Genomic DNA, 57,492 nt, shown 5'->3' with positions numbered 1-57,492 from the left:
TGGCGTCTTCCTCAGCCAGGGTTCCAGCAGCTTCCGGTCGGCGGCCGGTACGACGTCGCGGACCGGCAGTCCGTGCGGTCCGGTCCGCCGCACGACCGCTGACGTGCCGATGCTGACCTGCGCCAGTTCGGTGGCCATCGGATGTTCGGTGCGGTACGTCCAGGTGGTGCGGTCGCCGTGCCTGATACGTCCGGTGCGTACGCCGTTGGCCACCACCGTCCGGTCCTGGGGGGCCGTGATCCGGAAGGTGAAGTACGCCTTGTCGGCCGGGTGGTCGTTACTGGGGAAGACCCGGTGCCCGGCGTCGGCCTGGTTGGCCATGGCGAGCCCGTCGGCGGTCTGCACCCAGCCGCCGCTGTCCCGCTCGCCCCGCGGATCGCTGGTGTGCCGGACGGTGATGCGCAGCGGCACACCGGCGGGGAGCCGGCCGGGCGTCTCGACGATCAGGTCCTCGTCCGCGACCGCGAAGTCGGCGCTCAGGCCGTTGATCCGGACGGAGTGCACGGTGCCCCGGGTGAAGTCGAGGTTGATGCGGTCCAGGGGCCCGGTCGTCCGCGCGTCGATCGTGGTGACGGCTTCCAGCGGTTCGCTGTTGCGGCCGCTGTAGTCGAGGCCGATGTCGTAGGCGAGTACGTCGTATCCGGGGTTTCCGAGGTGAGGGAAGAGCGGGTCGCCGATGCCGAGCGGCACCGGTGCGGGCAGGGTGGCGGCGACGAGGGTGGCCGATGCGGTGGCCAGCAGAGCGGCCCGCAGGCGGCGGGAGAGGAACGGCATGGACTACGGCTACCAGCGCCGCTCCTCCGCACCGGGACGGCGCGCGCCGCGCCACTCGAACGAGATCCGCGGTGGCGGACGGCTCCCCCGGCAGGCCGGGGGCGTAGCCGGGGTCAGAGAGCGGCGGCCGGGTGCTGGGCGCGGCTCACGTCGTACACCCCCGGCACGTCGCGCATGGCGCGCATCAGTGAGGGAAGTCCGGCGGCATCGGGGAGTTGCAGGGTGTAGGTGTGCCGTACGCGCTGTTCGCTGGGCGGTTCGACGGTGGCGGAGATGATCGCCGCGTCCGCACCGGCGATCGCCTCGGTGAGGTCGGCCAGCAACCGGGGCCGTCCGAAGGACTCGGCGACCAGCGTCACGCGGCATTCGGACGCGTCGCCCCAGCTCACGGCGACCGGTACCCGGCCGACCGCCTCCATGCGGACCGCCGCGGGACACTCCAGCCGGTGCACGGCGACGGCGCCGCCGCGCACGGTGAAGCCGGTGACGTCGTCGGGCGGTACGGGGGTGCAGCAGCCCGCGAGCCGCACGGTGGCGTCCGACCGCTCGACCACGGCGCTCGCGGTACGGCCGGGGGTGCCCGCGTGGGGCTGGGCGGGCTGCGGGCCGGGCCCGCGGTCCGCGGTCCGGCTGCCGTTGACGGTCTCCGGGCCCTGCGGGTGGGCGTCGAGCCAGCCGGTGATGGCGATGCGGGCGGTGGGCGTCCGGGCGTGGTCGAGCCAGTCGGGCGAGGGCCCGGACGCGGCGTCCTCGGCGAGGAGCAGCTGCACGGTGTCGCCGTCGCCCAGCACGGTGCTGAGCGTGGCCAGCCGGCCGTTCACCCGTGCCCCGATACAGCTGTGTGCCGCGTCCCCGTACTGCGCGTAGGCGGCGTCGACGCAACTGGCCCCGGCGGGCAGGCCGAGCGTGCCGCCGTCGGTGCGGAAGACGGTGATCTCGCGGTCCTGGGCGAGGTCGGCGCGCAGGGTGGTCCAGAAGGTGTCGGGGTCGGGTGCGGACTGCTGCCACTCCAGGAGCCGGGAGAGCCAGCCGGGCCGGGTCGGGTCCGCGCGTTCGCCGTCCGCCGGTTCGCCGCCCGCGGGTTCGGCGGTCTGCGCGACGCTGTCCGAGGCGTACGGATTGCCGAGTGCGATGACGCCCGCCTCGGCGACCTTGTGCATCCGGTGGGTACGGATGAGGACTTCGGCGACCTCGCCCTCCGGGCCCACCACAGCGGTGTGCAGCGACTGGTACAGGTTGAACTTGGGGGCCGCGATGAAATCCTTGAACTCGGAGATCACCGGGGTGAAGCAGGTGTGCAGCTCGCCCAGGACGGCGTAGCAGTCGGCGTCCTCACCCACGAGCACCAGCAGCCGTCCGAAGTCGGTGCCGCGCAGTTCGCCGCGTTTGACGCCGACCCGGTGCACGGAGACGAAGTGCCGTGGCCTGACGAGGACTTCGGCGGTGATTCCGGCCTCCCTCAGCACCGAGGCGACGTTCTGGGAGATGTCGGTGAGCGGGTCGGCGGCGGCCGTGGCTGCGGTGATCACGGCGTGGGTGTGCGCGTACTCCTCGGGGTGCAGGATCGCGAAGACGAGATCCTCCAGCTCGGTCTTGAGTGCCTGCACACCGAGCCGTTCCGCGAGCGGAATCAGTACGTCGCGGGTGACCTTGGCGATCCGGGCCTGCTTCTCGGGGCGCATCACGCCGAGCGTGCGCATGTTGTGCAGCCGGTCGGCGAGCTTGATCGACATCACCCGGACGTCGTCCCCGGTCGCCACCAGCATCTTGCGGAAGGTCTCGGGCTCGGCGGCGGCGCCGTAGTCGACCTTCTCCAGTTTGGTGACGCCGTCGACCAGGTAGCGGACCTCGTCACCGAACTGCTCCCCCACCTGGTCGAGCGTCACCTCGGTGTCCTCGACCGTGTCGTGGAGCAGCGAGGCGGTCAACGTCGTGGTCTCGGCGCCGAGTTCGGCGAGGATCAGGGTGACCGCGAGCGGGTGCGTGATGTACGGCTCGCCGCTCTTGCGCATCTGCCCCCGGTGCGAGGTCTCCGCGAGGACATAGGCCCTGCGCAGAACGGACAGGTCGGCGTCCGGGTGGTGGGCCCGGTGCGCCTCGGCCACATGGCCGATGGCATCGGGCAGCCGGTCCCGGGAGACCGGGCCGAGCAGGGCGACCCGGCCCAGCCTGCGGAGATCGATCCGGGGACGGCCCCGCCTGCGGATGGGAGCACCTGGGTTGGTGGCCTCTGCGCTCATGGGGCACCTCCGGCAACGTCGACCGGCGGTGGGGAGGTGCGGTCGCGCCTCCGGGCCGGTGCTTGATGCTACCGACCCCACCACGTGGCGGAGTCCCCCTCTCGCCCAGCGTGAAACGGATCACCCATTCGAGCGAAGGCCTAGCCCTTCAGGGTTTCGAGCCAGGCCGGATCGATCTTGCCCTCGGCGACGATCACGGCCGCACCGGTCATCTCGATCCCGCCGTCCGGGTGCTCGGTGATCACGAGCGTGCCGCCCGGAAGATCGACGGTGTACGTGGCCGGGGCACCGGTGCGCGCGGGGTCCACGGCGTCCCGGCGCGCCGCCGCGACGGCCACGGCGCAGGCGCCCGTGCCGCAGGACCGGGTCTCGCCCGAACCGCGCTCATGGACGCGCATCGCGACGTGGCGCGGTCCGCGGTCCACGACGAACTCGATGTTGACCCCGCCGGGGTAGACCGAGGCAGGGCCGAAGGCCGGCTCGGAGAACAGGTCACCGGCGTGCGCCAGGTCGTCGACGAAGGCGACGGCGTGCGGATTGCCCATGTTCACGTTGCGGGCCTCCCAGCTGCGGTCGCCGACGGTGACGGTGACGCCTTCGGCGGGGAGCCGCGCGCGGCCCATGGAGACGGTGATGTCGCCGTTCTTGGCGAGGTGCACCTTCTTCACCCCGCCGCGGGTGGCGACCGCGACATCGCCCTCCTCGACCGAGCCGGAGCGCTGGAGGTAGCGCGCGAAGACGCGTACGCCGTTGCCGCACATCTCGGCGATCGAACCGTCCGCGTTGCGGTAGTCCATGAACCACTCGGCCTCGTCCGCCATGGCCCGCGCCTCGGGGTGTGCGGCGGACCGCACGACGTGCAGCAGCCCGTCACCGCCGATACCGGCCCTGCGGTCGCAGATACCGGCGACGACGGACGCGGGCAGGTCCAGGGCGTTGTCCGGGTCCGGAACGATCACGAAGTCGTTCTCGGTGCCGTGGCCCTTGAGGAAGGCGATGTGCGAGATGGTCACACGACAACTGTACGAGGCGGCACCGACAACGCCGCGAACCGGCCCGCCCGCGCGAAGGCGGTGAGCGACCCGCCCCGGGAGCGCCGGGACCGGCCCGGCGTCAGGAACGCAGCCGCGCCACGCGCCACACGGCGAGCGCGACCAGTGCCGCGCACACAGCGGCGTACAGCACGATCACGCGCCAGTCGGGGCGCTCGCCCGACCCTCTGGACGGCAGTCCGGGCCAGGTGTGTCCGACGCGGCGGGCGGCCATCATGCCCCAGCCCGCGGCGCAGCAGCTGATCAGCAGTCCCAGCATGGCGACGACCGCGCCCCCGTCACCGAACTCGAAGGCGAGCGGGAAGGCGAACATCAGCGATCCCATAGCGGCGAGGGTGACGATCGGTGCGAGCTGCCAGATGCGCAGCCGGCGGGCGGGACGGAGCTCGACCTCGACCTCGGGGGTCACCTCGAGCTCATCGGGCCCGTCGGGGCTCAAGCGTCCTGCCTCGTGCTGCGTGTCCGGTGCGTCTTGTTCTGTGTCGCGAGGGCCGGCCTCCATCGCCACGCGCCCTCCCAACTCGGACTCCACTGGTCGATCGATGCTCGATGATGGCACGCCCCAGGTCGCCGAACTGACGGGCAGAGCTTCCCGATGCCATCACGTGATCAGGCTGTAACCGCTCGTTCGACCAACGCCAGCGCCTGGCCCGGGAGTTCTTCGCGATGCTCCGCGGCCCCGTTCAGCCACTGGACGCGCGGGTCGCGGCGGAACCAGGAGTCCTGCCGGCGCGCGAACCGTTTGGTGGCGCGCACGGTCTCGACGCGCGCCTCCTCCTCGGTGCACTCCCCGGCCAGCGCGGCGAGCACCTGCTGGTAGCCGAGCGCCCGGGAGGCAGTGCGGCCTTCCCGCAACCCCTGTGCCTCCAGCGCGCGCACCTCGTCAACCAGTCCCGCGTCCCACATCCGGTCGACCCGTTGGGCGATGCGCACGTCGAGTTCGGGGCGGGCCACGTCGACGCCGATCTGAACGGTGTCGTAGACCGCATCGTTACCGGGGAGGTTGGCGGTGAAGGGCTTGCCTGTGATCTCGATGACTTCTAGTGCCCGCACGATGCGACGCCCGTTGCTCGGCAGGATGGCACGGCCGGCCTCCGGATCGGCCGCGGCGAGCCGCTCGTGCAGCGCACCGGAGCCGCGCTCGACCAGCTCCGCCTCCAGCGCGGCCCGGACGAGGGGGTCCGTACCGGGAAACTCCAGGGCGTCGATCGCACCCTTCACATAGAGACCGGAGCCGCCCACCAGCACGGGGGTCCGCCCCTCGGCGAGCAGCCGGTCGATCTCGGCGCGGGCCAGCCGCTGGTACTCCGCGACGCTCGCGGCCTCCGTCACGTCCCAGATGTCCAGCAGCAGGTGCGGGACCGGGCCGCGCTCCGCGAGGGTCAGTTTCGCGGTGCCGATATCCATCCCCCGGTAGAGCTGCATGGAGTCGGCGTTGACCACTTCGCCCCCGAGCTGCTGAGCGAGGAACACCCCCAGGTCGGACTTTCCGGCTGCGGTGGGACCGACGACGGCGATGACCCGCGGTGCGGGAGCTGAGCTTCTCACCGGCCCAGTCTCGCAAACCCGGGGCCGGTTCCCGAATGGGCGATGGTGCGGCGGGGACGACGGGGCGTCCGGACGCCCCGTCAAGTAAAATGACGGGTGAATACGGGCGTTTTCTCATGGTTCTGCCGTTCGTCCTTCCCTGCCGTCGATGCCACGGCGGGGAGAGTGCGCGAGAGCAAGGCGGGTAGCCGGGCCGGAGAGAGCAGCCGCAGGCAGTCCCCCAGCAGAGAAGGTGTCCGATGGGCCTCATGGACAATTTGAAGGCGAAGCTGAGCCCGGCGAAGGACAAGGTCAGCGACCTCGCGCAGCAGCACGGGGGCAAGATCGACCAGGGCCTGGACAAGGCCGCTCGGACGGTGGACGAGAAGACCAAGGGCAAGTACAGCGACAAGATCGTGTCCGGCACCCAGAAGGCCAAGGACGCGGTGGAGCGGCTCTCCCAGAAGGACGGCGGCGACGGTACGCCGCCGGCCCCGGGCACCACGCCGCCTCCGCCCGCTTCCTGACACGGGTCCGGCAGGACAGCACACCGCGGCCTGACTCAGCCGCGGCGGACACAGCACGACGGCCGTGGAGCGGCATCGCTCCACGGCCGTCGTGCGTCCTCGTCGTGCCCCGCCCCGGGCCCGGCGCCCCATCGGGGGCAAAGGGCAAAGGGCGAGAAACGCGGACCAGGTCAGGACCAGGCGGCGACCATGTAGCCCACGCCGTACGGCGCCTCGTCGTACAGCAGCCGGCCGTCCAGCCCGGCGTCCTGCCCCGCCCCCGCGAGCACCTGCCAGGGCGCGCGGCCGGCGGCCTTCAGTTCGTACGCCAGTGCCTCGTCGAGCGCGATCAGCCCCGTGATGTCGGCCGTGCCCAGAGCGTGGGAGGCCGCCGCGTCGAAGCCCGCGGCGCGCTCGTCGAGGTAGCCGGGGGCCTTGAGGGTGCGGCAGGCGCTGCCGTCCCCCATCACCAGCAGCGCGACCCGGTCCGCCCTGGCGGCCAGCGCCCGCCCGGTGTCCGTGCAGCGGCCGGTCTCCAACGGCTCCCCGACCCCCAGCGCCTCGACCGGGGCATCCCCCCATCCGGTGCGGGCCAGCAGCCAGGCACCCACCGCGAGCGATGCCGGAAGCGGACGGTCGGAGACCGCGCCCAGGTCCCGCCCGAGCCGGACGCCGAGATCGACGCCGAACTCCTCGAAGGTGCCGGTGGCGCCCTCGGGATACGGTCCGCGGCCGGCGAGGTCCGCCGGGCCGATCACGATCAGCAGATCGGGCCGGGAAGCGGCCAGCACGCCCAGGGCGTCGGTGCACGCGGTCCTCGCGGCATCGAGTTCGGGCGCGGCACCCGCGGCGACGTCTGGGATCAGCAGGGGCGGGCAGGGACAGACAGCGGCGGCGACAAGCATGGTGGGCAGCGTACTGGCTGCGGGTCACCTGCCCCCAGGGGCGCACAACCCGACGGGCCGTGCGCCCGCCACGGCCCCTCAGCACGCTCCCCTTCGTACGGCCCCTTCGGCGTCTTTCGCCCGCACGGTGTACGGCGCCGCACGGCCGGGCCGTCGGCCGGGGCAGTCAGTCGCAGCCGCAGCCCGGCGCCGAGGCGGCGGGCAGCGGTGCCGGGGCGCCGATACCGGGCAGGCCCAGCATCACACCCGCGGGCTTGGCGGCCGCGGCGGCGTTGCGCTTCTCCCAGGCGTCCCCCGAACGGGTCCGCCGTACTCCGACGGGCGCGCCCTCGGCGAGCAGGTGGTGCGGGGCCGCGTAGCTGATCTCGACGGTCACCACATCGCCGGGCCGGACGTCCTCGTCCGGCTTGGTGAAGTGGACCAGGCGGTTGTCGGGGGCGCGGCCGGACAGCCGGTGCGTCGCACCGTCCTTGCGGCCCTCGCCCTCCGCGACCATGACGTCCAGCGTGCGGCCGACCTGCTTCTTGTTCTCCGACCAGGAGATCTCCTCCTGGAGGACGGACAGGCGCATGTACCGCTCCTGGACGACCTCCTTGGGGATCTGCCCGTCCATGTCGGCGGCCGGGGTTCCCGGGCGCTTGGAGTACTGGAAGGTGAAGGCGTTGGCGAAGCGCGCCTCGCGGACCGCGTGCATCGTCTGCTCGAAGTCCTCCTCCGTCTCGCCGGGGAAGCCGACGATGATGTCGGTGGAGATCGCGGCGTCCGGCATCGCGGCGCGGACCTTCTCGATGATCCCGAGGAAGCGTTCCTGCCGGTACGAGCGCCGCATCGCCTTCAGGACCGTGTCCGAGCCCGACTGCATCGGCATGTGCAGCTGCGGCATCACGTTCGGTGTCTCGGCCATCGCGGCGATCACGTCGTCCGTGAAGTCGCGCGGGTGCGGCGAGGTGAAGCGGACCCGCTCCAGCCCCTCGATCCGCCCGCAGGCGCGCAGCAGCTTGGAGAAGGCCTCGCGGTCGCCGATGTCCGAGCCGTACGCGTTGACGTTCTGGCCGAGCAGGGTGATCTCGGAGACGCCTTCGGCGACCAGTGCCTCGATCTCGGCCAGGATGTCGCCGGTCCGGCGGTCCTTCTCCTTGCCGCGCAGCGCCGGGACGATGCAGAAGGTGCAGGTGTTGTTGCAGCCCACGGAGATGGAGACCCAGGCGGCGTACGCGGACTCACGGCGGGTGGGGAGCGTGGAGGGGAACGCCTCCAGGGATTCGGCGATCTCGATCTGCGCCTCCTCCTGGACGCGGGCGCGCTCCAGCAGCACGGGCAGCTTGCCGATGTTGTGCGTACCGAAGACGACGTCGACCCAGGGGGCCCGCTCGACGATGGTGTCGCGGTCCTTCTGGGCGAGGCAGCCGCCGACCGCGATCTGCATCCCGGGGCGCTTCGTCTTCATCGGGGCGAGCCGGCCGAGGTTGCCGTAGAGCTTGTTGTCGGCGTTCTCCCGCACCGCACAGGTGTTGAAGACGACGACGTCGGCGTCCCCGTCGGAGCCCTCGGGCGCCCGGACGTAGCCGGCGCCCTCCAGCAGACCCGACAGCCGCTCGGAGTCGTGGACGTTCATCTGGCACCCGTAGGTGCGCACCTCGTAGCTTTTTCTGACGTCCACTGCTTCGCTCCGGTTGCCGCTGCTCATGCGACAAGGGTAGGCGCTGCCCGGACACCTCCCGCCGCGGGCGGCTGCCGGAGCGCTTCCCCGGCCACCGTGACGGCCGGGAGATCCGGCTGCGCCCCTGGCCATCGCCGGGAACGACCTGGCAGGATCGCCGCCATGCCCCCGGCTGTACTGTCCCGAATCGGCCGGCGGCGCTCCCTGCGGGCGGGCGCCGCCCTCCTCGTCGTGCTCGGCCTGCTCCTGTGGTGGCTGCTCCCGCTCGGGAACTCCACCCCCAGTGGAAGCCTGTCCTTCAGCACAGGGGTCCGCAGCGGCGTCTACCAGCGCTACGGCGAGCGGCTGAAGGGCGCGCTCGCCAAGGATCTGCCGGATGTGTCGATAGAGCTGCAGACCAGCGAGGGGTCCCAGCAGAACATCGCGCGGGTGGCGACGGGCAAGGCCGACTTCACCATCGCCACCACCGACGCGGTCGCCACCTATCTGCGGGACGGGAAGCCGGGCGCCGAGCGGCTGCGTGGCTGCGTCCGGCTGTACGACGACTACGTACAGCTGGTCGTGGACCGGGGCTCGGACATCCGCAGGGTTTCGGATCTGCGCGGTAAGAAGGTCGCCGTCGGACAGCCGGGATCGGGGGTGCGGCTGGTAGCCGACCGGCTGATGACGGCCGCCGGCCTGGACCCCGTCGACGACGTGAAGGCGATTCCCGCGGGCATCGACACCATGCCGAAGCTGCTGCAGGACGGCAAGCTCGACGCGTTCTTCTGGTCGGGCGGACTGCCGACCAGCGCGGTGGCGGATCTCGCGGACCGCTTCTCGATCCGGCTGATCCCGCTGGAGGAACCGCTGATCAAGGAGCTACAGGCGGCGGGCGGCTCCACCCGCTACTACCGCTCGGCCGTGATGCCCGCCGACGCCTACGGCGATGCCCAGCAGGGGCAGGCCGTGCCGACGGTGGCCGTCGCCAATGTGCTGGTGACCACGGACCGTACGGACGCGGCGATGACCGAGGCGTTCACCCGGACCGTGATCGACAGCCGGGACCGCATCGGGCGCGAGGTGCACGCGGCGCAGCTGGTGGACCTGCGGACCGCTATCTACACGGATCCGCTGCCGCTGCACGAAGGGGCCAAGCGCTACTACCGCTCGGTCAAGCCCTGAGCGGAGGGTTTCGCCGAACCGGCCCGGCCGGACCGCGTCAGCCGTGCGCCCCGTTGCCTGAACCGGTCCGGCCGCACCGCGTCAGCCGTGCGGCCCGTTGCCTGAACCGGTCCGGCCGCACCGCGTCAGCCGTGCGGCCCGTTGCGGGGCACCGACACCGTCACCCGCAGCCCGTGCGGTTCGTGCCGTTCGTAGACGATGGAGCCGCGGCTCGCCGCCAGCAGGGCCTGCGAGATGGAGAGGCCGAGGCCGGAGCCCCGCACGTTCTGGTGCTGGGAGCTGCGCCAGAAGCGGTCTCCGACGCGCTCCAGCTCCTGCTCGGTGAGGCCAGGCCCCCGGTCCGCGACGACGACGGTGACATGCTCGCTGCCCGAGGCGACCGTGACCCGGACCTCCTCGTCGGCGGGGGTGAATTTGAGCGCGTTGTCGATGATGGCGTCGAGGGCGCTGGACAGGGCGATGGGGTCCGTCCACGCGGTGACCGCAGGGGTGCCGTCCGCCATGAGCCGTACCCCTTTCTCCTCTGCCACCGGGCGCCAGGACGAGACGCGTTCGGTGGTGAGGGCTCCGATGTCGGTGAGCTGGGGGTCGGCGGCGGCATGCTCGGCGAGCGCCAGGTCGAGCAGGTCGTCGAGGACCTGGCCCAGACGCTTCCCCTCCGTGCGCACGGAGGCGATCTCCTGGTTGCCCTCGGGCAGTTCCAGGGCGAGCAGCTCGATCCGCAGCAGCAGTGCGGCCAGTGGGTTGCGCAACTGGTGCGAGGCGTCCGCGACGAAGGCGCGCTGCTGTTCCAGTACGTCCTCGACGTTGTCGGCCATCTCGTTGAACGACCGGGCCAGCCGGCGGAGTTCCGGTGGCCCTCCGGACGCCGCCACCCGGGACCGCATCCGCCCGCTGGCGATGTCATGGGCGGCCACGTCCAAGGTCCGCACGGGCAGCAGCACCCAGCCGGTGAGCCGGATCGCCGCGCCGACGGCCACCAGCATCGCGACGACCTCACCGGCCGCGATCACCAGCCAGCCGCGCATGGTGTCGGAGCGCATCTGCCCGGTGGGCGAGTCGATGACGACGACGGCGATCACGTCGCCGTCCCGCACGACGGGCGATGCGACGACCACCCGGCCGTTCTGCCAGGGCCAGACCTGCGGCGGGTCGTGGCTTCGACGGCCGAGCAGTGCCTCGTTGAACGCCTCGCGGCCCTCGCCCTCGGCCGGCAGCCGCCAGGTCGCCGGGGCTTTCGCCATCGCGGAGTCGTCGCGGTAGAAGACCCCCGCCCTGATGCCGTACACGGAGTCGTACGTCTCCAGTTCGGTCTGGAGCGTGCGCCGCCGTTCGTCGTAGCCACGGGTGCGTTCGGTGATGAACTGGGCGAGTGCGGCGAAGCGGGCGGTGTCGTCGATCCGGTCGATGACGACGCCCTGCTGCTGGGCCGCGGCCACACTGACGGCCAGCGGGAAGCCGAGCGCCAGCAGGACGCTCGCCATGAGAACGATGAGCAGCGGAAGCAGCCTGGTACGCACCGGAGACGTACGCCCCTACGCGGACGGGGCGACGAGGCGGTAGCCGACCCCGCGCACGGTCTCGATCAGCGCGGGCAGCCGCAGCTTGGAACGCAGCGAGGCCACGTGCACCTCGAGCGTGCGCCCCGTCCCCTCCCAGCTCGTGCGCCAGACCTCGCTGATGATCTGTTCCCGGCGGAACACCACGCCGGGCCGCTGCGCGAGCAGCGCCAGCAGGTCGAACTCCTTGCGGGTGAGCTGGACTTCGTTCCCGTCGACACTGACCCGCCGGGTGGGCAGCTCTATGTGCACATGGCCCAGGCGCAGCGCGGCGACGGGTGTGGGCCCGGTCTCCTCGCCGGCCGACTTGCGCCGGCTGACGGCATGGATGCGGGCGAGGAGCTCACCTGTGTCGTACGGCTTGGTCACGTAGTCGTCGGCGCCGAGGTTCAGTCCGTGGATCCGTGAGCGGACGTCGGCCCGCGCGGTCACCATGATCACCGGCACGGAGCTCCGCTTACGGATCTTCCCGCACACCTCGTAACCGTCCTGGTCGGGCAGTCCGAGGTCGAGCAGGACGACTCCGAAGGGTTCGGTGTCCGCGGGGAGGAGCGCCTGAAGGGCCTCCTCGCCGCTGCGGGCGTGCACGACCTTGAAGCCGTGCCGGCCGAGGATGGCGGACAGGGCGGCGGCCACGTGGTTGTCGTCCTCGACGAGCAGCAGTCTCATGGGCCCCCTCTCCGAAGGTGCGGTGTCGGTCCGGGCTCGTTGCGATCCCGGTGCGGTCGTGTGGACCCCTGGCCACTTCCCCGTTTCGAGGCGTTTCACGTCAGGGTGTACCAGGGCATCCACTCCGATGACGGGTGGCCCAGTCAAGTGCCCGCCCGTTGCATCCGTGTTTCCGTTATGCACCCGGTACGCCCGGACAGCGCGTGGGGCGTCCCGTTCACACGGAGTGTCCGGTTGCGGCCGGATCGTTATGCTCAATTTCCGCTCAGATGTAATGACGCTGGTCGCACTGCGTCACTAAGGTCCTTGCCAACCGAGGAGGACGGAGCAAAAAGCCGATGAGCGGAGTTTCAGTGACCAAGGACACCGAGGACGCTGCACCCGCGGCCGGCGACCTGGTCGTGCTGAGCAACGTCAACAAGCACTTCGGCGCGCTGCATGTGCTCCAGGACATCGACCTGGCGATCGCCTCCGGCGAGGTCGTGGTCGTCATCGGGCCGTCGGGGTCCGGGAAGTCCACGCTGTGCCGCACGATCAACCGCTTGGAGACGATCGACTCGGGCGCGATCACGATCGACGGGAAGCCCCTGCCCGAGGAGGGCAAGGAGCTGGCGCGGCTGCGTGCCGATGTCGGCATGGTCTTCCAGTCGTTCAATCTCTTCGCCCACAAGACGGTGCTCGAGAACGTGATGCTGGGCCAGCTCAAGGTCCGCAAGACGGACAAGCAGGCGGCCGAGGACAAGGCGCGTTCGCTGCTCGACCGGGTGGGCGTGGCGACCCAGGCGGACAAGTACCCGTCACAGCTCTCCGGCGGCCAGCAGCAACGTGTCGCGATCGCGCGGGCGTTGGCGATGGACCCCAAGGTCATGCTGTTCGACGAGCCGACGTCCGCGCTCGACCCGGAGATGATCAACGAGGTGCTGGAGGTCATGCAGCAGCTCGCCCGCGAGGGCATGACCATGGTCGTCGTCACCCACGAGATGGGTTTCGCCCGTTCTGCGGCGAACCGGGTCATCTTCATGGCGGACGGGAAGATCGTCGAAGAGGCCACGCCCGACCAGTTCTTCAGCAACCCGCGCAGTGACCGGGCCAAGGACTTCCTGTCGAAGATCCTTCACCACTGATTGAGCCTTCAGCGCCGGTCCCGGGACCGGCCGATCACTCACATCGCGTCAACTCTAGGGAATTTCACCATGCAGCTTCGTAAGGTCACCGCCGCCTCGGCCGCCGTGCTCGCTCTCGCCCTGACCGCCACCGCCTGTGGTTCCGACGACAAGGACGACTCGTCCGGTTCGGGCGGCGGCAAGAAGATCACCATCGGTATCAAGATCGACCAGCCGGGTATCGGCCTGAAGACCCCGGACGGCAAGTTCACCGGTTTCGACGTCGATGTCGCCACGTACGTAGCCAAGGAACTGGGCTACGACGCCAAGGACATCGACTTCAAGGAGACCAAGAGCGCCGACCGTGAGACGTCGATCGAGCGCGGTGACGTGAAGTTCATCGCCGCCTCCTACTCGATCAACGACGAGCGTCTGCAGAAGGTCGACTTCGCGGGCCCTTACCTCCTCGCCCACCAGGACATCCTGGTCCGTGCGGACGAGAAGTCGATCAAGTCGCCGAAGGACCTGAACAACAAGAAGCTCTGCTCCGTCGCCGGCTCGACCTCGGCGCAGAACATCCACGACACGCTGGCCCCGAAGGCTCAGCTCCTGGAGTACGGCGGCTACTCCGAGTGCCTGACCGGCCTGGAGAACAACGCCGTTGACGCGCTGACCACGGACGACAGCATCCTGGCCGGCTACGCCTCGCAGGACACCAACAAGGGCAAGTTCAAGCTGGCCGGCTTCAAGATGACCAACGAGAACTACGGCATCGGCCTGAAGAAGGGCGACGCCGACCTCAAGAAGAAGATCAACGCCGCGCTGACCAAGATGGTCTCGGACGGTTCGTGGGAGAAGGCCGTGAAGGCCAACTTCGGCCCGGCGAACTACAAGAACGAGCACGCCCCGAAGATCGGCAACGTCGTCAAGTGAAGCAGGGCTGACCGGGCGCGCCGCCACTGACGGCGGCGCGCCGTGCCCTCCTACACGCGGAAGCGCGGGAGATCGTGTTCGACTTTCTTGATGGTTACGACCTGCTGGGGGCCTTCTGGGTGACGGTGCAACTCACCGTCTACTCCGCCCTCGGCTCCCTCATATGGGGAACGCTGCTGGCCGGCATGAAGGTCAGCCCGGTCCCCTTGATGCGCGGTTTCGCGACCGGCTATGTGAACGTGGTCCGGAACATTCCGCTGACCGTGATCATTCTCTTCTCCTCCTTGGGCCTGTTCCAGACGCTCGGCATCACTCTCGGCGTCAGTGACTTCACCGACATCAACTTCCGGCTCGCCGTGCTCGCGCTGAGCGCCTACACCGCGGCGTTCGTGTGCGAAGCGCTCCGGTCCGGTATCAACACCGTCCCGGTCGGCCAGGCCGAGGCAGCGCGCGCCCTCGGTCTGAGCTTCACCCAGGTACTGCGGCTGATCATCCTCCCGCAGGCCTTCCGCTCGGTCGTCAATCCGCTGTCCAACGTGCTGATCGCGCTGACCAAGAACACCACCGTCGCCTCGGCGATCGGTGTGGCGGAGGCCTCGTACCTGATGAAGGGCATGATCGAGAAGGAGGCGCAGCTGATCCTGATCTCGGCCGTCTTCGCCTTCGGCTTCATCGTCCTGACCCTCCCGACCGGCCTCATCCTCGGCTGGGTGAGCAAGAAGGTGGCGGTGAAGCGATGAGCTCCGTCCTCTATGACGCCCAGGGACCGCGCGCCAAGCGGCGGAACATCCTGTACACAGTCCTGTTCGTGCTCGTCGCCGCGGCCGTCGTGTGGTGGGTCTACGACGGCCTCGCGTCCAAGCACCAGCTCGACTGGATCAAGTGGAAGCCCTTCTTCACCAGCTCCCAGCCGTGGGAGACGTACATCTGGCCGGGGCTCCAGAACACTCTGAAGGCTGCGTTCTTCGCCCTGATCATCGCTCTCCCGCTGGGTGCGCTGTTCGGGATCGGCAGGCTCTCGGACCACCGGTGGATGCGGATGCCTGCCGGTGTGGTCGTCGAGTTCTTCCGGGCCATCCCGGTTCTGATTCTGATGATCATCGCGAACGCGGTCTACTCCGAGTACACGAACATCAGCACCGACACCCGTCCGCTGTACGCCGTCGTCACGGGTCTGGTGCTCTACAACGCCTCGGTGCTCGCCGAGATCGTGCGGGCCGGCATCCTGACGCTCCCCTCGGGGCAGACGGACGCGGCCAAGGCGATCGGCATGCGCAAGAGCCAGACCATGGTCTTCGTGCTGCTGCCGCAGGCGGTCACCGCCATGCTGCCCGCGATCGTCAGTCAGATCGTGGTGATCGTGAAGGACACCGCTCTCGGTGGCGCGGTGATGACCTTCCCCGAGCTCCTGGCATCGGCCCGGCCGATGGCGGCGAACTACGGCGCGAACACCATCGCGTGCTTCACGATTATCGCCGTGATCTACATCGCGCTGAACTTCACCCTCACCTCGTTCGCGAGCTGGCTGGAGCAGCGGCTTCGGCGCGCGAAGAAGAGCACGGGCGCTGTCGTGGGCACCGGCCCCGGGGGCGACTTGGAGACGATCGGTGCGCCGTCGCTCAACATTGATGACGGGCGCGCCGTCTGACGGCTGATCAACAGAGGTCCCCGAGGGGCGGTGGCGCATCCGCCACCGCCCCTCGCCGCGTTCCGGTGTCACTTGACGCACGCACCGGCAGTAGGTTGCATACGTTCTGTGATCGCGCTCCGAGCCCCCTCCGCCGCCGCATCCTCTCCGCCGCCGTCCTTGACCCCCTGGGCCCTTCCCGCCCGTTCACTCTGCTCGTGCGCCTTCTCGCGTCCGGCCGCACACGTTCCGGGGGCCACGCCGTGGACCCGGTGATCATCGTCGGTGCCGGGCCGGTCGGCCTGGTGCTGTCGCTCGCCCTCGCCGCACAGGGCGTGCCGTCCGTGCTGCTCGACGAGGACCCGGGCAGGGACGAGACGCGCCCCGCCCGGACGGTCGTGCTGCGTGAGGACACGGCCGCCCTGGTGGAACGGCTCGGCTGCAAGACGCTCCAGGACGAGGGCCTCCGCTGGTCCGGCTGGCGGTCCATGCGGCGCAAGCAACTGGTCCGCGAACTGCCGCTCGGCGAGGGCCCTTGGGAGCCGCCGGCCGCACCCGTGCATGTGCCGCAGCACGCGCTGGTACGCGGGCTGCGGGACGCGGTGGCCGCGCAGGAGCTGGTGCAGACGGCGCGGCACAGCCGGATCGACACGCTGGAGCAGGATCCGGCCGGGGTCACCGTGCACACCAGGGAACCCGGTTCCACCTGGTGGCGCGGGAGCTACCTGGTCGGCTGCGACGGAGCCCGGTCCACCGTGCGCAAGCTCCTCGACATCCGGTTCCCCGGGCGTACGGCGGTGGAGCGGCATGCCGTCGCCGCGCTGCGCACCGAGCTGCCCTGGCCGGGCGAGGCCGTGCTGCACCGGCTGCCGCCGTGGCGCACCGGGGGCGCCGAGGTGACCGCACGGCCGCTGCCGGACGACGTCTGGCGGCTGGACTGGCTGCTGCCGCCCCGTGGCGAGCTCGTCACGCCCGACGTGCTGGTGTCCAGGGTCCGGGACACCCTGGCCGGCTGGTGCGGCGAGACACCGCCGTACGAGCTGCTGGACACCGGCGTCTACACGCTGCACCACCGGCTCGCCCGGCGGTGGCGGGTGAAGCGGGCCTTCCTGGCCGGGGACGCCGCGCATCTGCTGGGCGCCCTCGGCACCCAGGGGCTGGACGAGGGGCTGCGGGACGCCGAGAACCTGGCCTGGAAGCTGGCGCTGGCCTGGCACCACGGTGCGAGTGACGTACTGCTGGACAGCTACCAGGCCGAGCGGCGGGCGGCTGTCGCCTCGCGGCTGCGCGCCGCCGACCAGTCGCTGCCGATACTGCGGGGCGGCGGCGGTCTGCGGACCCTGGTTCCGGGGAGCGCACGGGGGCACGATTCGCTCTTGACCGACGGACATCTGGGCTGTGGCCCCCTCGGTGCGCCCCCCTCGTACTCTCTGTCCCCCCTTGCACCCCCGCGCGCCGAGGCGCACACATCGGTGGGTACGCCCCCCGGTGCGCCGGTCGCCGATGTGCGGGTGACGGCACCGGACGGCACACCCGTACGGCTTCGGGACCGGCTGGGGCAGGGGCAGCTGCTGGTGGTCCTGGTGGCCCCCGGTACCGGAGTGTGGGACCGGCGGCACTGGATGCGGGCTGGAGTCATGCCCCGCCTGGTCGAGGCGGTCGACGCCCTTCCGGTGAAGGGTGAGCTGCTGGTGACCGAGAGCTATCCGGGAGCGTCCGCTCACACGGTTCTGCTGGTCAGGCCGGACGGTCACCTCGTGGAGTCGTTCAGCGGCGTACGGCCGGCGGAGCTCCTCGCGGCGGCGGACGCGGCGCGCGGCGGCGGCGCCCGCACCACCGAACGCTCCGATCACACCGCAGACATCAATTGACCCCCCGCAGGCGCACATGGTCTACTCCGGAACATGACCGACACCGATGTGCGCCTGTGGCGGAGGGTCCATATGGACCTGCTCCGCTATGCGGGCTGCGTGTGTCGCCCGTCCTGCTGAATCGCCTCCTCCTGCTCCGCCGTGCGTAACGACGTACCGCAGGGCATCCACGCGAACTCTCAGGACGGTCTCCGTGTCTGCTTCACCCAGCCCTGTTCCCGTACGCACGTCCGCCCCCGCCTCCGCTCCGAGCGCCGCGGAACTGCTCGACTTCGTCCGCCGTACCGCCGCGGACGCCGACCTCATCGCCTCGCTCCCCCTGGACCCCGAGGGCCGGACCTGGATCCGGCTCGACGGACCGGGCGGCAGTGAGGCCTGGCTGATCGGCTGGCCGCCCGGCACCGGCACCGGCTGGCACGACCACGCCGACTCGATCGGCGCCTTCCTGACCGCGAGCGGCACGCTCAAGGAGCACTCCCTCGCGGCGCGGCTGCCCACCGACGGCTGGAAGACCCTGGAACTGACCGAGGACATCGACCGGTCAAGGAAGTTGACGCCCGGTCAGGGCAGGGCCTTCGGCAAGCACCATGTGCACGAGGTGTTCAACGAGTCCGACGCGGAGCACGCCGTCTCCGTCCACGCGTACTACCCGCCGCTCCCGCAGATCCGGCGCTACAGCCGCACGGGCGCCGTGCTCCGGCTCGAGCAGACCGAAAGCCCGGAGGACTGGCAGTGAGCGACGGACCGCACGACGGTACGGAACGGGTCGGGATCGACGAGCTGCTGGAGCGGGTCCGGTCCGGTTACGAGCGGCTCGGCCCCGACGAGGCCAAGGCAGCGGCCGCCGAGGGGGCCCTGCTCGTCGACATCCGGTACGCGGAGCTGCGCAACCGGGACGGGCTGATCCCGGGCGCGCTGGTCGTCGAGCGCAATGAGCTGGAGTGGCGGCTTGACCCGCGGGGCAGCCATCGCGCGGCGGAGGCGGTGAGCCACGATCTTCAGGTCGTGGTGATCTGCAACGAGGGCTACGCGTCGAGCCTCGCCGCCGAGTCGCTGCACCGGCTCGGTCTGCACCGGGCAACCGATCTGGTCGGCGGCTTCCAGGCCTGGCGCGCGGCTGGGCTCCCGGTCGACGTGTGACGGGTCGGCGGGGCCCGGCGCCGGGCCCCGTCACGGGCCCGGCGTGGCCGCCACCACCGGACGGGCCTTCAGCGCCAGTCTGCCCGGCAGTGCCGTGGCGATCAGCGTCAGCAGCGCCGCGACGCCCACCACCGTCGCGTACACCAGCGGCAGGACGGCCGGCGCGGCCCCACCCGTCACGCCCGTGCTGAACGCGGTCAGCACGGCAAGGGCGATACCGCTGCCGAGAACGGCCGCCATCAGGAGGACCGACACCGCCTCGATGCGCAGCATCCGCAGCACCTGCCGGCGTGTGGCGCCGGCCAGCCGGAGCAGCGCGAACTCCCTGAGCCGTTCGGACACCGACATGGCGAGCGTGTTGACGACCGCGATGGCGGTGAAGGCCAGGACGAGGCCCATGGCGAGATGGTTGACCTCGGCGTTCTCCTGCTGCCGGTCCGCCTGGAGCCGGTCGGCGGTCTTCGGGGCCATGACGGTGACACCGGGGAACTCACTTACGGCAGCCGCCAGTTCGCCGCGGGAGGCATCCCCGGACACCAGGACGGTGGAGGCCAGCGGGTTGTCCATATGGCCTGCTACCGGATCGTGCGGCAGCGTCAGGTCACCGAAGCCCAGGCCCCGTCGGTAGACGGCGGCGACCGTGAAGGTGGCCGGGGTCCCGTCGCCGAGGTGCAGTGCCAGCTTGCTGCCGTTGTGCAGGCCGAGCCGTTCGGCGGCGAGTTCACTGATCGCGGCGGCCCGCGGGTCCGCGGTGAACGCGGCGATCGAACCGCTCGTCACGGCGGGGTCCCAGGTGCGGGCGAGGCCGGCCGCGGTGACTCCCTGGGCCTGGTACTTGTCGAGCCCGACCCGGACCGTCGTCCGGACGATCTCCGTGGCGGCGGTGACACCGGGTGTCCCACGGACGGCGTCGGCGGCACCGGACGGCACACCGGGACCTTGTGCGCCCAGCACCCAGGCAGCGCGGGTGCCCTCGCGGGCCTGCGCCAGAGCGGCGTCGCCCAGGGTCGGCTGGATGAAGAGCACCGTGCACGTCATGCCGATGAGCAGGGTGAGGGGGGTGACGACGGAGGCCATCCGGTTGGAGTTCCCACGAATGTTGGCGGTGGCAAGCGCCCCCATGGGGCCGGCCGGCCGGAGCACCACCGCCAGCAGGGCGGCCGCGCCCCGTACGAGGAACGGGCCCAGGAGCGACACCGCCGTGGCCAGCACCACCACGGCGAGGAAGGTCACGGGGGTCGAGGCGGCCTCGGTGCGCAGGATGCGGAGTACGGCGACCAGTACGCCGCCGCCGACGAGCAGTACCAGACCGGCGACGGTCCGCATCCGTGCCGGACGGGCGCGCTCGACCGCGGCTTCGGCCATGGCCTCGGCCGGGCGGAGCCCCGCGATGCGACGGCCGGAGATCCGGGCGGCGGCCCAGGCACCGATGAGGGTGACGGCCAGGGCCGCGCAGGCCGGGAGGACGCCCGCCGTCCGCTCCAGGGTCGCCGGGACGGCCCCGGTGTCGATGAATCGACCGTGCAGCCAGCCGGCGAGCGGCAGCCCCGCCAGTGCCCCCAGCACTCCGGCGGCGGCACCGACCACCAGGGCCTCGCGGCCGAGCAGGCGACGGATCTGCCGGGAGGTGGCGGCGATGGTCCGCAGGAGGGCCAGTTCACGGTGGCGCTGCTGGATGGAGAGCGCGAAGGTTCCGACGACGACGAGCACGGCGACCAGCAGGGAGGTACCGCCCATGGCCGCGCCCATGGAGACGAGCTTGACCCGGGCACCCGCCGCGTCCAGGAACTCGACCGGCCCCCGGTCGTCACCCGTGGAGACCCGGGCGGTCGTGCCCTGGAGTGCCTGCGCGACCTGTTCCTTCAGCCGGCCGATGTCCGTGCCGGATACGGGCAGCACGCCGAACGCGGTGACCTGGCCGGGGCGGGCGGCGAGCCGCTCGGCCTCCGCTGTGGAGAAGAACAGTGAGGTCTGCTGCCGGAGTTGGCCGTGCCCGTCGGGGGCCGCGATGCCGCTGACACGGTACGTGCGAGGAGCCCGGGTGGACTGGACGGTGAGGCGGTCACCTGTCGTGAGCCCCGCCCGCTCGGCGAGGCCCCGGTCGATCACCACGTCGTCGGGGGCGGTCGGCGCACGGCCCGCGGTGAGGGCGAACGGGGTGAGCGGGGCGGAGTCCCAGGCGTGGCCGTAGGACGGCGGACCGGCTGTCCCGTCGCCTGCCGGGAGGCCGAGCGGCTGGGCGAGAAAGGTCAGCTCGGGCACGACCGCCCGGACACCCTCCAGACCGCGGAGCCGGCCCGCGTCGTCGGCGGGGAGCCAGGCGCGTTCGGCAACGGGCTTCGCCTTGTGCTTGACCTTGGTCTTTCCGTTTCCCTTGTGCTTGACGACGGTTTGGTGGACGTCCTGGTCGGCCGAGACGAGGAGCGGCGTCGCGGCGTAGCGCTCGGTGGCGATGTGCCCGCGCAGACCGGTCTCCAGCAGGGTGCCGCAGGCGGTGACGAGGGCGGCGGCGCACATGAGGGCCAGCAGCGCTCCGAGGAAGCCGCCCTTGCGGTGCCTGATCGTCCGCAGTGCGTAGCGCAGCATCATGGTGCGACCGTCTCTCTTCCGTTGTCGTCGTCCGCGGTGTCGTCGCCGCCGTCGCCTGTCACCCGACACCCTGCTCCGTGCACCACCCCCTGTGCACTGGAGCGTTCCGCCGTCTTTCGGAGGGGGCTTTCCCCCGCATCGAGCGCGCTCCCGGCCCAGTGATCCGTCGCGACACACCCGTATGGCCTCGCTCCGGTGGAGCGGACCCCGTGCGGGACCGACATTCGCCTCAACGACAAGGACCGCTATGACGGGGAGCCAGCACCGATGCCGACCACCGCCCTCACCCCCGACGAACTCGACAGCCAGGCCGCTCGCCTCCACGACACGGCTGCGTGGCGGCAGATCGTCACGGGCTGGGACCTCACCGCGCCGGCCCCCGGGCGTCCCGCCCCCGGCCCGGTGCACCCCGCCCCGGCCGGCCATGAGCCGGTGCCGATGCCGGTACCGGAGCAGCCACGGCCACTGGAGCCGTCTCAGCCGCTGGACCTGTCACAGCCGTCGCATCCCTCGTATCCGGCGCAGGAGGGCTCGGGCGACTGGCGTGATCTGCTCTCCGTGCCGGTCGATCAGCTGATCGCGGACACGGTCCGCGCTCTGCCCGCCGCCCCGCCGCACGAGCGCCCGCTGCCCGGGCGCCTCGGTGCGGTCCTGCCCGACCGGCTCCACTCCTGGCGGCGCATCGGGCAGCCCGAGGTACCGCCCTCCATCCATCTGGCCCATGCGCGGCAGATCCTGACCGAGTGGGGCTGGCAGAACACCCCGTACCGGCTTCGCAACGCGCGGGGCGCCCGCTGCGTCTGCGGCGCCATGCTCACCGCGCACCGCCTGGGCTATGGCTCCGTCGAGACCGTCGACCGGGCCGGGGCGTGGCTGATCACCGAACTCCGCTCCCGGGGCTGGACCGGGCTGATCGGGCCGTGGAACCGCTGTCCGGGGCGCACCGCAGCGGATGCCGTCGCCCTGATCGACGCCACCATCAGCCGCGCCGCCCGCGCCGGGCAGTGAGCCCCAACGGCTGCCGGCTCCCGCCGCGGCCCCGCAGCCTCGCCCGCCCGCACCTCCCCCACGGGGCGCGGGTGGCGTGGGTGGCCGGAGGGGCGGGTCGGTGGGTCCTCCGCCGGCCGACTCCTCAGACGGCCTGAGCCGCGGCAGGCCGGAGGCCTCCGTTCAGAAGGGATCGTCCAGCCCTTCGGTGTTCTCGCCCTCTTCTTCGAGTGCCTGGCGCACCACGCGCAGGGCCATTCCCTCCCCGTATCCCTTGCGGGCGAGCATGCCCGCGAGGCGCCGCAGCCGCTTGTCGCGGTCCAGGCCCCGGGTGGAGCGGAGTTTGCGCGCGACGAGTTCGCGCGCCGTCGCCTCCTCCTGGTCCGGATCGAGCCGGCCGACCGCCTCGTCGATCACGGCCGCGTCCACTCCCTTGGTCCGCAGCTCACGGACGAGGGCGCGGCGGGCGAGCCCCCGGCTGTGATGCCGGGATTCCACCCAGGCGTCGGCGAAGGCCCCGTCGTCGATCAGCCCGACCTCCTCGAAGCGCGAGAGCACTTCTTCGGCGACCTCGTCGGGGACCTCCCGCTTGCGCAGGGCGTCCGCGAGCTGTTGGCGGGTGCGCGGATTGCCGGTGAGCAGGCGCAGGCAGATGTTCCGCGCCTGCTCCACCGGGTCTCGCGGTTCCCCCTTCTCGGCCCTCGACGAGGAGGGGGAACCGCTGCTTCTGGAACGGGAGCGGGCACTGCGCCCGGCCCCCTCACCGAATCCGGTGCCCGAGCCCCTGCCTCCGCCTCTGCCGTAGCCGGCCCCGGTCGCCGGCTCGTAGGGGAGATCGGACTCGTCATCGGAGCCGGTGGTGTGTCCGGCGGCGGATTCGGGGCCGGGACCCGCGCCGGATTCGGCGGCGCTGCCCGGCCACTCCGTACGACGCGTCACGGCCTAGCTCTTGGCCGCCGCCGTCTTGGCCGGCTTGGTCTTGCCGGCCGCTGCTGTCACCGGCTTCGCCGCACCGTCGGCCGGTGCCGAGGCGGCCGTGGCCGCGTCCGCTCCGGGCTCGGCAGGTGTCGCGTCGGGCCGCACACCGACACCCAGCTTCTCCAGGATCTTCTTCTCGATCTCGTTGGCGAGATCGGGGTTGTCCTTGAGGAAGTTACGGGCGTTCTCCTTGCCCTGGCCGAGCTGGTCGCCCTCGTACGTGTACCAGGCGCCGGCCTTGCGCACGAAGCCGTTGTCCACGCCCATGTCGATCAGACCGCCCTCGCGGCTGATCCCCTGGCCGTAGAGGATGTCGAACTCGGCCTGCTTGAACGGGGGCGCGACCTTGTTCTTGACGACCTTGACGCGGGTGCGGTTACCGACGGCGTCGGTGCCGTCCTTGAGCGTCTCGATCCGTCGGATGTCGAGGCGCACCGAGGCGTAGAACTTGAGCGCGCGGCCACCGGTGGTGGTCTCCGGCGAGCCGAACATCACGCCGATCTTCTCGCGGAGCTGGTTGATGAAGATCGCGGTGGTCTTGGACTGGTTGAGCGCGCTGGTGATCTTGCGGAGCGCCTGGCTCATCAGACGGGCCTGCAGACCCACGTGCGAGTCACCCATCTCGCCCTCGATCTCCGCACGGGGCACCAGGGCCGCGACGGAGTCGATGACGATCAGGTCGAGGGCGCCCGAGCGGATCAGCATGTCCACGATTTCGAGGGCCTGCTCACCGTTGTCCGGCTGGGACAGGATGAGGTTGTCGATGTCGACGCCGAGCTTCTTCGCGTACTCGGGGTCGAGGGCGTGTTCGGCGTCGATGAAGGCCACCGTGCCGCCGAGCTTCTGCGCGTTCGCCACGGCGTGCAGCGTCAGCGTCGTCTTACCGGAGGACTCCGGTCCGTACACCTCCACCACACGGCCGCGCGGCAGGCCGCCGACGCCGAGCGCGACGTCGAGCGCCGTCGAACCGGTCGGGATCACTTCGATGGGCTCGTTCGGCCGCTCGCCCAGGCGCATGACCGCGCCCTTGCCGAATTGCCGTTCAATCTGTGCGAGTGCGGCGTCCAGCGCCTTCTCGCGGTCGTTTCCTGCCATGGGTTCCACCCGATTTGCTTGAGTCGATCGCTTCACGTCTCAGACGCTAACCCCTGCCACTGACAATGGGCCTCGACGTCCTCCCGGCCTGTGGACAACTCCACGGCCGAGTCCGGCAAAACCGGGCCGGAATCCCATGAGAACGGATGTTCGATTTTGGTGTCAAGCGCACCACGCCGCCCAGGTTCGCACGCCGCCACCCCTTCCGGTGCGAGCCGAGCGGGGGCGGTGTAGAGAGGAGTCATGTCGCAGCGCCTCGCAGGGCTCCGCCGGTCGGTGCGAGCGAGTCATGGGTGGGTCGCCGTCCCGGTCGCGTGGATACTCGCGGTGTCCGTGATCGACGTTCTCGCGCCGCCCGACATCCATCTGGGGCCGCTGCTGGTCGCGGCCCCGGCGATCACGGCATCGTTCGGCGGGCCCCGGACGGTGGGGCTGGTCGCGGCGCTGGCCGTGGTCGCGCAGACGGTCATCGGGCTGCTGCGTGACACGGACCATTTGCTCTCGGCCAACCACCAGGCGCAGATCGTCGCCCTGGTGCTGGTCGGCACCAGTCTGGTCGTCTTCTGTGTGCTGCGGGAGCGGCGAGCCAGAGAACTGACGCAGGTGCGGTACGTCTCCGAGACGGCTCAGCGGGTCGTCCTGCGACCGCTGCCCGAGCGGCTGGGGCCGCTGCGCGTCGCTTCCTTCTATCTCGCCGCCGAGGCCGAGGCCCAGATCGGCGGGGATCTGTACGCGGCGGCTCGTACCGCCTCCGGCACCCGGCTGATCGTCGGCGACGTGCGGGGCAAGGGGATGACGGCCGTCGGTGACGCGGCCCTGCTGCTCGGCACGTTCCGCGCCGCGGCCCGCCGCCAGGCGACTCTGGGCGAGCTCGTGACCTATCTCGACGGAAGCGTCTACTGGGACCCGATGGAGCCGGGCGGGGCGGACCGCTCGGGCGAGACCTTCATCACCGCCACCGTCCTGGACATCCCCGACCGGGACGGCCGGGTCGAGATGATCGTCTGCGGGCACCCGCCGCCGGTCGTCCTGCGCGACGGCCACCCGAAGACGATGGACGTGCTCCACCCGGCGCCTCCGCTGGGCCTGGGCGAACTGACGCATCCGGACTACCACGTGGACAGCTTCACGTTCGAGCCGGGAGACCTCCTGCTGCTGCACACGGACGGTGTCACCGAGGCCCGTGACCCCAGCGGCACGTTCTACCCACTCACCGAGCGCATCACCGGCTGGACCGAGAACGACCCGGGCACCTTCCTCCGCCGCCTCCGGCGCGATCTGCTGCACCACGTCGGCGGACACCTCGACGACGACGCCGCCGTCATCGTCGTGCAGCGGCCCGCCACGCCGGGCGCCTGATCAGCCCCGCCGGGGCACCCCGGAAGCGCGCGGGCGGGCCGCTCAGGAGCCCGCCCGCGCGGGCGGGCCGCTCAGGAGCCCGCCCGCGGCCCCGGGGGTCCCTGCGGCTCCTCGCCGCCCCTCCCCTGCCCGCCGCCGTCCTCCGGGGCCTGCCAGAGCCGGCGAAGCCGTGCGGAGACGGGCACGCCGCGCCGCCACTGGTGCTGCCCCTGCACCCGCGGGTCGTCCGTGACGTCGTACCGCTTCACATAGGCGCCGAGGAAGGCCTGCAGCGTGGCCACGGCCGGGATGGCGATCAGCGCGCCGACCGCCCCCATCAGCGCCGTACCCGCGATCACCGAGCCGAAGGCGACCGCCGGGTGGATGTCCACGGTCCTGGAGGTCAGCTTCGGCTGGAGCACATAGTTCTCGAACTGCTGGTACACCACGACGAACCCCAGGACCCAGAGGGCGTACCAGGGGTCGACGGTGAAGGCGATCAGCATCGGCAGGGCGCCCGCCAGATACGTGCCGATCGTGGGGATGAACTGTGAGACGAGTCCGACCCAGACCGCGAGCGCCGGAGCGTACGGCACCTCGAGAGCCGCCAGCAGGATGTAGTGCGCGACTCCGGAGATGAGCGCCATCAGACCGCGCGAGTAGAGATAACCGCCGGTCTTGGCGACCGCGATCTCCCAGGCCCGCAGCACCTCGGCCTGGCGGGAGGGCGGGAGGACGGAGCACAGCCCGCGTCGCAGCCGGGGCCCGTCGGCTGCGAAGTAGAAGGAGAACAGGAAGATCGTCAGTAGCCTGAACAGGCCGCCGAGGACCGTGGTCGACACGTCGAGCACACCGGTCGCGCTGTTCTGGACGTACTTCTGCAACCAGTCGGAGTGCAGGAGGCTGTCCTGCACCTCGACCCGCGAGAGCTCCGTGTGGAAGGTCTGGTTGACCCAGTTGATCACCGAGTCGAGGTACTTCGGGAAGTCCTCCACCATGTCGACGATCTGGCCCGCGAGCATCGAGCCGAGCAGTACGACAAAACCGGCTCCGGCGATCATGACGGCGAGGAAGACCAGGAAGGTGGCCAGGCCCCGGCGCATGCCCGCCGCCGACATGCGGCTGACCGCGGGCTCGATGGCGAGCGCCAGGAAGAAGGCGATCAGTATGTTGATCAGCAGACCGATGAGCTGGTCGAACGCCCAGCTGCCGAGCCGGAAACAGGCGTAGAGCGCCAGCGCCATCACCATCGCACGCGGCAGCCAGCCGGGCATGCGGACCGGCCCGGTGCCGGCCGGCGGGGCCGATGGCCCGACGGGCGGGGTGAGGGGCGGCTGGGTCTGAGCGGTGTCGTCTGTCGGTGCCACGGAGCCAGTCTCGCCTACTGCGCCGACAGCCCGGCGCGCACCCCGGGCAACCGCCGGCCGCCGCAGGGCGTTGAACTGCGCGTCAGCGCTTGTCCGCGGGAATGCCGACCGCTGTGCAGACCCCGCGCCAGACGTCCTTGGCTTCCCAGCCGGCGGCCAGCGCCTCGTGCACCGTGCGTCCGCCGAGCTCGGCCATCACGTGGTCGCGCGCGAAGGAGTCGGCATAGCCCGCGCCGAAGTGGTCCGCCATCCGTTCCCAGAAAATCGTCAACCGCATGCCCTCAGTATCCCGCTCCTGAGAGTGCAGCCGGGCCGCCTGCCCTTGCCGAGAGCGCTCGGCGGCCTACGGTCGGTCCATGGCTGGAACCGGAGAAACTCCCCTCAACCGTGCCGAGCAGTTCATCTGGCTCACGGCCCGTGTCCTCGAACAGCGGCGGTTCGCCCATCACTTCCTGAAAGGAGGTGCCGATGCCGTGGAGACGGCGCTCGCCGCCTATCTCAATGAGGACGGCGGGTACGGTCACGCGCTCGAACCCGATCTGCGCGGCCCCGTCAGTCAGCCGCTGCACACGGCCCACGCGCTGAGCGTCCTCGACTCCATCGACCGCTGCAACGGTCTCCGGGTGGAGAGGATCTGCCGTTTCCTGACCGACGTGTCGACGAAGGAGGGGGCGCTGCCCGCCCTTCTTCCTTCCCAGCGCGGGTATCCGGCCGCGCCGTTCATCCCGGTCGTCGACGACCCGCCGGCCGAACTGCTGGCCACCGGTCCCGTCGTCGGGCTGCTCCACCGCAACGCGGTGTGGCACGCCTGGCTGTTCCGGGCCACCGACTTCTGCTGGGCCTCCGTGGACGCGCTACAGGTGTCGCATCCCTACGAGATCGAGGCCGCTGTCGCCTTTCTCGACGGTGCCCCGGACCGGCCGCGGGCCGAGGCCGCGGCCGACCGGCTGGGGCGCCTGGTGCGTGACCAGCGGCTCGCCGTGCTGGACCCGGAGCAGCGGGCCGAGTACCCGGTGGCAGCCGGTTACGCGCCCGGCGAGCAGCACTTCCCGTACGACTACGCCCGGGCCCCGGAGTCCCTTGCCCGCAGGTGGTTCACCGACGCGGAGATGGATCTCTCGCTGGATCACCTGGCGGCCGGGCAGGAGGCGGACGGCGGCTGGCCGGTGACCTGGCGGCAGTGGGCGCCGGGAACCGCGCTGGAGGGGCGCCCGCTGGTGACGCTCAGGGCCTTGCAGACGCTGCGGGCACACGGGCGCGCACTCGGCTGACAGGTCCCCGCCCGCGTGCTCGTGGGTTCAGCCGAGGGCGCGCACCCCCGCGGTGACGACGACGGCGGCGCCCACCACCACGAGGAAGGGCGCGCGCAGGACGAGTGTGAGGGCCGCCGCCGCGAGGCCCGCGCCCCGGGCGTCCAGCACGAGCGACTGCCCGTCGCCGAAGGTCTGCTGCGCGGTCAGGGCGGCCAGAAGTGCCACCGGCAGCAGCGCGGCGAGGCGTTGCACGAGGGGGCGTTCCAGGGCCCCCGCGGGCACCAGGAGCCCGAGGAGCTTGGCGAGGTAGCAGCCGGCGGTGGTCAGTGCGATGGCGATCCAGACGTTCATCGGCCGTCCTCCGGCATGGTCGTACGCGTGTTCTTCGTGTCCTTCGTGGCCTTCGGGCCGTGGTCCTTACCGCGTCCCCTCATAAAGAGGACGACGGGTGCGGCGAGCGCGGACACCAGTACGGGCACCCCTGCGGGGAGCAGCGGCAGCAGTCCGAGGGCGAGGACGACCGCGAGCCCGGCGGTGACGCGCTCCGTCGTGCTCCTCAGCATCGGTGCGAGCAGGGCGAGGAAGACGGCGGGGCTGGCCGCGTCGAGCCCCCAGGCGTCGGTGTCCCCGAGCGCCTCGGCACCGAGGGCGCCGACCAGCGTGGTGAGGTTCCACAGCACGTAGAGCGTGAGCCCGGTGACGGTGAACCCGATCCGCGCCGCCCGCCGGGTGGGCTGGGGCAGCGTCACGGCCGTCGTCTCGTCGATGACCCAGTGGGCGGCGAAGGGGCGCACGGCACGCGGCAGGGCGAGCAACTGAGACAGCCGCAGCCCGTAGAACGAGTTGCGTACGCCGAGGAAGAAGGCACCGGCAGCCGCGGTGTACGGATTGCCGCCCGCGGCGAGGGCGCCCACCAGGGCGAACTGGGAGGCGCCGGTGAAGACGAGGAGGCTGAGCGCACACGTCTGCAGCAGGCTCAGTCCGGCGCCGGCCGAGGTGACGCCGAAGGCGAAGCCGGAGAGCCCGACGGCTACGCCGACACCGAGCGCGTCACGCACGACGGCCGCGTCCGGCTTGGCCCCGGCGGAGATCGCACTGCCTCCGGCCGGTTCGCCGGGGCGCTGAAGAGGTGTTGTCTGTTCTGCCACGTCCCGGACGCTACCGGGGCTGTCCGGGTCCGGTCTTGTACGTTCTTGCACGTTCGCGCTGGTAGGCGCCCGGCGGCACCCCCACGATCCGGGTGAAGTGGCGGTTGAGGTGCGGCTGATCGGTGAAGCCGACCTCGGCGGCGGCCACGGCGGGGGCCGTGCCCGCGTCGAGCATCCGGCGCGCACGCCGCACCCGGGCGTCGGTGAGCCAGGTGTGCGGCGGCATTCCGTACTGCGTCCTGAAGGCTCTCAGCAGGGCGAACGGGCTGGTGCCGAGCTCGGTGGCCAGTGCCTCCAGGGTGGGCGGCGCGACCATCCGGCTCTCCAGCACGGCACGGGCCCGCGCCGCGTCCCGCGCGCCCGCCGCCCGGGGTGCGGGGGCCGCCAGAGCGCCGCCGTGCCGGGTGAGCAGGCGGGTGACCAAGGTCCGCAGCACGCTGTCCGCCGCCAGCGCGTTGCCCTCCTCCGCCGCCCGGTGGACCTCGCGTACGAGCCGGGCCGCGTACGGATCGGTCACGCTGGTCTCCGTGAAGCCGACCGTGCCGCGCAGGTTCGTCGTATCGGCCGCGATGTCGCTGATGACCTGGGCGGACGGGTAGAGCGTCGCGTACACCCAGCCTTCCGGGACGCCGGCCCTCGCGGTGTGCGGCACCTCCGGATTGATCATGACGACGGAGCCCGGTCCCGCGTGTACGGTGCCGCCGGGCAGCGCCACGTCCTCGATGCCCTGGGTGACCGCGCCGAAGACGTAGCCCTCGTGACTGTGACGCGGAAACGTGTGGCGGACGTAGCGGGCCCGGAGCAGGTCGAGGTCGGGCAGTTCCGCGTACTGCCAGTGCCTCGCCCACTCCGCCGCTCCCGCCATACCCGAATTCTCGCAGCTCGCGGCCGTTGTCAGTGGCGGGGTGCACGATGGGGGACATGACCGGCTCCGCACTCGATTCGTTCTCCTCCGCGACCCGCAGTTGGTTCACCGGGGCCTTCAGCGCGCCGACGGCCGCGCAGGAGGGTGCCTGGCGGGCGATCGGTGAGGGGTCGGACGTCCTGGTCGTGGCGCCGACGGGATCCGGCAAGACCCTGGCCGCCTTCCTCGCCGCCCTCGACCAGCTGACGGCGGTCCCGCCGCCCGCCGAGGCGAAGAAGCGCTGCCGGGTGCTCTACGTGTCGCCGCTCAAGGCGCTCGCCGTCGACGTGGAGCGCAATCTCCGCTCGCCGCTCACCGGCATCCGCCAGGAGTCGGTGCGCCTGGGACTGCCCGAGCCCGAGGTGCGGGTGGGAATCCGTTCGGGCGACACCCCGCCGGCCGAGCGCCGTTCGATGGCGACCAGGCCGCCGGACATCCTGATCACCACCCCCGAGTCCCTCTTCCTGATGCTGACCTCCTCGGCGCGGGAGGCGCTCGCGGGGATCGAGACGGTGATCCTGGACGAGGTGCACGCCGTCGCGGGCACCAAGCGGGGCGCCCATCTCGCCCTGTCGCTGGAGCGCCTCGACGAACTGCTGCCGCGGCCGGCCCGCCGGATCGGCCTGTCCGCCACCGTCCGTCCGGTCGACGAAGTGGCACGGTTCCTCTCCCCGCAGCGGAGGGTGGAGATCGTCCAGCCGCCGTCCGCCAAGCAGTTCGATCTCTCGGTGGTCGTGCCGGTCGAGGATCTGGGTGAGCTCGGCGGCTCCCCCGCCGCCGACACGGACACCGCGGGCCAGGCGGACAAACCGTCGATCTGGCCGCACGTGGAGGAACGGATCGCCGACCTCGTCCAGGCGCACCGCTCCACGATCGTCTTCGCCAACTCCCGCCGCCTCGCGGAACGGCTCTGCAACCGGCTCAACGAGATCGCCTACGAGCGCGCCACCGGCGAGACCATGCCGGAGGCCCACTCACCCGCCGAGATCATGGCCGAGTCGGGTGGTGCGAAGGGGGCACCCGCCCTGCTCGCACGGGCACACCACGGTTCGGTCTCCAAGGAGCAGCGCGCCCAGGTCGAGGAGGATCTCAAGGCGGGCAGGCTGCCCGCGGTGGTCGCCACGTCCAGCCTGGAGCTGGGCATCGACATGGGCGCGGTCGACCTGGTGATCCAGGTGGAATCGCCCCCCTCGGTCGCTTCCGGACTGCAGCGGGTCGGCCGGGCCGGGCACCAGGTGGGCGCGGTGTCCACCGGGGTCGTCTTCCCCAAGTACCGGGGCGATCTGGTGCAGGCGGCGGTGGTCACCGAGCGGATGCGCGAGGGCTCCATCGAGGCGCTCCGGATCCCGTCCAATCCACTGGACGTGCTGGCACAGCAGCTGGTCGCGATGGTCGCCCTGGACAGCTGGCAGGTGGACGACCTGCTGGCCGTGACCCGCCGGGCGGCCCCCTTCGCCTCGCTCCCCGAGTCGGCGTTCACCGCCGTGCTCGACATGCTGGCCGGCCGCTACCCGTCCGACGCCTTCGCCGAACTGCGCCCGCGCGTGGTCTGGGACCGCATCGCCGGTACGGTCACGGGCCGTCCCGGCGCCCAGCGGCTCGCGGTCACCTCCGGCGGCACGATTCCCGACCGCGGGCTCTTCGGCGTCTTCCTCGCGGGCGCCGACCCCAAGAAGGGCGGCGGCCGGGTCGGCGAGCTGGACGAGGAGATGGTGTACGAGTCGCGGGTCGGCGATGTCTTCACGCTGGGCACCACGTCCTGGCGGATCGAGGACATCACCCGCGACCGGGTCCTCGTCTCGCCCGCGCCCGGCGTCCCCGGACGGCTGCCGTTCTGGAAGGGCGACCAACTGGGCCGCCCGCTGGAGCTGGGCCGCGCCCTGGGCGCCTTCCTCCGCGAGCTCGGCGGGCTGTCCCCCGAGGACGGCAGGGAACGACTGCTCGCGGCGGGCCTGGACACCTGGGCCGTGGACAACGTCCTGTCGTACATCGACGAGCAGCGCCGGGCCTGCGGGCACGTACCGGACGACCGGACGATCCTCGTCGAGCGCTTCCGGGACGAGCTGGGCGACTGGCGGGTCGTCGTGCACTCCCCTTTCGGCGCCCAGGTGCACGCCCCCTGGGCGCTCGCGCTCAGCGCCCGCCTCGCCGAGCGGTACGGCATGGACGCCCAGGTCATGCATGCCGACGACGGCATCGTGCTCAGGCTGCCCGACGCCGACATGATGGGTCTGGACCTCCTCGACTTCGACCCGGTGGACCCGGCAGGGGCCGCCGGATCCGGCGGCCCGGCACCGGCCCCGTTGTCGAACGCCGCCCACGACAGCGATCAGCCCCCGGTCGGCGCCGCCGATGTCGCCTTCGACCAGGGTGAGATCGGGCAGCTCGTCACCGACCAGGTCGGCGGCTCCGCCCTGTTCGCCTCGCGGTTCCGCGAGTGCGCGGCCCGTGCGCTGCTGCTGCCGAGGCGCAGCCCCGGCAAGCGCACCCCGCTGTGGCAGCAGCGCCAGCGGGCCTCCCAGCTCCTCCAGGTCGCCTCCGAGTTCGGCTCGTTCCCCATCGTTCTCGAAGCGGTCCGCGAATGCCTCCAGGACGTCTTCGACGTTCCCGGACTCACCGAGGTCATGGGGGATCTGGAGGCCCGCCGGATCCGCCTGGTCGAGGTGACGACGCAGGAGCCGTCGCCCTTCGCCCGCTCGCTCCTGTTCGGCTATGTCGCACAGTTCCTCTACGAGGGCGACTCCCCCCTCGCCGAGCGGCGGGCCGCAGCGCTCTCCCTCGACTCCCATCTCCTGGCCGAGCTGCTGGGCCAGGCGGAGCTGCGCGAACTGCTCGACGCCGATGTCCTGACCGAGCTGGAGCGGGAGCTCCAGTGGCTGACCGAGGACCGCCGGATCAAGGATGTCGAGGGCGTCGCCGATCTGCTGCGGGTCCTCGGCCCGCTCACCGCCGCGGAGCTCGTCGAGCGCGGGGCCGAACCCTCGTGGGCGCAGGAGCTGGCGTCGGCCCGGCGCGCCATCCGGGTCCGGATCGGCGGCGGCGAGCACTGGGCGGCGATCGAGGACGCGGGCCGACTGCGCGACGCCCTGGGCACAGCGCTCCCGGTCGGCGTCCCGGAGGCCTTCACCGAACCGGTGAAGGACCCCCTCGGCGACCTCCTCGCCCGCTACGCCCGGACGCACGGCCCGTTCACCTCCACGGGTGCGGCCGCCCGCTTCGGCCTCGGCATCGCTGTCACCGATGGCGCGCTGCAACGGCTCGCGGCCTCGGGCCGGATCGTTCAGGGCGAGTTCCATCCCGCCGGGATCGGCCAGGAGTGGTGTGACGCCACCGTGCTGCGGCGGCTGCGGCGCCGTTCGCTCGCCGCGCTCCGTCATGAGCTGGAGCCCGTCCCGCCCGCCGCCCTGGCGGGCTTCCTGCCCCAGTGGCAGCACCACGGCAACAACAGCCTGCGCGGAATCGACGGACTGGCCCGTGCCATCGAGCAGTTGCAGGGCGCTCCCGTTCCCGCGTCGGCCCTGGAGAAGCTGGTCCTGCCCGGTCGCGTCACCGGATACTCCCCCGCCCTCCTGGACGAGCTGACCACCACCGGTGAGGTCGTGTGGGCCGGTGCGGGCGCCCTCCCCGGCAAGGACGGCTGGCTCTCCCTCTACCTGGCCGACAGCGCGCCCCTGCTCCTGGCTCCACCGCGCCCGCTCGAACTCAGCGCACTGCACGAGTCCGTGCTCACCGCCCTCACCGGCGGATACGGGCTCTTCTTCCGACAGATCGCCGATCAGGTCCGCGCCACCACACACCCGGACTGCACCGATCCGCAACTGGCGGACGCCGTCTGGGACCTCACCTGGTCGGGCCGGCTCACCAACGACACGCTCGCACCGCTGCGTTCGCTCCTCGGCTCCGGACGCACAGCGGGATCGACCGCGCACCGCGCCCGGCGGAACGTGCCGCGTGGCCGTTACGGCTCGCTGACCGCCGCGGCCCGTCCCGCCTCGCGCACCGGCCCGCCGACTGTGTCGGGCCGGTGGTCCCTGCTGCCCGCCCTCGAACCGGAACCCACGCACCGGGCCCACGCCCTGGCCCGCACCCTCCTGGACCGGCACGGCGTGGTGACCCGGGGTGCGGTCCAGGCCGAAGGGGTCGAGGGCGGGTTCTCCGCCGCGTACCGGGTGCTGTCCGCCTTCGAGGACAACGGTCAGGCACGCCGCGGCTATGTCGTGGAGGGGCTGGGGGCCGCGCAGTTCGCCATGGACGGCGCGGTCGACCGGCTCCGCGCGGCCTCCACCGCCCGCGACCGTACGGAACCGGGTGCGCCGCCTCACGCCCTGGTCCTGGCTGCGGCCGACCCGGCCAATGCCTACGGTGCCGCCCTGCCGTGGCCCGAGCCCCCGGAGGGTGCCGGGCACAAGCCGGGCCGCAAGGCGGGCTCCCTCGTCGTCCTGGTCGACGGCGAGCTGACGCTGTACATGGAACGCGGCGGGAAGACGCTGCTGGCCTGGGCCACCGATCCGGAGGACGCCGCGCTCCGGGCGGCCGCGGCGGCCCTCGCCGCCGCGGCCCGCGCCGGAGCTCTCGGCACGGTGACGGTGGAGCGCACCAACGGCGCCTCGGCGCTGACCTCGCCACTGGGCCGCACGCTGGAGTCGGCCGGGTTCCTCGCCACACCCAGAGGCCTCCGTCTCCGCGCCTGACCACCACCCGCCCCCGCACCGCACGCCCGCAGCCCACATGCCGCGCATCATGGAGACATGCCCGAAGGAGACACCGTCCTGCAGACCGCCAAGCGTCTGCACCACGCACTCGCCGGAGAGGTCCTCACCAGATCGGATCTGCGCGTTCCCCGGTTCGCGACCGCCGACCTCACCGGCCGGTCCGTGCTCGACGTCACCTCGCGCGGCAAGCACCTGCTGACCCGTTTCGAGGGCGGCCTCACCCTCCACAGCCATCTGCGGATGGACGGCGCCTGGCGGATCTACCGCCCCGACGAACGCTGGCGCGGCGGCCCCACGCACCAGATCCGCGCCATCCTGGGCAACACCGCGCACACGGCCGTCGGCTACCGCCTCCCCGTCCTCGAACTCCTGCGCACCGCGGACGAGGAGAAGGCCGTCGGTCATCTCGGCCCGGATCTCCTCGGCCCCGACTGGGACGCCGGCACGGCCCTGCACAACCTGCTCGCCGACCCCGCCCGCCCCCTGGGCGAGGCACTCCTGGACCAGCGCAACCTGGCCGGCATCGGCAACATCTACAAGGCCGAGCTCTGCTTCCTGGCCCGCGCCACTCCATGGCTGCCCATCGGCGAGCTGCCCTCCGCCACGGCCGCCCTTCTCGTGAGCACAGCCCACCAGCTCCTCGAAGCAAACCGGGACCGCCCGGTGCGTATCACCACCACCGGGGCACGCCCCCGCACCGCCGCCGGGCGGCCGGCCCGCCCCGGCCGCCCGAGCGAGAACCTCTGGGTCTACGGCAGGACCCACCGCCCCTGCCTGCGCTGCGGAACACCGGTCCGCGCCGCGGAGCAGGACGACCGGCCCGCCTACTGGTGCCCTCACTGCCAGTCGGGCCCCACGCCCTAACTGCCAATCGGGCCCCGCCCCCTAGTTGACGGGTCGTCAGATCCGGTCGTACGGTCCGGTCATGTCACTCGCCGCGTACGACCTCACCGGCCGCTCCGCGTTCGTCACCGGCGCGGCCGGCGGCATCGGCCGCGCCTGCGCGGTCCTCCTCGCGGAATCCGGCGCCACCGTCCACTGCGCGGATCGCGACGAGAAGGGACTGTCGGAGACCCGGGAGCTGATCACCGGAGCAGGTGGTGAGGCCCACAGCCATCCGCTGGATGTCACGGACCGCAGTCGGCTCAGGTCCGCCGTGGCGGCCGCCGGGGATGTGGACATCCTGGCCGCCGTCGCCGGGATCATGCACACGAGCAGCGTCCTGGAGACCGCGGACGAGGATCTCGACCGCGTGCTGTCGGTCAACTTCAAGGGAGTTCTGTACGCCTGCCAGGAAGTGGCCCGGTCCATGATCGCCCGCGACGCTCCGGGGTCGCTGATCACCATGGCCTCGGGCGCCGTCGACTCCGCGAGCCCCGGACTGCTCTGCTACAGCGCGGCCAAGGCGGCCGTGGTCCAGCTGACCAAGACCCTGGCCACGGAGCTGGGCCCGCACGCCATTCGGGTCAACGCCGTCGCCCCCGGCTGGATCCGCACACCCATGACCGCCCGCCACGACGCGGACCAGCAGCACCGGGCAGAGGCCACGATGGCGCGGATATCGCCGCTCGGCAGGGTCGGCGAGGCCGTCGACGTGGCTCAGACCGTCCTGTTTCTCGCGTCCGGCGCATCGGCCTTCATGACAGGTCAGATCCTCCGCCCGAACGGCGGCGTCGCCATGCCCTGGTAGCCCACCAGGACCGGCTCGCCTCCCGCGCCCCCTCGGCGCACCGCCGCAGCAGGCCGGTACCCGCGTCGAAGATTCCCGTCGGCCGGGCCGTCGCGGCCACATGCACCGGCAGGAGGCTGAGTCCCCAGCCGCCCGCCGCCACCGCTCCCTCGATCACCCCGGCGTGCGCCGGCTCCAGCACCAGCCTCAGCACGGCCCACCACCACACACCGCCGAGAACGAGTGCCGGCACCCATCGCCGTACCATGGCTGCCTCCTCCGGCCGAACCTAGTCCGGCCCGATCACCCGGCGGAAGAGCGCACCGGTGCAGTACCGGCGCGCACGGCGCAGTCGCACACCCTGGCAGTCTCACCCGGCTCCGCCGGGGCCGCATCCAGAGCGGAGCCCCCACCGCTCCCGGTGGGGGCTCCGCCCTTCGGCCGTCAGACCTTGCCGTCAGTCCTTGTCATCGCCGGACAGGGAGTCCTTGACGCCCTCGGCGCGCTCCTTGGCATCGCCCACTGCGCCCTTGGCCTTGCCCTTGGCCTGGTCCGCCTGGCCTTCCGCCTCCATGCGGCGGTTGCCGGCCATCTTGCCCATGGCTTCCTTGGCCTTACCGGTGATCTTGTCCTTCGCGCTTCCGTCGGTCATTGCGACTCCTCGAAATGGTGCGAACCGGCGGCCGCCCGAACGCGAGCGGCCCCGGGGGTAGGGGGCCGGCACGGATGTCTCGGCATCCGGCCGGGTGAGGCGGGCGCGACTCAGGCGCTCTCCGCCTGGAACATCCACGCGTGCTTCTCGAGATCCGCGGTCAGCGTGATCAGGATGTCCTGGCTGACCGGGTCCGGCTCGGCGGTCACCTCGATCCGCTCGCGCATGCGGCCGATCACCACACCGAGGGCGTCGACCAGGGTCCGTACCGCGTCCACGTCCTTGATCCAGCCTTCCGGCACGGAGCCGATGGCCGTGGTCCTGGCGATCGTCGTCGACCGGCCGTCCGGGTTGACGCCGACAGCGGAGGCCCGTTCGGCGACCGTGTCGGAGTGCTGGCGGGCGGTGTCGACGACGTCGTCGAGCTGAAGGTGCACGGACCTGAAGCGTGGCCCCACCACGTTCCAGTGGACCTGCTTCGCGACCAGGGACAGGTCGACGAGGTCCACAAGGGCGCCCTGGAGCGCATCGCCGACGGATTTGAGGTCGGCCTCGGACAGCGGGCTCTTCACCACAGACATGCACTTCTCCGATCTGATATCCATTCCGTTCAGCACCACCCACGATGGCACAAACGAAGCAAAACGGTCATCCAGGGAAGGATCTGCAGGAGATCTCCCCGGCCTCACAGTGCGCCTTCCCGCTACAGCGCTTCCAACACGCAGAAGCCCCGGTCCACCCCCAGAGGGGAGGACCGGGGCTCCGGCTTCAGACCGAACCGAACGGGTCAGGCGGCGACGACATCCACCGCTTCCGCAGGCGCCTTGATGGTCACCCGCCCCGTCGGTACACCCGCCACCGACGTAACGGAGACGGAATTGAGCCTTGGGCGCACCGGTACGGGTACCGGGTCGCCGACTGCTGCCGACTCGGCCAGTTCAGCCAGCGACAGATCATCGCTCACTTCACGCATGAGCTCGGACATCCGTACGTCAAGCGCGTCGCAAATGGCGGAGAGCAGTTCGGAGGATGCCTCCTTCTGCCCCCGCTCCACCTCGGAGAGATAACCGAGCGAAACTCGGGCGGACGAGGAGACTTCGCGCAGAGTACGGCCTTGGCGCTGGCGCTGCCGACGCAGCACGTCACCAAGCAGGCGACGGAGCAGAATCATCGGTGGCTCCCTCCTCGGACCGCGTAGCCGCATCCTTCACGCCCCACCGTACCGCCTAGCGCTGCGGCCGTGCGGGGAGCGATGTCGTGTTCACTCAGGGCTGCAAACATCAATTCCCCCCGATCTGTTCCGTATCCTGTGCGCTCGCGTACCCGCCGAGTTCGCCGGAGAGCAGATCGAGCACGCTCCGTACGCTCTCATTACGGATGTCCGCTCGTCCGCCGTTCAACCGCAGCGCGGCCACTTTCGACACCCCATGGGGCCCCCGGACAGCGACGAAGACCGTTCCCACCGCCCGGCCGTCCTGCGGCTCGGGGCCCGCAACACCCGTGGTGGCAAGCCCCCAGTCCGCTCCGAGAACCCGTCGTACGCCTGCGGCCATCTGGGAGGCGACCTCGGGATCCACCGCCCCGCTCGATGCGAGAAGGGCTGGATCCACACCCAGGACTTCACTCTTGAGGGGGGTCGCGTAGGCCGTCACGGAGCCGCGGAAGGAGTGCGATGCACCGGGTACGGACGTCAACTCCGCCGCGACCAGCCCACCGGTGAGCGATTCGGCGACGGCGAGGGTCTCGCCCCGCTCGACGAGCAGTCGAAGCACCCGGGCCGCGGCTGTCACCGTTCGGCCTCCGCCGCGTCACGGGCCCCTGAGGTCCCGGAGACCCTTTCCTGGCCCCCGGCGTCCCCGGAAGTCTCCGCGGCCGCCTCGACGGCCTCCTGGGCCGCCTCCGCCCGCTCCGCCGCGAGCCCCTGGCGTCGCAGCACGATTGCCTGCCGCACATAGTCCAGACCGGTGACGACCGTCAGCACGACGGCCACCGCCATCACCCAGAACCTCAGGGTCGCCAGCGGTCCGGTCAGCGCCAGGACGTACATCCCGACGGCCGTCCCCTGCGCCAGCGTTTTCAGCTTCCCGCCGCGGCTGGCCGGGATCACCCCGTGCCTGATCACCCAGAAGCGCAGCACGGTGATGCCGAGCTCGCGGAAGAGGATCACGCCCGTGACCCACCAGGGCAGATCACCGAGGTACGACAGCGAGACGAGTGCCGCGCCCATGATCGCCTTGTCGGCGATCGGGTCGGCGATCTTCCCGAAGTCGGTGACCAGGTTGTACGTACGTGCCAGATGCCCGTCGAACAGGTCAGTGATCATCGCGACGGCGAACGCCGCCCAGGCGAAGGAACGCCATGCCGGGTCGTATCCGCCGTTGTGCAGCAGGAGCAGGACGAAGCCGGGCACCAGGACCAGCCGCGCCATGGTGAGGAGATTGGCGATGTTCCACAGGCTGGCCTGGTTTACGGCCGCAGTGCCCAGCTTCCCGCCGCGGACCGGCGTGGCGCCGGAACTCCCTGCCGCGGATGCCGGAGCTCCGGTCATCTGGCCACCTCCGCAAGCTCGCGACATTCGGCCACCAGGTCCACACCCTCGGTCCCGACCGCCTTTGCCTCGACCATACGGCCCGGGACGAGTCCCTCGCGTGCGGTGAAGAGCACCTGGCCGTCCGTTTCGGGGGCCTGGTGCGCGGCGCGGCCCACGGCGCGCGACTCGTCCTCGGTCGCCTCGACCGACTCGACCAGCACCTGGAGCGTCTCCCCGACCCGCTCCTCGGCCCGCTGCGAGGTCAGCTCCTCGGCCAGCTGGGAGATGTGCGCGAGCCGCTCGGCGATCGTGTCCGCGTCCAGCTTGTTGCCGTAACCGACCGCCTCGGTGCCGTCCTCGTCGGAGTAGCCGAAGACGCCGATGGCGTCGAGACGCGCACCCGTGAGGAACCGTTCCAGCTCCGCCACGTCGGCCTCGGTCTCACCGGGGAAGCCCACGATGAAGTTGGAGCGGGCACCGGCCTGCGGCGCCTTGCTCCGGATGGTGTGCAGAAGCTCCAGGAAGCTGTCGGTGTCGCCGAAGCGGCGCATCGCGCGCAGCACGCCCGGGGCCGAGTGCTGGAAGGAGAGGTCGAAGTAGGGCGCGACCTTCGGCGTCGAGGTCAGTACGTCGATCAGACCGGGCCGCATCTCGGCGGGCTGGAGATAGCTGACGCGAATGCGCTCGATCCCGTCGACGTCGGCGAGCTCCGGCAGCAGCGTCTCCAGCAGACGGATGTCGCCGAGGTCCTTGCCGTACGAGGTGTTGTTCTCGGAGACCAGCATGACCTCCTTCACCCCCTGCTCGGCCAGCCACCTGGTCTCGCCCAGTACGTCGGAGGGGCGCCGCGAGATGAAGGAGCCGCGGAAGGACGGGATGGCGCAGAAGGAGCAGCGGCGGTCGCAGCCGGAGGCCAGCTTCACCGAGGCGACCGGGCTGGTGCCGAGCCGGCGGCGCAGGGGTGCCCGCGGGCCGGAGACCGGAGCGACACCCTCCGGGAGATCGGCGGGGGCCGGGGCTGCCTCCTGTGCGTGACCGGGCAGGGCCACCGCGGCGTCCTGCCGATCGGCAGGGCTGATCGGCAGCAGCTTGCGGCGGTCGCGGGGGGTGTGCGAGGCGTGGATGCCACCGTTGAGGATGGTCTGGAGGCGGTCCGAGATGTCTGCGTAGTCGTCGAATCCGAGGACGCCGTCCGCTTCCGGCAGGGCCTCGGCGAGGTCCTTGCCGTAGCGCTCGGCCATGCAGCCGACGGCGACCACGGCCTGGGTGCGGCCGTGGTCCTTCAGATCATTGGCTTCGAGCAGGGCATCGACGGAGTCCTTCTTGGCGGCCTCGACGAATCCACAGGTGTTGACCACGGCGACATCGGCGGCGGAGGCATCCTCGACGAGCTCCCAGCCGTCCGCTGCCAAGCGGCCTGCGAGCTCCTCCGAGTCCACCTCGTTACGGGCGCAGCCAAGAGTGACAAGGGCGACGGTACGGCGTTCGGGCATGGGCTCAAGACTACTTTGTCCCGGCACTGGCCCCGCCGTGCAGGTTCCACAGTCACAGGGAGTAACAGAGACGGCGGGCACCCGGCACGATGGCCGGGCGCCCGCCGCGGTGCGCGAGCTGTCGATTGCCGCTGTCAGCCGACCTCGGGGTCACCCTTGGTGTACGAGAGCCGCTCGACCTGACCGGGCTGGAACTGGTCCTCGACCTTCTTGCCGTTGACGAAGAGCTCGATCGCCCCGGCGTCGCCGAGGACGAGATCGACCCGCTCCTTGTCCTGGAACGTCTTCGACTGACCCTGCTGGAGCAGTCCGTCGAAGAGCAGCCGGCCGTTGTGGTCCTTGGCGGAGATCCAGCTCTTGCCCTGACTGGCGCTGAGCTTGACCGTCACCTTGTCCTGCGGCGCGGCGGCGATGGCGCTGTCGGAGGGGGCCGGCTTGGGATCGACGGGCTTGCTGCTCGCCGGCTTGGGGGTGATCTTGTCCGACGTCGGGCCTTCGGCGACCCGGCCGGCGTTCGAGGGCTCGTCACCGCCCTTGAAGAAGGTGAAGCCGACGAAGCCGACCACGGCGACGATGGCCGCGACCATGGCCGCGGTCCAGTTGGGCCGTCGGGGTTCGGAACGGATCCGCTCGGCCTCGAACAGCGGGGCCGCCGGCGTCGGCGCGGGACGGCCGCCGTGCTCGGCGTCGAACTGCGAAACCAGTGGTTCCGGATCGATGCCCACGGCCCGTGCGAACGTACGGATGTGGCCACGCGCATACACGTCGCCGCCACAGCGGGAGAAGTCGTCCTCCTCGATCGCGTGCACGATGGGGATGCGCACCCGGGTGGACGTGCTGACCTCTTCGACCGTGAGACCTGCGGCGATTCGAGCCTGCTGAAGCACTCGACCGATCAAGGGCCGGTCGTCTTCGGGGGAGTTGCCGATGGACACGGGGGCGCCTTTCGAGCGTGAGCCACCTGCTGGATGTTCAGTCTAGGGGGGGTACGAAAGGGTGGGGCAACCGGGAGGGCTGACTTTGTACGCCATCAGATTCGAACAGAGTCGGATTCGCCCGACCGCCCCTTGGAAGGACATCCTGCTGTCCCTCCCTTCAACTTGACGTACGGCCCGGCGAAACGGTTGCCCGCAAAACCCTCACGAACCTGTTTCCCCGCGAATCTGAGCCAACACCCCGTCGAGCTCGTCCGGCTTCACCATGACGTCGCGGGCCTTGGACCCCTCGCTCGGCCCGACGATGTTCCGGGACTCCATGAGGTCCATCAGCCGTCCGGCCTTGGCGAAGCCCACCCGCAGCTTGCGCTGGAGCATCGAGGTGGAGCCGAACTGAGTGGAGACGACCAGCTCGGCGGCCTGGCAGAGCAGATCGAGGTCGTCGCCGATGTCCTCGTCGATCTCCTTCTTCTGCTTCGTGCCGACCACCACGTCCTCGCGGAACACGGGTGCCATCTGGTCCTTGCAGTGCTTGACCACTGCGGCGACCTCGTCCTCGGTGACGAAGGCGCCCTGCATACGGGTCGGCTTGTTCGCCCCCATCGGCAGGAACAGTCCGTCACCCTTTCCGATGAGCTTCTCGGCTCCGGGCTGGTCGAGGATGACCCGGCTGTCGGCGAGCGAGGAGGTCGCGAAGGCGAGCCGGGAGGGCACGTTCGCCTTGATGAGACCGGTGACGACGTCCACCGAGGGGCGCTGGGTGGCGAGGACCAGGTGGATACCGGCGGCGCGGGCCAGTTGGGTGATACGGACGATCGAGTCCTCGACGTCGCGCGGCGCGACCATCATCAGGTCGGCCAGCTCGTCCACGATCACCAGCAGGTACGGGTACGGCGACAGCTCCCGCTCGCTGCCCTCGGGGGTCTTGAGCTTGCCGGTGCGCACGGCGTGGTTGAAGTCGTCGATGTGCCGGTAGCCGAACGCGGCGAGGTCGTCGTAGCGCAGGTCCATCTCGCGCACGACCCACTGCAGGGCTTCGGCGGCCTTCTTGGGGTTGGTGATGATCGGCGTGATCAGGTGCGGAATGCCCTCGTACGCGGTCAGCTCGACCCGCTTGGGGTCGACCAGCACCATCCGGACGTCCTCAGGGGTCGCCCGGACCATCACCGAGGTGATGAGGCAGTTGATGCAGGAGGACTTTCCGGAACCGGTCGCACCGGCCACCAGGACGTGCGGCATCTTCGCGAGGTTGGCCATCTCGTAGCCGCCCTCGACGTTCTTGCCGAGTGCGACGAGCATGGGGTGGTCGTCCTCGGCCGCGTCCGCGAGACGGAGCACGTCTCCGAGATTGACCATCTCGCGGTCGGTGTTGGGGATCTCGATGCCGACCGCCGACTTCCCCGGGATCGGGGAGATGATCCGGACGTCGGGACTGGCGACGGCGTACGCGATGTTCTTGGCGAGGGCCGTGATCCGCTCGACCTTGACGGCCGGGCCGAGCTCCACCTCGTACCGCGTCACCGTGGGCCCGCGGGTGAATCCGGTGACGGCCGCGTCGACCTTGAACTCAGTGAAGACGTTGGTCAGCGACGCGACGATCGCGTCGTTGGCGGCGCTCCGGGTCTTGCCGGGACCACCGCGCTCCAGCAGGTCGAGCGAGGGCAGCGAGTAGGTGATGTCACCGGAGAGCTGGAGCTGCTCCGCGCGGGCCGGCAGTGGCTGGGACTGCGACTGCGACCGCTCGGGAGCGGGCTTGGTCAGGTCGGGTACGCCCCCGGAGTGCGAGGTGTCCTTCTCCGGCTTTCCGGCCGGTTCGGGCTCCCGCGCCCCCGGGACCGGCGTGCCCGCCCGCTCGCGGTCCGCGGAGACGCCCTGTGTGAGGTCGGCGACGACGGGCGAAGGCGGCATGCCGTTGAGCACGGCGCCGTCGAGCGCGGCGGCAGCAGCTGCCGCGACGTCCACCGCGTCCATGGTCCGGTTCATCGCGGGCTGTACGGAGGCCCTGCGCGGCCTGCGGCGCTTGGCGAGGGCATCGGCCTCGACGCGGTCGGTGTCGTACACCTCGGACGGCTCGGAGCGGCGCGCGGATGAGCGGCGCGAGCGGTCGGGCAGGGCCTCGCGCCACTGCTCGTCGTACCGCTCGTCGTCGTTCTCGTCCAGCGCCTCGGGGTCGTACGCCGGCTCGATGATCCCCAGCTTGGAGCCGAGCAGCCGCAGCCGCTGCGGAATGGCGTTCACCGGAGTCGCCGTGACGACCAGCAGCCCGAAGACGGTGAGCAGCAGGAGCAGCGGAACGGCCAGCACTTCACCCATGGTGAAGATCAGCGGCTTGGAGGCGGCCCAGCCGATGAGTCCGCCCGCGTCCTGCATGGCCTCGGTGCCGTCCTCGCGGCCCGGCGATCCGCAGGCGATGTGGACCTGGCCGAGCACGCCGATGACCAGTGCGGAGAGCCCGATGACGATCCGGCCGTTGGCCTCGGGCTTCTCGGGATAGAGGATCAGCCGCACGGCGATGGCGCCGAGCAGTATCGGCACGAGGAGGTCGAGCCGGCCGAAGGCGCCGGTGACGAGCATCTCGACGAGATCGCCGACGGGTCCGCGCAGGTTCGACCAGGTGCCCGCCGCGACGATCAGGGCGAGGCCGAGCAGCAGCAGCGCGACGCCGTCCTTGCGGTGCGCGGGGTCCAGGCCCTTGGCGCCGCGCCCTATGCCCCGGAACAGTGCGCCGACGGCGTGGGCAGCGCCGAGCCAGACAGCGCGGACCAGGCGGTACACACCGTTGGTGGGCGAGGGCGCCGGTCTGGGCGCGGCCGCCTTCTTCGCCACCGCCTTCTTGGCGGGAGCCTTCTTCGCGGGCACGGTCTTCTTGGCGGCGGCCTTCTTCGCGGGCGCGGCCTTCTTCGCAGGGCCCGGGCCACCGCCGGCGCGCTTCGCGGTGCCCGCGCCCTGGGAACCCTTGCCGGACGTACGTGAGGCCATGGGGCCGAGGTTACCGGTGTCTGCGGCAGTGAACACGTGCGCGGGCCGGTTCACCCGACCGTGTCGCCCTGCGGAGGCCCCGAACTGACGCGCCCTCACCCGTGCCGGACCCCGGCGGGACCGCCGACCGGCCGGAACCACCGGCCAGTTGCCGCCGCGCCGGACCGAAGACACCTGTCGGCAAAGGGCGGTACGGAACCGGCGCGGCCGCCGTTACGAGGGAAGCGTCGCCGGTCCGCCGCCGGTGCCGGGCTCCAGCGCGTCCAGCGCCCGCCGCAGTCCGGTCAGCTTCCGTTCGAGATGAGCGGCGGTGGCCACCGCCGCGGCGTCCGCCGACTCGTCGTCGAGTTGCTTGGACAGCGCTTCGGCCTGCTCCTCGACGGCAGCGAGCCGCGCGGAGAGCTCGGCCAGCAGACCGGCGGGTTCCTTCTCGTGGCTCGCGCCGGTGTGCCCGCTGCCCTCGAGCTGGAGGCGCAGCAGCGCCGCCTGCTCCCGGAGCTGGCAGTTCTTCATGTACAGCTCGACGAAGACCGAGACCTTCGCCCGCAGCACCCACGGATCGAACGGTTTCGAGATGTAGTCCACCGCGCCCGCCGCATAACCCCGGAAGGTGTGATGCGGACCGTGATTGATCGCGGTGAGGAAGATGATCGGGATGTCCCGGGTCCGCTCCCGCCGCTTGATGTGCGCGGCGGTTTCGAAACCGTCCATGCCCGGCATCTGCACGTCCAGCAGAATGACCGCAAAGTCGTCCGTGAGCAGCGCTTTGAGCGCTTCCTCCCCTGACGATGCCCGCACCAGTGTCTGATCGAGCGCAGAGAGGATGGCCTCCAGCGCCAGCAGATTCTCCGGCCGGTCATCGACCAGGAGGATCTTGGCCTTCGGCACCATGGCCCGTCCTCCTCGCCCCGGAATTGCACCGGGCGCCGCCCCAGGGGACGACTCCCTTACGCCGTCCGTCCTTGTGCCGGTCATGGTAACCGCACCCCGCCCGTCACCACACCCTGTCACCGCGATGTCACGGTGCACATACCAGGAACGCGGCGCGAGACCAGAAGGTTCCCCGGAAATCGCGTTCCCACACCACTTCAGACGCGCTCGATCAACAAATCATGGTTGTTTCGCTCAATCGACGATCACTCTCCGCGCATCCACCCCTCCATAACGGAAAGCAGATGGTCAGGATCGACCGGCTTGGTGACGTAGTCGGACGCGCCGGACTCGATCGCCTTCTCCCGGTCGCCCTTCATCGCCTTGGCCGTCAGCGCGACGATCGGCAGCCCCGCGAACTGCGGCATCCTGCGGATCGCCGACGTCGTCGCGTAGCCGTCCATCTCCGGCATCATGATGTCCATCAGCACGACCGTCACATCGTCGTGCTGCTCCAGGACTTCGATCCCCTCGCGCCCGTTCTCCGCGTACAGGACCGACAGCCCGTGCTGCTCCAGCACGCTGGTGAGCGCGAAGACGTTGCGGATGTCGTCGTCGACGATCAGTACCTTCTCGCCGCTGAACCGGAACGTCCTGCGGGGCTCGGCCTCCGCCTCCTCCTGGACGCTCGGCGTCCAGGACTCCTGCGGAGCGGGCTGCGACGCCGGGGGCGCCGGCAGCGCGGACTGCTGCCCCGAGCCGCCCAGCGCCTTGCGGCGGCGCCTCAACAGCCCTGCGGCGCCGCTCTGGTCCTCCGCGCCCCCCGACTGGCCCGTTCCCCGGCCGAAGTCCTGGAAGCCCTGCCCGGCCTCGGGCAGCCGGCCGCTCTCGACGCCGGCGCCGTGCACCTCGATGGGCCCGGGTCCGATCTGCGGGTAGCCCTGCGGCGGGAGTTCACTCGGGTGCAGCGGCAGGTACAGCGTGAACGTCGAGCCCCGGCCGGGCTCGCTCGCCGCATGGATCTCACCGCCCAGCAGCCGCGCGATCTCCCGGCTGATCGACAGACCCAGTCCCGTACCGCCGTACTTGCGGCTGGTCGTACCGTCCGCCTGCTTGAACGCCTCGAAGATCACCAGCATCTTGCTGGACGCGATCCCGATCCCGGTGTCCGTCACCGAGAACGCGATCAGATCGGCGTCGGCGTCACGCAGCGAACCGGCCTCCAGCAACTGCTCCCGGATGGCGTTCGGCACCTCCGCCCCCGCGTGCCGGATCACCAGCTCGACGGCGCCGCTGTCGGTGAACTTCACCGCGTTGGACAGCAGATTGCGCAGTACCTGGAGCAGCCGCTGTTCGTCCGTGTGCAGCGTGGCCGGCAGTTCCGGAGACACCCGTACGGAGAAGTCCAGGCCCTTTTCCGCGGTGAGCGGCCGGAATGTCGCCTCCACGTAGTCGACCAGCTGGACCAGCGCGATCCGGGTCGGGCTGACATCCATCTTGCCCGCCTCGACCTTCGACAGATCGAGGATGTCGTTGATCAGCTGGAGCAGGTCGGAACCCGCCCCGTGGATCGTCTCGGCGAATTCCACCTGCTTCGGCGACAGATTTCCCTCGGCGTTGTCCGCCAGCAATTTGGCCAGAATGAGCAGCGAGTTGAGCGGTGTGCGCAGCTCGTGCGACATGTTGGCCAGGAACTCCGACTTGTAGCGCATCGAGACCGCGAGCTGTTCGGCGCGCTCCTCCAGGACCTGCCGCGCCTCCTCGATCTCGGTGTTCTTGACCTCGATGTCCCGGTTCTGCTGGGCCAGCAGCTCGGCCTTCTCCTCCAGTTCCGCGTTGGACGCCTGGAGTGCTTTCTGCCGGTTCTCCAACTCCTGCGAGCGGTCGCGCAATTGCTCGGTGAGCTCCTGCGACTGCTCCAGCAGCTTCTCCGTCGTCGTGTTGACGCTGATGGTGTTGACGCTGGTCGCGATCATCTCGGCGAGCTGGTTGAGGAAGTCCCGCTGGATATGGGTGAACGGCTGGAACGAGGCCAGTTCGATCACTCCGAGCACCTTGCCCTCGAAGAGCACCGGCAGCACGATCACATGTGCGGGCGGCGCCTCGCCGAGACCCGAGGAGATCTTCAGATACCCCGGCGGGACGTTGTCCACCTGGATCGTCCGCTTCTCCTCGGCGGCCGTGCCGATGAGCGTCTCGCCGGGCCGGAAGGACGTCGGCATGGAGCCGGCGGAGTAGCCGTAGCTGCCCCGCATCTGGAGCACGTACGCGCCCTCCCGGTCGCCCTCAGCGCCCAGTGCGTCGGGCTCGCCGGTCGCCGTGGCCAGGAAGAACGCGCCGTGCTGGGCGGAGACGACCGGTGTCAGTTCGCTCATGATCAGCGAGGCCACGTCCTCGAGGTCGCGCCGCCCCTGCATCAGGCCGGAGATCCGGGCGAGGTTGCCCTTGAGCCAGTCCTGCTCCTTGTTGGTGGCCGTGGTGTCACGCAGGTTGGCGATCATCGTGTTGATGTTGTCCTGCAGGGCCTGGATCTCACCGGCCGCGTCCACGTCGATCTTCAGATTGAGATCGCCGCGGGTGACCGCGGTGGCGACGGCCGCGATGGCACGCACCTGCCTGGTGAGGTTTCCGGCCATCTCGTTCACCGATTCGGTGAGGTCACGCCAGGTGCCGTCGACGTCCCGCACCCGCGCCTGACCGCCCAGCTGCCCCTCGGTACCCACCTCGCGGGCCACCCGGGTCACCTGCTCCGCGAACGAGGACAGCTGGTCGACCATCGTGTTGATGGTGTTCTTCAGCTCCTGGATCTCACCCCGGGCATCGATGTCGATCTTCTTGGTGAGATCACCCTTGGCGATGGCCGTGGTGACGGTGGCGATCTGCCGCACCTGACCGGTCAGGTTGGACGCCATCGAGTTCACGGACTCGGTGAGGTCCTTCCACGTACCGGCGACCCCGGGGACCCGTGCCTGGCCGCCCAGCTCGCCCTCCGTGCCCACCTCACGGGCGACCCTGGTCACCTCGTCGGCGAACGAGGACAGGGTCGTCACCATCGTGTTGACGGTGTCGGCGAGCTCGGCGACCTCGCCGCGTGCCTCGACGGTGACCTTCTTCGTCAGGTCACCGTTGGCGACGGCGGACGAGACCCGGGAGATGTTCCGCACCTGACTGGTCAGGTTGTTGGCCATCAGGTTGACGTTCTCGCTGAGGTCCTTCCAGATGCCGGTGGCACCGCGGACCCGCGCCTGGCCACCGAGGATGCCCTCGGTACCCACCTCGCGGGCGACCCGGGTCACCTCGTCACCGAAGTTCATCAGCTGGTCGACCATCGTGTTGACGGTCGTGACCAGTTCGAGGATCTCGCCCTTCGCGTCAACGGTGATCTTCTTGGAGAGGTCGCCCTTGGCGACGGCGGTGGTGACCTCGGCGATGTTGCGGACCTGAAGGGTCAGGTTGTTCGCCATGCCGTTGACGGACTGCGTGAGGTCCTTCCACGTACCGGACACACCCTGCACCTCGGCCTGTCCGCCGAGGATGCCCTCCGTACCCACCTCACGGGCGACCCGCGTCACCTGCTCGGCGAAGTTCGAGAGCTGGTCGACCATCGTGTTGAGGGTGTTCTTCAGCTCCAGGATCTCGCCGCGCGCGTCCACGTCGATCTTCTGCGACAGGTCACCCCGCGCCACCGCCGTGGCGACCTGGGCGATGTTACGGACCTGAGCGGTGAGGTTGCCCGCCATGCCGTTCACCGAGTCGGTCAGATCACGCCACACACCGGCCACACCGGGCACCTGCGCCTGGCCGCCGAGCCGCCCGTCCGTGCCCACCTCACGGGCCACCCGGGTCACCTGCTCGGCGAAGGCCGAGAGCTGGTCGACCATGGTGTTGATGGTGTTCTTCAGCTCCAGGATCTCGCCGCGCGCGTCCACGTCGATCTTCTGCGACAGGTCACCCCGCGCCACCGCCGTGGTCACCTGGGCGATCTGGCGCACCTGGGAGGTCAGGTTCCCCGCCATGAAGTTGACGGAGTCCGTGAGCTCCTTCCACGTACCGGAGACGCCGTCCACCCGCGCCTGACCGCCGAGGCGGCCCTCCGTGCCCACGTCACGCGCCATCCGCGTCACCTGGTCGGCGAACGACGACAGCTGCGCCACCATCGTGTTGACGGTGTTCTTCAGCTCCAGCATCTCGCCGGCCACGTCGACGGTGACCTTCTGCGACAGGTCACCGTTGGCGACCGCCGTCGTCACCTGCGCGATGTCCCGCACCTGACCCGTCAGGTTCCGGAACGCCGTGTTCACGGAGTCCGTGAGGTCCTTCCAGGTACCGGCGGCCCCCGGCACCTCGGCCTGGCCGCCAAGCCGGCCCTCGACGCCGACCTCCCGGGCCACCCGGGTCACTTCCGAACCGAAGGACTGCAGCTGGTCGACCATCGTGTTGACGGTGTTCTTCAGCTCCAGCATCTCGCCGGCCACGTCGACGGTGACCTTCTGCGACATGTCGCCGCTGGCCACGGCCGTCGTCACCTGCGCGATGTCCCGCACCTGGGTCGTGAGGTTACGGAAGACGGTGTTCACCGAGTCCGTGAGGTCCTTCCACGTCCCCGCGGCACCAGGCACCTGCGCCTGGCCACCGAGCACACCCCCGCCACCGACCTCGCTCGCCACCCGCGTGACCTCGTCGGCGAAGGTCCGCAGCGTCTCGGTCATCTGGTTGATGGTCTCGGCGAGCTGCGCGACCTCGCCCCGGGCGCTCACCCGCACCTTCTGCGACAGGTCACCGTTGGCGACCGCCGTCGTCACCTCGGCGATGCCCCGCACCTGGGAGGTGAGGTTCCCGGCCATCGTGTTGACGGAGTCGGTGAGGTCCTTCCACACACCGGCCACACCGGGCACGGTGGCCTGGCCGCCCAGCTCACCCTCGGTGCCCACCTCGCGGGCGACCCGCGTCACCTCGGAGGAGAACGACGACAGCTGGTCGACCATCGTGTTGACGGTGTTCTTCAGCTGAAGCATCTCGCCGGCCACATGGACGGTGACCTTGCGCGACAGATCGCCCTTGGCGACCGCCGTCGTCACCAGCGCGATGTCGCGCACCTGTGCCGTCAGCCGGTACGCCATGGTGTTCACGGAGTCCGTGAGGTCCTTCCAGGACCCGGACATGCCCCGCACCTGGGCCTGGCCGCCCAGCTTGCCCTCGGTGCCCACCTCGACCGCGACCCGCGTCACCTGCTCGGTGAACGCGGACAGCTGGTCGACGAGGTTGTTGACCGTACGGGCCACCTTCAGGAACTCGCCGCGCAGCGGCCGTACCGTCTCGTCCGTGGTGTGCGACCGGAGCTCCATCCGCTGCTCCAGGTCACCGTCGGCCACCGCCGACAGCACCCGCCCGACCTCCGAGACCGGTCGCGCGAGATCGTCGACGAGTTCGTTGGAGGCATCGATCGCGGCGGCCCAGGCCCCCTCGCAGGCGCCCGTCTCCAGCCGCTCGGTGAGCTTGCCCTCGCGTCCGACGACCCGCCGCACCCGCGCGAGCTCACCCGTGAGGTGGACATTACGGTCGGCGACCTCGTTGAAGACGGCCGCGATCTCCGCCATGGTGCCCTCACCGGAGACCGTCAGGCGCCTGCGGAAATTGCCGTCACGCATGGCCACCAGACCGGCCAGCAGTCTGTTGAGCGCTGCGGCGTCGACTTCGATGGTTCCATTGCGCTGCTTCTTCACGGACTGTCCGCCTTTAGTGCGCGTGCTTGTTCCCCGCGCCGCCACGCCAGACTCCACCGTGTCCCTCCCGCAGGGTTGACCGTATCGCTCGGGTCTTCTCTGGGAGCTTGCCCAGATCCTCTATGGCTCACCGCCACAGCCCACCGTTGACGGGTGACTATGCGGACGTCAAATCGTTGAAACCTACCAGGCCGGAACCGGTCCGGGTGGTCGGTCCAATGGTTGTCCCACATCACCCCCTTGGGAAGCCCACACTTGTCCGGTCACAGGCCTGTATCCGCCCGTCCTTGCCCGAAGACGGCCCTCGTGTACCCGGTGCGGGGACGGAGCGTCTAGCCTGGCAAGCGAATCGAAGCGGCGAGAAACGGGCACAGGACTCGGGGAAGCGACGAGACACCATATGGGGAGTGCTGTGATCACGGCGCGCGCGGCTGCCACCTTCGACCCGGTCGGGCGTTCCGTCGCGACCGCCCGCGCCTTTGTCCGCGACACCCTCCAGGGGTGGGGCTACACCGATGTCGTCGATGACGCCGTCGTCCTCACCAGCGAGCTCGTCACCAATGCGGTGGTCCACGCGGGCACCGCCGCGGACGTGCTGTGCCTTCGCACGGAGGACGGCGTCAGGGTCGAGGTCTCCGACCACTATCCGGAGCGGGAGATCCCGCTCCAGTCCACCGGTCCCGACTTCGTGAACCCGGACCGGGAGAACGGCCGCGGCCTGCTCCTGTGCGCCGCGCTGGCCTCCCGCTGGGGCGTCGAGTACTCCCCCGCGCACAAACACGTCTGGTTCCAGCTCGACCTGCCCGACCGCCCGGTGGGCATCCGTTCCGCCGGTCCGCTGCTCCCCGTCGGTCTGCTCCCGGTCACCGACGAACGAGTCAGGGTCGCCGTCGTCCAGATCGACAGCGCGGGCGCCATCGCCGCATGGAACGACGACGCCGCGTATCTGTTCGGATACACGGCGGACCAGGTCACCGGCAAACAGCTCACCGACTTCACCGCCTGGCCGCAGACCCCCGGCACCAACACGGGCATCGCCGACGCGCTCCGCCTCTCCCGCTGGGAGGGCAGCTACGGCATCCGGGGTGCCGACGGGCGCACCATCCCCGTCTACGGCTCGCACCTGCGCGTACGGGATACCCAGGGCGAGCCCTCGACGGTCTGCCTGCTGGTCCGCGACTACGAGCGGGCCGTGCTCCAGTCACCGGTCCGCGCCCCTGTCTCCGACTCGAACACCGAGAGCCGCAAGACGGACCCCTTCGAGGTCTTCATCGGCTCCCCCGCCCCCGAGGACCTCGACGGTCTGCTCCAGCGCACCGTCGAGCGGGCCCGCGACATGCTCGACGCCGACGCGGCCTTCCTGCTGCTGGCCACGGACGACGAGACGGAGCTGGAGGTACGGGCCACGACCGGCCTCCCCTCAGCCCGCCAGCGCTTCGCCCGCGTCCCCGTCGAGGCAGGCACCGGACGGTACGGCTCCGCGCGCATGCCCGCGGTCCACGAGGACCTCGACGCCGTCCCCGGCGCCGTCCCTCTGCTGGGCAACACCGGTATGCGTTCGGTGGTCACGGTCCCGCTGAAGGTCGAGGGCCGCCTCACGGGCTCCCTGGGCGTCGCGGCCGAGGCAGCCGGACGGTACTCCAACGAGGAGGCCCTGCGTCTCCAGTTCGCGGCGGACCGCATCGCCCTGGCCGTCGAGTCCGCCCGCCTGGGCGAACTGGAGCGGCTGCGCCGCGGTTCCCTCTCCTTCCTCGTCGAGGCGTCGGACCTCCTCGCGGGGACGCTCGACCGGGACCAGACCCTGGCCCTGATGGCCCAGATGACGGTCCCCACCCTGGCCACCTGGTGCGCCGTCTACACGATCGCCGACCAGTCCTCGGACCCGTACCTCTCGTACGTGCTGCACGAGGACGAGGAGCGCATCGACGGCCTCAAGGCCCTGCTCTCCAAGATCGCCCCGCCGGACCCGGTACCGGCCCCCGGTGCCCGCGTCTGGTCCGCCCCTTCCGAGGCCGCCCACCAGGCGGCCCTGCGGATCTCGATGCGGAACATCGGCCCCGGCAACGAGGGCTGCGGGATTCGCACCACCCTTGCCACGGCGGCCGCCGTCGGCGGAGAGACGGTGGTCCTTCCGCTCGTCGCCCGCAACCGCGTCATCGGCATGCTGACGCTCGGCAAACCGTCCGACGACCACTTCCGCCAGGAGATCCTGGAACTGGCCGAGGACCTCTCCCGCCGGGCCGCACTGGCGCTCGACAACGCCCGCCTGTACTCCGAGCGCATGGCGATCAGCCAGTCCCTCCAGCGCAGCCTGCTGCCGCCGGGGCTGCCGGACGTGCCCAATGTCGAGATCGAGGTCATCTACCGGGCGGCCGGCGAGGGCAACGAGGTGGGCGGCGACTTCTACGACGTCTTCCCGATCCGCGACGGCGCCTATGGTTTCGCCATCGGTGACGTCTGCGGCACCGGCCCGGAGGCCGCGGCCGTCACGGGCCTGGCCCGCCACGCCCTGCGTCTGCTCGCCCGCGAGGGCTTCGGCGGCCCCGCGGTCCTGGAGCGGCTCAACGCCGCGATCCTCGACGAGGGCGCCCGCAGTCGCTTCCTGACGCTGCTGTACGGGGAGCTGTGGCCGCAGGAGGACGGCAGCGCACTGCTGAAGGTGGTCTGTGCCGGTCACCCGCTGCCGCTGCGCCTGCGCCAGGACGGCTCGGTCGAATCCGCGGCGGAACCGCAGCCTCTGCTCGGCGTCATCGAGGACCTGGAGCTGTACGAGCAGACGGTGACCCTCGACCCGGGCGACGTCCTGTTGTGCGTGACCGACGGCGTCACCGAACGCCGTGAGGGCACCCGCATGCTCGGCGACGACGGCCTGGCGGACGTGCTGGCCACCTGTACGGGCCTCACGGCCGGCGCGGTGGCGGCACGGATTCTGCGGGCGGTCGAACGATTCGCCGCCGAACCGGCCTCGGACGACATGGCCATCCTCGCGATGCGTGTCCCGGAACCGCCGGCCGCATAGCCATTGGTGTCCAGAGCACTATTCAACGTAGTGGATGTGGTCTCCCGGGGATACGGACGGCGGCTGCGGCAACGGTTGCCAGGTCTTCGCTCGAGAAGCTGGCGCGGCTCAGCACCGCCAGGGATTGGTTCGTCGCCAGCGTGCACAACGCCAGCTCTGCCGCCTCCTGCTCACCGGCCCCCGCCGCCAGCAACGCCTGCTCCAGTCCCGCCCGCAAACCGTCGATCATGGCGCGGACCATCGCCCGGCCCTCCGCGTCAAGCGCCGGGAACTGCGTTGCCGACACCGTGAGCAGGCAGCCATCCGGAACCGTCGGGTCGGCGATGCGGTTCAGGGCGACCTGCAGGAAGGCGGCCACAACGGCGCTCGGGCTCGAGTGGGGGCCGGACAGCGCCTGCTCGTACAGCGGGTGGTAGGTCTGCGCGTAGCGTTGGAGGCTTTTCCGGAAGAGGGCGCTCTTGTCGCCGAAGGTGCCGTAGAGCGAGCCCCGGCCCAGGCCCGTGCCCTCGGCCAGGCGATCGATCGAGGCCTCCGAATAGCCCCAGCGCCAGAAGACGTGCATCGCACGTCGTAGCGCATCGTCCACGTCGAATTGCTTGCGGCCTGCCATGGTCGTCAGCCTACACATCTTGTACCGATCGTTCAAAGATGGGTATGGTCGCCAGCATGACAACCTTGAGTTCAATGCGGCTGCCCGACGGGTTCACCGACGTATTCACCAGCCGGCTCGTGGAGGTGAAGGGACTGCGGCTGCACGCGGTCACCGGCGGGGAAGGTCCGGCGCTGCTGCTGGTAGGCGGGTGGCCCCAGACCTGGTACGCCTGGCGGGAAGTGATGCCCGCGCTCGCCCGCGAGCACACCGTCGTCGCCGTCGACTCGCGCGGGTCCGGGCTCTCCGACAAGCCCGACGACGGATACGACGCCGGCACGCTGGCCGCCGATCTGGTTGCTCTGATGGCCGCGCTCGGGCACGACCGGTTCGACGTGGTCGGCCACGACATCGGCATGTGGACCGGATACGCCCTCGCCGCCGATCACCCCGAGCGGGTGGGCCGGCTCGCCGTCGTCGACGCCATCATCCCTGGTATCACGCCGACGCCGTCGGTCTTCAGCCCGGCCGCGGTCAGCCAGCGGCTCTGGCACTTCGGCTTCAATCGGCTCACCGACCTCAACGAGGAGCTGGTCCGAGGGCGGGAGCGGCTCTTCTTCGGCTACCAGTTCGCCAAGAAGGCAGCCACCCCGGACGCGATCCCCGCGTACGCCGTCGACGTCTACGTCGATGCGATCGTCGCGGATCCTCGCGGGCTGCGGGCGAGCTTCGCGTACTACCGCGCGCTGGACGAGACGATCGCGCAGAACGAGCAGCGCAGGAAGACCCGGCTGACGCTGCCGGTGCTCGCCATCGGCGGCGAGCGGTACAGCGGCGCGATGGTCGCCGAGACGATGCGGCTGGCGTCCGACGACGTCACCGAGGTGGTCCTCGACGACTGCGGCCATTACGCAGCCGAGGAACAGCCGGCGCGGTTTACCGAGGTCCTGGAGGACTTCCTCGGTGGCAAACCGATAGCAGGCGTGCCGCACGGCTGACACATTCGTGGCGGAGTTTCGCCATGCCTGTCTTGCGCCCCCGCTCACTCACGTTGCGGTGCGCCCCCGCGTGCCAAGAATCGACGGCGATACGTATGCCGTCAGTGGTGCGCGAGGAAGAATGTCGATGTCCACAGTCAGCTACCGCAGGGCCCCGGCCGCGATGATCGCGGCGTTGCTCCGCGCCGGTACCGCCCCACCATCCACCAAAGCCGACAAAGCGATGGGCTAGACCAGCGGCGACACCCACTGGCCCTCCTCGGCATCACCTAACGACCTCTGCCGGGGCCCTGCATAGCCATAGCCGCACCAATCCGGATACGCGAAAGGCCCCCGCCGTTAAGCGGGGGCCTTTGCTTTGTCCGAGCCCCAATGCGGAATCGAACCGCAGACCTTCTCCTTACCATGGAGACGCTCTACCGACTGAGCTATTGGGGCCTTGCTGCCCTGCGGCAACGAGCTAAAGCATACCCGAATCCAGGGGGTGCGCAAAACCATCTGCCGCACCGTCATGGCCCCCTGCCCGGAGGCGCGTTGGCTCCCCCGCCTGCACCCGCAGCCGGCGGACGTGAGGGCCTGGAACGGCTCCGGAACGGCTCCGGAACGGCTCCGGAACGCAGAAAAGCCCCGTGCCACAAGGGCACGGGGCTTAACTATCAAAAGGAGTTCGGCGGCGTCCTACTCTCCCACAGGGTCCCCCCTGCAGTACCATCGGCGCTGAAAGGCTTAGCTTCCGGGTTCGGAATGTAACCGGGCGTTTCCCTAACGCAATGACCACCGAAACACTATGAAATTAACCAACACCGGAACAAAACACGGCCGTTCGTTATTTCAGAACTAACACAGTGGACGCGAGCAACTGAGGACAAGCCCTCGGCCTATTAGTACCAGTCAGCTCCACCCGTTACCGGGCTTCCACATCTGGCCTATCAAC

47 protein-coding genes, 1 tRNA gene and 2 rRNA genes (1 of these 50 only partly in view) are annotated in these 57,492 nt (G+C 70.6%); 18 read left to right on the top strand and 32 right to left on the bottom strand.

The genetic code is table 11. The annotated features are described in order from the left end of the window. From ACFVJX_RS02665 to miaA, 5 genes are all read right to left on the bottom strand, one after another. Positions 1-774 carry the 5' portion of a M1 family metallopeptidase gene (locus tag ACFVJX_RS02665; RefSeq protein ID WP_384131303.1) on the bottom strand. The gene continues 690 nt to the left of window position 1, outside the view, so the window shows 774 of its 1,464 coding nt (coding positions 1-774); the start codon lies at positions 772-774; the stop codon falls past the left edge of the window. 113 nt (positions 775-887) lie between these two features. Further along, entirely contained in the window at positions 888-3,014 is a 2,127-nt protein-coding gene (locus ACFVJX_RS02660; protein ID WP_384131306.1) for a RelA/SpoT family protein, read from the bottom strand. Between the two features lie 140 nt (positions 3,015-3,154). Then, positions 3,155-4,027 (bottom strand): diaminopimelate epimerase, encoded by an 873-nt coding sequence (dapF, locus tag ACFVJX_RS02655; RefSeq protein WP_384131309.1) that lies wholly within the window; start codon positions 4,025-4,027, stop codon positions 3,155-3,157. A gap of 100 nt (positions 4,028-4,127) precedes the next feature. Further along, positions 4,128-4,568 carry a hypothetical protein gene (locus ACFVJX_RS02650; RefSeq protein WP_384131418.1) on the bottom strand — a complete coding sequence of 147 codons (441 nt, stop codon included), beginning with the start codon at positions 4,566-4,568 and terminating at the stop codon, positions 4,128-4,130. A gap of 107 nt (positions 4,569-4,675) precedes the next feature. Beyond that, complete coding sequence (gene miaA / locus ACFVJX_RS02645; RefSeq protein WP_384131312.1) at positions 4,676-5,614, bottom strand: tRNA (adenosine(37)-N6)-dimethylallyltransferase MiaA; 939 nt, start codon at positions 5,612-5,614, stop codon at positions 4,676-4,678. 239 nt (positions 5,615-5,853) lie between these two features. On the opposite strand from miaA, the gene ACFVJX_RS02640 reads away from it, so the two are divergent. After that, complete coding sequence (locus ACFVJX_RS02640; RefSeq protein ID WP_384131314.1) at positions 5,854-6,120, top strand: antitoxin; 267 nt, start codon at positions 5,854-5,856, stop codon at positions 6,118-6,120. Positions 6,121-6,290: 170 nt separating this feature from the next. Here ACFVJX_RS02640 and ACFVJX_RS02635 read toward each other — a convergent pair whose 3' ends face one another. Further along, positions 6,291-7,004, bottom strand: a complete 714-nt coding sequence (locus ACFVJX_RS02635) for a class III extradiol dioxygenase subunit B-like domain-containing protein (RefSeq protein ID WP_384131316.1) — start codon at positions 7,002-7,004, stop codon at positions 6,291-6,293. Between the two features lie 166 nt (positions 7,005-7,170). Continuing rightward, complete coding sequence (miaB, locus tag ACFVJX_RS02630; protein ID WP_384131319.1) at positions 7,171-8,691, bottom strand: tRNA (N6-isopentenyl adenosine(37)-C2)-methylthiotransferase MiaB; 1,521 nt, start codon at positions 8,689-8,691, stop codon at positions 7,171-7,173. Between the two features lie 135 nt (positions 8,692-8,826). Here miaB and ACFVJX_RS02625 point away from each other — a divergent pair, with 135 nt between their 5' ends. After that, positions 8,827-9,828, top strand: a complete 1,002-nt coding sequence (locus ACFVJX_RS02625) for a TAXI family TRAP transporter solute-binding subunit (RefSeq protein ID WP_384131322.1) — start codon at positions 8,827-8,829, stop codon at positions 9,826-9,828. A gap of 125 nt (positions 9,829-9,953) precedes the next feature. Here ACFVJX_RS02625 and ACFVJX_RS02620 read toward each other — a convergent pair whose 3' ends face one another. Continuing rightward, positions 9,954-11,348 (bottom strand): sensor histidine kinase, encoded by a 1,395-nt coding sequence (locus ACFVJX_RS02620; RefSeq protein WP_384131325.1) that lies wholly within the window; start codon positions 11,346-11,348, stop codon positions 9,954-9,956. Positions 11,349-11,363: 15 nt separating this feature from the next. Then, on the bottom strand, positions 11,364-12,056 hold the full coding sequence (locus ACFVJX_RS02615) for a response regulator transcription factor (RefSeq protein ID WP_384131328.1): 693 nt from the start codon (positions 12,054-12,056) through the stop codon (positions 11,364-11,366). A gap of 338 nt (positions 12,057-12,394) precedes the next feature. Here ACFVJX_RS02615 and ACFVJX_RS02610 point away from each other — a divergent pair, with 338 nt between their 5' ends. The 8 genes from ACFVJX_RS02610 to ACFVJX_RS02575 all read left to right on the top strand — a co-directional run bounded on the left by ACFVJX_RS02610 (position 12,395) and on the right by ACFVJX_RS02575 (position 18,730). Next, positions 12,395-13,180 carry an amino acid ABC transporter ATP-binding protein gene (locus ACFVJX_RS02610; protein WP_384131331.1) on the top strand — a complete coding sequence of 262 codons (786 nt, stop codon included), beginning with the start codon at positions 12,395-12,397 and terminating at the stop codon, positions 13,178-13,180. 69 nt (positions 13,181-13,249) lie between these two features. Beyond that, positions 13,250-14,092: a glutamate ABC transporter substrate-binding protein gene (locus ACFVJX_RS02605; protein WP_384131333.1), complete on the top strand. Its 843-nt coding sequence runs from the start codon at positions 13,250-13,252 to the stop codon at positions 14,090-14,092. A 74-nt stretch (positions 14,093-14,166) separates the two neighbouring features. After that, positions 14,167-14,832, top strand: coding sequence for an amino acid ABC transporter permease (locus tag ACFVJX_RS02600; protein WP_384131335.1), 666 nt, complete (start codon positions 14,167-14,169; stop codon positions 14,830-14,832). After that, complete coding sequence (locus ACFVJX_RS02595; protein ID WP_384131338.1) at positions 14,829-15,740, top strand: amino acid ABC transporter permease; 912 nt, start codon at positions 14,829-14,831, stop codon at positions 15,738-15,740. Before ACFVJX_RS02600 ends, ACFVJX_RS02595 begins: the two co-directional genes overlap by 4 nt. Before the next feature lie 242 nt (positions 15,741-15,982). Continuing rightward, positions 15,983-17,590 carry an FAD-dependent monooxygenase gene (locus ACFVJX_RS02590; RefSeq protein ID WP_384131421.1) on the top strand — a complete coding sequence of 536 codons (1,608 nt, stop codon included), beginning with the start codon at positions 15,983-15,985 and terminating at the stop codon, positions 17,588-17,590. Between the two features lie 33 nt (positions 17,591-17,623). Beyond that, positions 17,624-17,710 (top strand): putative leader peptide, encoded by an 87-nt coding sequence (locus ACFVJX_RS02585; RefSeq protein ID WP_311307652.1) that lies wholly within the window; start codon positions 17,624-17,626, stop codon positions 17,708-17,710. Positions 17,711-17,783: 73 nt separating this feature from the next. Then, a complete protein-coding gene (locus ACFVJX_RS02580; RefSeq protein WP_384131340.1) occupies positions 17,784-18,326 on the top strand; it encodes a cysteine dioxygenase in 543 nt (180 codons plus the stop codon). After that, positions 18,323-18,730 carry a rhodanese-like domain-containing protein gene (locus ACFVJX_RS02575; RefSeq protein ID WP_384131343.1) on the top strand — a complete coding sequence of 136 codons (408 nt, stop codon included), beginning with the start codon at positions 18,323-18,325 and terminating at the stop codon, positions 18,728-18,730. The genes ACFVJX_RS02580 and ACFVJX_RS02575 overlap by 4 nt, the downstream gene beginning before the upstream one ends. A gap of 30 nt (positions 18,731-18,760) precedes the next feature. Here ACFVJX_RS02575 and ACFVJX_RS02570 read toward each other — a convergent pair whose 3' ends face one another. Beyond that, positions 18,761-21,319 carry an FtsX-like permease family protein gene (locus ACFVJX_RS02570; RefSeq protein ID WP_384131344.1) on the bottom strand — a complete coding sequence of 853 codons (2,559 nt, stop codon included), beginning with the start codon at positions 21,317-21,319 and terminating at the stop codon, positions 18,761-18,763. A 267-nt stretch (positions 21,320-21,586) separates the two neighbouring features. On the opposite strand from ACFVJX_RS02570, the gene ACFVJX_RS02565 reads away from it, so the two are divergent. Continuing rightward, the gene (locus ACFVJX_RS02565) at positions 21,587-22,327 is read left to right on the top strand and encodes a hypothetical protein (RefSeq protein WP_384131347.1); all 741 of its coding nucleotides are present in this window, start codon (positions 21,587-21,589) and stop codon (positions 22,325-22,327) included. A gap of 162 nt (positions 22,328-22,489) precedes the next feature. On the opposite strand, the gene recX is transcribed toward ACFVJX_RS02565, so the two are convergent. Continuing rightward, the gene (gene recX / locus ACFVJX_RS02560; protein WP_384131349.1) at positions 22,490-23,245 is read right to left on the bottom strand and encodes a recombination regulator RecX; all 756 of its coding nucleotides are present in this window, start codon (positions 23,243-23,245) and stop codon (positions 22,490-22,492) included. Between the two features lie 3 nt (positions 23,246-23,248). Further along, the gene (recA, locus tag ACFVJX_RS02555; RefSeq protein ID WP_384131352.1) at positions 23,249-24,379 is read right to left on the bottom strand and encodes a recombinase RecA; all 1,131 of its coding nucleotides are present in this window, start codon (positions 24,377-24,379) and stop codon (positions 23,249-23,251) included. 243 nt (positions 24,380-24,622) lie between these two features. On the opposite strand from recA, the gene ACFVJX_RS02550 reads away from it, so the two are divergent. Continuing rightward, on the top strand, positions 24,623-25,738 hold the full coding sequence (locus ACFVJX_RS02550) for a PP2C family protein-serine/threonine phosphatase (RefSeq protein ID WP_384131354.1): 1,116 nt from the start codon (positions 24,623-24,625) through the stop codon (positions 25,736-25,738). A gap of 71 nt (positions 25,739-25,809) precedes the next feature. Here ACFVJX_RS02550 and ACFVJX_RS02545 read toward each other — a convergent pair whose 3' ends face one another. Further along, a complete protein-coding gene (locus tag ACFVJX_RS02545) occupies positions 25,810-26,991 on the bottom strand; it encodes an AI-2E family transporter (RefSeq protein ID WP_384131424.1) in 1,182 nt (393 codons plus the stop codon). Positions 26,992-27,166: 175 nt separating this feature from the next. Further along, on the bottom strand, positions 27,167-27,361 hold the full coding sequence (locus ACFVJX_RS02540; protein ID WP_073737752.1) for a DUF3046 domain-containing protein: 195 nt from the start codon (positions 27,359-27,361) through the stop codon (positions 27,167-27,169). Positions 27,362-27,440: 79 nt separating this feature from the next. Between ACFVJX_RS02540 and ACFVJX_RS02535 the strand changes: the two genes are divergently transcribed. Next, positions 27,441-28,355 (top strand): hypothetical protein, encoded by a 915-nt coding sequence (locus ACFVJX_RS02535; protein WP_384131357.1) that lies wholly within the window; start codon positions 27,441-27,443, stop codon positions 28,353-28,355. Positions 28,356-28,382: 27 nt separating this feature from the next. On the opposite strand, the gene ACFVJX_RS02530 is transcribed toward ACFVJX_RS02535, so the two are convergent. From ACFVJX_RS02530 to ACFVJX_RS02520, 3 genes are read right to left on the bottom strand one after another with little or no spacing between them, the layout of a single operon-like run. Then, complete coding sequence (locus tag ACFVJX_RS02530; protein ID WP_384131360.1) at positions 28,383-28,688, bottom strand: AzlD domain-containing protein; 306 nt, start codon at positions 28,686-28,688, stop codon at positions 28,383-28,385. After that, on the bottom strand, positions 28,685-29,485 hold the full coding sequence (locus tag ACFVJX_RS02525; protein WP_384131362.1) for an AzlC family ABC transporter permease: 801 nt from the start codon (positions 29,483-29,485) through the stop codon (positions 28,685-28,687). The genes ACFVJX_RS02530 and ACFVJX_RS02525 overlap by 4 nt, the downstream gene beginning before the upstream one ends. Before the next feature lie 10 nt (positions 29,486-29,495). Further along, entirely contained in the window at positions 29,496-30,350 is an 855-nt protein-coding gene (locus ACFVJX_RS02520) for an AraC family transcriptional regulator (RefSeq protein ID WP_384131365.1), read from the bottom strand. A gap of 56 nt (positions 30,351-30,406) precedes the next feature. Between ACFVJX_RS02520 and ACFVJX_RS02515 the strand changes: the two genes are divergently transcribed. The 3 genes from ACFVJX_RS02515 (at position 30,407) to ACFVJX_RS02505 (ending at position 36,791) form a co-directional block, all read left to right on the top strand. Next, positions 30,407-35,080, top strand: a complete 4,674-nt coding sequence (locus tag ACFVJX_RS02515; RefSeq protein WP_384131368.1) for a DEAD/DEAH box helicase — start codon at positions 30,407-30,409, stop codon at positions 35,078-35,080. 57 nt (positions 35,081-35,137) lie between these two features. Then, positions 35,138-35,965 (top strand): DNA-formamidopyrimidine glycosylase family protein, encoded by an 828-nt coding sequence (locus tag ACFVJX_RS02510; RefSeq protein ID WP_384131371.1) that lies wholly within the window; start codon positions 35,138-35,140, stop codon positions 35,963-35,965. 61 nt (positions 35,966-36,026) lie between these two features. Beyond that, positions 36,027-36,791 (top strand): SDR family NAD(P)-dependent oxidoreductase, encoded by a 765-nt coding sequence (locus ACFVJX_RS02505; RefSeq protein ID WP_384131374.1) that lies wholly within the window; start codon positions 36,027-36,029, stop codon positions 36,789-36,791. Here ACFVJX_RS02505 and ACFVJX_RS02500 read toward each other — a convergent pair. From ACFVJX_RS02500 to ACFVJX_RS02450, 11 genes are all read right to left on the bottom strand, one after another. Beyond that, positions 36,739-37,038 (bottom strand): hypothetical protein, encoded by a 300-nt coding sequence (locus tag ACFVJX_RS02500; protein WP_384131377.1) that lies wholly within the window; start codon positions 37,036-37,038, stop codon positions 36,739-36,741. The genes ACFVJX_RS02505 and ACFVJX_RS02500 overlap by 53 nt on opposite strands. Positions 37,039-37,227: 189 nt before the next feature. After that, the gene (locus ACFVJX_RS02495; RefSeq protein WP_384131379.1) at positions 37,228-37,422 is read right to left on the bottom strand and encodes a CsbD family protein; all 195 of its coding nucleotides are present in this window, start codon (positions 37,420-37,422) and stop codon (positions 37,228-37,230) included. 110 nt (positions 37,423-37,532) lie between these two features. Further along, positions 37,533-38,003, bottom strand: coding sequence for a Dps family protein (locus tag ACFVJX_RS02490; protein ID WP_384131382.1), 471 nt, complete (start codon positions 38,001-38,003; stop codon positions 37,533-37,535). A gap of 206 nt (positions 38,004-38,209) precedes the next feature. Beyond that, positions 38,210-38,593, bottom strand: a complete 384-nt coding sequence (locus ACFVJX_RS02485) for a helix-turn-helix domain-containing protein (RefSeq protein ID WP_384131385.1) — start codon at positions 38,591-38,593, stop codon at positions 38,210-38,212. Between the two features lie 109 nt (positions 38,594-38,702). Beyond that, positions 38,703-39,212, bottom strand: a complete 510-nt coding sequence (locus tag ACFVJX_RS02480) for a CinA family protein (protein ID WP_384131388.1) — start codon at positions 39,210-39,212, stop codon at positions 38,703-38,705. Next, entirely contained in the window at positions 39,209-39,970 is a 762-nt protein-coding gene (gene pgsA, locus ACFVJX_RS02475; RefSeq protein WP_384131391.1) for a CDP-diacylglycerol--glycerol-3-phosphate 3-phosphatidyltransferase, read from the bottom strand. Before pgsA ends, ACFVJX_RS02480 begins: the two co-directional genes overlap by 4 nt. Next, entirely contained in the window at positions 39,967-41,445 is a 1,479-nt protein-coding gene (gene rimO / locus ACFVJX_RS02470; RefSeq protein ID WP_384131394.1) for a 30S ribosomal protein S12 methylthiotransferase RimO, read from the bottom strand. The genes pgsA and rimO overlap by 4 nt, the downstream gene beginning before the upstream one ends. 134 nt (positions 41,446-41,579) lie before the next feature. Beyond that, the gene (locus ACFVJX_RS02465) at positions 41,580-42,380 is read right to left on the bottom strand and encodes a RodZ domain-containing protein (protein ID WP_384131397.1); all 801 of its coding nucleotides are present in this window, start codon (positions 42,378-42,380) and stop codon (positions 41,580-41,582) included. Between the two features lie 204 nt (positions 42,381-42,584). Continuing rightward, the gene (locus ACFVJX_RS02460) at positions 42,585-45,359 is read right to left on the bottom strand and encodes a DNA translocase FtsK (RefSeq protein WP_384131400.1); all 2,775 of its coding nucleotides are present in this window, start codon (positions 45,357-45,359) and stop codon (positions 42,585-42,587) included. 213 nt (positions 45,360-45,572) lie between these two features. Beyond that, positions 45,573-46,250, bottom strand: a complete 678-nt coding sequence (locus ACFVJX_RS02455; RefSeq protein ID WP_384131403.1) for a two-component system response regulator — start codon at positions 46,248-46,250, stop codon at positions 45,573-45,575. 245 nt (positions 46,251-46,495) lie between these two features. After that, positions 46,496-51,952 (bottom strand): HAMP domain-containing protein, encoded by a 5,457-nt coding sequence (locus ACFVJX_RS02450; RefSeq protein WP_384131406.1) that lies wholly within the window; start codon positions 51,950-51,952, stop codon positions 46,496-46,498. Between the two features lie 400 nt (positions 51,953-52,352). On the opposite strand from ACFVJX_RS02450, the gene ACFVJX_RS02445 reads away from it, so the two are divergent. Further along, positions 52,353-54,971 (top strand): SpoIIE family protein phosphatase, encoded by a 2,619-nt coding sequence (locus ACFVJX_RS02445; protein WP_384131409.1) that lies wholly within the window; start codon positions 52,353-52,355, stop codon positions 54,969-54,971. 22 nt (positions 54,972-54,993) lie between these two features. On the opposite strand, the gene ACFVJX_RS02440 is transcribed toward ACFVJX_RS02445, so the two are convergent. Continuing rightward, the gene (locus ACFVJX_RS02440) at positions 54,994-55,581 is read right to left on the bottom strand and encodes a TetR/AcrR family transcriptional regulator (protein ID WP_384131412.1); all 588 of its coding nucleotides are present in this window, start codon (positions 55,579-55,581) and stop codon (positions 54,994-54,996) included. 56 nt (positions 55,582-55,637) lie between these two features. Here ACFVJX_RS02440 and ACFVJX_RS02435 point away from each other — a divergent pair, with 56 nt between their 5' ends. After that, the gene (locus tag ACFVJX_RS02435) at positions 55,638-56,558 is read left to right on the top strand and encodes an alpha/beta fold hydrolase (protein ID WP_384131415.1); all 921 of its coding nucleotides are present in this window, start codon (positions 55,638-55,640) and stop codon (positions 56,556-56,558) included. Positions 56,559-56,923: 365 nt separating this feature from the next. Here ACFVJX_RS02435 and ACFVJX_RS02430 read toward each other — a convergent pair. The 3 genes from ACFVJX_RS02430 to ACFVJX_RS02420 all read right to left on the bottom strand — a co-directional run. Beyond that, a tRNA-Thr gene (locus ACFVJX_RS02430) sits at positions 56,924-56,996 on the bottom strand. Positions 56,997-57,223: 227 nt separating this feature from the next. After that, positions 57,224-57,340 (bottom strand): 5S ribosomal RNA (gene rrf, locus ACFVJX_RS02425). A 79-nt stretch (positions 57,341-57,419) separates the two neighbouring features. After that, positions 57,420-57,492, bottom strand: a 23S ribosomal RNA gene (locus ACFVJX_RS02420); the annotation flags it as partial.

It is taken from the genome of Streptomyces sp. NPDC127177 (assembly GCF_042672475.1).
Lineage (GTDB): Bacteria > Actinomycetota > Actinomycetes > Streptomycetales > Streptomycetaceae > Streptomyces.
The sequence above is the reverse complement of the archived record's forward strand: the minus strand, read 5'-3'. Positions and strand labels throughout refer to the sequence as shown.

Excerpts from the sequence above, each read along its gene's own strand:
- ACFVJX_RS02660 (WP_384131306.1), bottom strand. The coding sequence starts at position 3,014 with ATGAGCGCAGAGGCCACCAACCCAGGTGCTCCCATCCGCAGGCGGGGC.
- ACFVJX_RS02650 (WP_384131418.1), bottom strand. The coding sequence starts at position 4,568 with ATGGAGGCCGGCCCTCGCGACACAGAACAAGACGCACCGGACACGCAG.
- ACFVJX_RS02640 (WP_384131314.1), top strand. The coding sequence starts at position 5,854 with ATGGGCCTCATGGACAATTTGAAGGCGAAGCTGAGCCCGGCGAAGGAC.
- ACFVJX_RS02635 (WP_384131316.1), bottom strand. The coding sequence starts at position 7,004 with ATGCTTGTCGCCGCCGCTGTCTGTCCCTGCCCGCCCCTGCTGATCCCA.
- miaB (WP_384131319.1), bottom strand. The coding sequence starts at position 8,691 with ATGAGCAGCGGCAACCGGAGCGAAGCAGTGGACGTCAGAAAAAGCTAC.
- ACFVJX_RS02625 (WP_384131322.1), top strand. The coding sequence starts at position 8,827 with ATGCCCCCGGCTGTACTGTCCCGAATCGGCCGGCGGCGCTCCCTGCGG.
- ACFVJX_RS02615 (WP_384131328.1), bottom strand. The coding sequence starts at position 12,056 with ATGAGACTGCTGCTCGTCGAGGACGACAACCACGTGGCCGCCGCCCTG.
- ACFVJX_RS02610 (WP_384131331.1), top strand. The coding sequence starts at position 12,395 with ATGAGCGGAGTTTCAGTGACCAAGGACACCGAGGACGCTGCACCCGCG.
- ACFVJX_RS02605 (WP_384131333.1), top strand. The coding sequence starts at position 13,250 with ATGCAGCTTCGTAAGGTCACCGCCGCCTCGGCCGCCGTGCTCGCTCTC.
- ACFVJX_RS02595 (WP_384131338.1), top strand. The coding sequence starts at position 14,829 with ATGAGCTCCGTCCTCTATGACGCCCAGGGACCGCGCGCCAAGCGGCGG.
- ACFVJX_RS02585 (WP_311307652.1), top strand. The coding sequence starts at position 17,624 with ATGACCGACACCGATGTGCGCCTGTGGCGGAGGGTCCATATGGACCTG.
- ACFVJX_RS02570 (WP_384131344.1), bottom strand. The coding sequence starts at position 21,319 with ATGATGCTGCGCTACGCACTGCGGACGATCAGGCACCGCAAGGGCGGC.
- ACFVJX_RS02565 (WP_384131347.1), top strand. The coding sequence starts at position 21,587 with ATGCCGACCACCGCCCTCACCCCCGACGAACTCGACAGCCAGGCCGCT.
- recA (WP_384131352.1), bottom strand. The coding sequence starts at position 24,379 with ATGGCAGGAAACGACCGCGAGAAGGCGCTGGACGCCGCACTCGCACAG.
- ACFVJX_RS02550 (WP_384131354.1), top strand. The coding sequence starts at position 24,623 with ATGTCGCAGCGCCTCGCAGGGCTCCGCCGGTCGGTGCGAGCGAGTCAT.
- ACFVJX_RS02545 (WP_384131424.1), bottom strand. The coding sequence starts at position 26,991 with ATGCCCGGCTGGCTGCCGCGTGCGATGGTGATGGCGCTGGCGCTCTAC.
- ACFVJX_RS02540 (WP_073737752.1), bottom strand. The coding sequence starts at position 27,361 with ATGCGGTTGACGATTTTCTGGGAACGGATGGCGGACCACTTCGGCGCG.
- ACFVJX_RS02535 (WP_384131357.1), top strand. The coding sequence starts at position 27,441 with ATGGCTGGAACCGGAGAAACTCCCCTCAACCGTGCCGAGCAGTTCATC.
- ACFVJX_RS02530 (WP_384131360.1), bottom strand. The coding sequence starts at position 28,688 with ATGAACGTCTGGATCGCCATCGCACTGACCACCGCCGGCTGCTACCTC.
- ACFVJX_RS02520 (WP_384131365.1), bottom strand. The coding sequence starts at position 30,350 with ATGGCGGGAGCGGCGGAGTGGGCGAGGCACTGGCAGTACGCGGAACTG.
- ACFVJX_RS02515 (WP_384131368.1), top strand. The coding sequence starts at position 30,407 with ATGACCGGCTCCGCACTCGATTCGTTCTCCTCCGCGACCCGCAGTTGG.
- ACFVJX_RS02510 (WP_384131371.1), top strand. The coding sequence starts at position 35,138 with ATGCCCGAAGGAGACACCGTCCTGCAGACCGCCAAGCGTCTGCACCAC.
- ACFVJX_RS02505 (WP_384131374.1), top strand. The coding sequence starts at position 36,027 with ATGTCACTCGCCGCGTACGACCTCACCGGCCGCTCCGCGTTCGTCACC.
- ACFVJX_RS02500 (WP_384131377.1), bottom strand. The coding sequence starts at position 37,038 with ATGGTACGGCGATGGGTGCCGGCACTCGTTCTCGGCGGTGTGTGGTGG.
- ACFVJX_RS02495 (WP_384131379.1), bottom strand. The coding sequence starts at position 37,422 with ATGACCGACGGAAGCGCGAAGGACAAGATCACCGGTAAGGCCAAGGAA.
- ACFVJX_RS02490 (WP_384131382.1), bottom strand. The coding sequence starts at position 38,003 with ATGTCTGTGGTGAAGAGCCCGCTGTCCGAGGCCGACCTCAAATCCGTC.
- ACFVJX_RS02485 (WP_384131385.1), bottom strand. The coding sequence starts at position 38,593 with ATGATTCTGCTCCGTCGCCTGCTTGGTGACGTGCTGCGTCGGCAGCGC.
- pgsA (WP_384131391.1), bottom strand. The coding sequence starts at position 39,970 with ATGACCGGAGCTCCGGCATCCGCGGCAGGGAGTTCCGGCGCCACGCCG.
- rimO (WP_384131394.1), bottom strand. The coding sequence starts at position 41,445 with ATGCCCGAACGCCGTACCGTCGCCCTTGTCACTCTTGGCTGCGCCCGT.
- ACFVJX_RS02460 (WP_384131400.1), bottom strand. The coding sequence starts at position 45,359 with ATGGCCTCACGTACGTCCGGCAAGGGTTCCCAGGGCGCGGGCACCGCG.
- ACFVJX_RS02455 (WP_384131403.1), bottom strand. The coding sequence starts at position 46,250 with ATGGTGCCGAAGGCCAAGATCCTCCTGGTCGATGACCGGCCGGAGAAT.
- ACFVJX_RS02445 (WP_384131409.1), top strand. The coding sequence starts at position 52,353 with ATGGGGAGTGCTGTGATCACGGCGCGCGCGGCTGCCACCTTCGACCCG.
- ACFVJX_RS02440 (WP_384131412.1), bottom strand. The coding sequence starts at position 55,581 with ATGGCAGGCCGCAAGCAATTCGACGTGGACGATGCGCTACGACGTGCG.
- ACFVJX_RS02435 (WP_384131415.1), top strand. The coding sequence starts at position 55,638 with ATGACAACCTTGAGTTCAATGCGGCTGCCCGACGGGTTCACCGACGTA.